Source organism: Kitasatospora sp. NPDC051170, assembly GCF_044455705.1.
In the GTDB taxonomy this organism is placed as follows: Bacteria; Actinomycetota; Actinomycetes; order Streptomycetales; family Streptomycetaceae; genus Kitasatospora.
In genome coordinates this window covers 113,965-170,807 of the sequence record NZ_JBITFA010000018.1, presented here as the reverse complement: position 1 = coordinate 170,807, position 56,843 = coordinate 113,965, and the positions used below count along the sequence as shown (strand labels likewise).

At 73.2% G+C, this 56,843-nt stretch carries 49 protein-coding genes (1 of these 49 running past the window's edge); 33 read left to right on the top strand and 16 right to left on the bottom strand.

The window, feature by feature from the left end; translation table 11 throughout:
• Positions 1–91: 91 nt before the first annotated feature.
• The 3 genes from ACIBCA_RS31670 to ACIBCA_RS31660 are packed head-to-tail and all read left to right on the top strand — an operon-like array spanning position 92 to position 1,746.
• Entirely contained in the window at positions 92–916 is an 825-nt protein-coding gene (locus tag ACIBCA_RS31670; RefSeq protein ID WP_396286496.1) for a DUF4389 domain-containing protein, read from the top strand.
• Positions 917–967: 51 nt separating this feature from the next.
• A complete protein-coding gene (locus ACIBCA_RS31665) occupies positions 968–1,102 on the top strand; it encodes a hypothetical protein (protein WP_396286494.1) in 135 nt (44 codons plus the stop codon).
• Positions 1,103–1,107: 5 nt separating this feature from the next.
• Positions 1,108–1,746 carry a hypothetical protein gene (locus tag ACIBCA_RS31660; protein WP_396286493.1) on the top strand — a complete coding sequence of 213 codons (639 nt, stop codon included), beginning with the start codon at positions 1,108–1,110 and terminating at the stop codon, positions 1,744–1,746.
• 19 nt (positions 1,747–1,765) lie between these two features.
• Here ACIBCA_RS31660 and ACIBCA_RS31655 read toward each other — a convergent pair whose 3' ends face one another.
• On the bottom strand, positions 1,766–2,734 hold the full coding sequence (locus ACIBCA_RS31655) for a helix-turn-helix transcriptional regulator (RefSeq protein ID WP_396286492.1): 969 nt from the start codon (positions 2,732–2,734) through the stop codon (positions 1,766–1,768).
• A 115-nt stretch (positions 2,735–2,849) separates the two neighbouring features.
• Here ACIBCA_RS31655 and ACIBCA_RS31650 point away from each other — a divergent pair, with 115 nt between their 5' ends.
• Positions 2,850–3,395 (top strand): DinB family protein, encoded by a 546-nt coding sequence (locus ACIBCA_RS31650; RefSeq protein ID WP_396286491.1) that lies wholly within the window; start codon positions 2,850–2,852, stop codon positions 3,393–3,395.
• An 18-nt stretch (positions 3,396–3,413) separates the two neighbouring features.
• On the opposite strand, the gene ACIBCA_RS31645 is transcribed toward ACIBCA_RS31650, so the two are convergent.
• Positions 3,414–3,632, bottom strand: coding sequence for a heavy-metal-associated domain-containing protein (locus ACIBCA_RS31645; RefSeq protein ID WP_396286490.1), 219 nt, complete (start codon positions 3,630–3,632; stop codon positions 3,414–3,416).
• 276 nt (positions 3,633–3,908) lie between these two features.
• Here ACIBCA_RS31645 and ACIBCA_RS31640 point away from each other — a divergent pair, with 276 nt between their 5' ends.
• Together ACIBCA_RS31640 and ACIBCA_RS31635 are read left to right on the top strand one after the other, a co-directional pair.
• Complete coding sequence (locus tag ACIBCA_RS31640; RefSeq protein ID WP_396286489.1) at positions 3,909–4,598, top strand: DUF3152 domain-containing protein; 690 nt, start codon at positions 3,909–3,911, stop codon at positions 4,596–4,598.
• Positions 4,599–4,705: 107 nt separating this feature from the next.
• Positions 4,706–5,617, top strand: coding sequence for a glutaminase (locus tag ACIBCA_RS31635; protein ID WP_396286522.1), 912 nt, complete (start codon positions 4,706–4,708; stop codon positions 5,615–5,617).
• Between the two features lie 44 nt (positions 5,618–5,661).
• Here ACIBCA_RS31635 and glmS read toward each other — a convergent pair whose 3' ends face one another.
• Together glmS and ACIBCA_RS31625 are read right to left on the bottom strand one after the other, a co-directional pair.
• The gene (glmS, locus tag ACIBCA_RS31630; protein WP_396286488.1) at positions 5,662–7,488 is read right to left on the bottom strand and encodes a glutamine--fructose-6-phosphate transaminase (isomerizing); all 1,827 of its coding nucleotides are present in this window, start codon (positions 7,486–7,488) and stop codon (positions 5,662–5,664) included.
• Positions 7,489–7,640: 152 nt separating this feature from the next.
• Positions 7,641–7,916 (bottom strand): hypothetical protein, encoded by a 276-nt coding sequence (locus tag ACIBCA_RS31625; RefSeq protein ID WP_396286487.1) that lies wholly within the window; start codon positions 7,914–7,916, stop codon positions 7,641–7,643.
• Between the two features lie 214 nt (positions 7,917–8,130).
• Here ACIBCA_RS31625 and asnB point away from each other — a divergent pair, with 214 nt between their 5' ends.
• The 4 genes from asnB (at position 8,131) to ACIBCA_RS31605 (ending at position 13,488) form a co-directional block, all read left to right on the top strand.
• A complete protein-coding gene (gene asnB / locus ACIBCA_RS31620) occupies positions 8,131–10,005 on the top strand; it encodes an asparagine synthase (glutamine-hydrolyzing) (protein ID WP_396286485.1) in 1,875 nt (624 codons plus the stop codon).
• A 318-nt stretch (positions 10,006–10,323) separates the two neighbouring features.
• Positions 10,324–11,439, top strand: a complete 1,116-nt coding sequence (locus ACIBCA_RS31615) for a hypothetical protein (protein WP_396286484.1) — start codon at positions 10,324–10,326, stop codon at positions 11,437–11,439.
• 124 nt (positions 11,440–11,563) lie between these two features.
• Positions 11,564–12,982 carry a pyridoxal phosphate-dependent decarboxylase family protein gene (locus tag ACIBCA_RS31610; RefSeq protein WP_396286483.1) on the top strand — a complete coding sequence of 473 codons (1,419 nt, stop codon included), beginning with the start codon at positions 11,564–11,566 and terminating at the stop codon, positions 12,980–12,982.
• Positions 12,983–13,059: 77 nt separating this feature from the next.
• Complete coding sequence (locus ACIBCA_RS31605) at positions 13,060–13,488, top strand: hypothetical protein (RefSeq protein WP_396286482.1); 429 nt, start codon at positions 13,060–13,062, stop codon at positions 13,486–13,488.
• A gap of 19 nt (positions 13,489–13,507) precedes the next feature.
• On the opposite strand, the gene ACIBCA_RS31600 is transcribed toward ACIBCA_RS31605, so the two are convergent.
• From ACIBCA_RS31600 to ACIBCA_RS31580, 5 genes are all read right to left on the bottom strand, one after another.
• Positions 13,508–14,260 (bottom strand): hypothetical protein, encoded by a 753-nt coding sequence (locus ACIBCA_RS31600; protein ID WP_396286481.1) that lies wholly within the window; start codon positions 14,258–14,260, stop codon positions 13,508–13,510.
• A gap of 111 nt (positions 14,261–14,371) precedes the next feature.
• Complete coding sequence (locus tag ACIBCA_RS31595; protein ID WP_396286480.1) at positions 14,372–15,385, bottom strand: tyrosinase family protein; 1,014 nt, start codon at positions 15,383–15,385, stop codon at positions 14,372–14,374.
• A 1-nt stretch (position 15,386) separates the two neighbouring features.
• Positions 15,387–15,719: a hypothetical protein gene (locus ACIBCA_RS31590; protein ID WP_396286479.1), complete on the bottom strand. Its 333-nt coding sequence runs from the start codon at positions 15,717–15,719 to the stop codon at positions 15,387–15,389.
• A gap of 117 nt (positions 15,720–15,836) precedes the next feature.
• Positions 15,837–16,064, bottom strand: coding sequence for a hypothetical protein (locus ACIBCA_RS31585; protein ID WP_396286478.1), 228 nt, complete (start codon positions 16,062–16,064; stop codon positions 15,837–15,839).
• A gap of 109 nt (positions 16,065–16,173) precedes the next feature.
• Positions 16,174–20,103 carry an amino acid adenylation domain-containing protein gene (locus tag ACIBCA_RS31580; RefSeq protein WP_396286477.1) on the bottom strand — a complete coding sequence of 1,310 codons (3,930 nt, stop codon included), beginning with the start codon at positions 20,101–20,103 and terminating at the stop codon, positions 16,174–16,176.
• A gap of 200 nt (positions 20,104–20,303) precedes the next feature.
• Between ACIBCA_RS31580 and ACIBCA_RS31575 the strand changes: the two genes are divergently transcribed.
• From ACIBCA_RS31575 to ACIBCA_RS31545, 7 genes are all read left to right on the top strand, one after another.
• A complete protein-coding gene (locus tag ACIBCA_RS31575) occupies positions 20,304–21,011 on the top strand; it encodes a GNAT family N-acetyltransferase (RefSeq protein WP_396286476.1) in 708 nt (235 codons plus the stop codon).
• A gap of 285 nt (positions 21,012–21,296) precedes the next feature.
• A complete protein-coding gene (locus ACIBCA_RS31570) occupies positions 21,297–22,559 on the top strand; it encodes a MurT ligase domain-containing protein (RefSeq protein WP_031069511.1) in 1,263 nt (420 codons plus the stop codon).
• Positions 22,560–22,605: 46 nt separating this feature from the next.
• Positions 22,606–23,334, top strand: coding sequence for a type 1 glutamine amidotransferase (locus tag ACIBCA_RS31565; RefSeq protein ID WP_396286475.1), 729 nt, complete (start codon positions 22,606–22,608; stop codon positions 23,332–23,334).
• A gap of 398 nt (positions 23,335–23,732) precedes the next feature.
• Complete coding sequence (locus ACIBCA_RS31560; protein WP_396286474.1) at positions 23,733–24,758, top strand: 6-phosphofructokinase; 1,026 nt, start codon at positions 23,733–23,735, stop codon at positions 24,756–24,758.
• A gap of 79 nt (positions 24,759–24,837) precedes the next feature.
• Positions 24,838–25,833 carry a 2-hydroxyacid dehydrogenase gene (locus ACIBCA_RS31555; RefSeq protein WP_396286473.1) on the top strand — a complete coding sequence of 332 codons (996 nt, stop codon included), beginning with the start codon at positions 24,838–24,840 and terminating at the stop codon, positions 25,831–25,833.
• Between the two features lie 368 nt (positions 25,834–26,201).
• Positions 26,202–27,482, top strand: coding sequence for an esterase/lipase family protein (locus ACIBCA_RS31550; RefSeq protein ID WP_396286472.1), 1,281 nt, complete (start codon positions 26,202–26,204; stop codon positions 27,480–27,482).
• An 11-nt stretch (positions 27,483–27,493) separates the two neighbouring features.
• Positions 27,494–28,552 (top strand): alpha/beta fold hydrolase, encoded by a 1,059-nt coding sequence (locus ACIBCA_RS31545; protein ID WP_396286471.1) that lies wholly within the window; start codon positions 27,494–27,496, stop codon positions 28,550–28,552.
• Between the two features lie 178 nt (positions 28,553–28,730).
• Here the strand turns inward: ACIBCA_RS31545 and ACIBCA_RS31540 are convergent, their stop codons facing one another.
• Positions 28,731–29,909 (bottom strand): CopD family protein, encoded by a 1,179-nt coding sequence (locus ACIBCA_RS31540; RefSeq protein ID WP_396286470.1) that lies wholly within the window; start codon positions 29,907–29,909, stop codon positions 28,731–28,733.
• Between the two features lie 151 nt (positions 29,910–30,060).
• Here ACIBCA_RS31540 and ACIBCA_RS31535 point away from each other — a divergent pair, with 151 nt between their 5' ends.
• Positions 30,061–32,922: a BTAD domain-containing putative transcriptional regulator gene (locus ACIBCA_RS31535; protein ID WP_396286469.1), complete on the top strand. Its 2,862-nt coding sequence runs from the start codon at positions 30,061–30,063 to the stop codon at positions 32,920–32,922.
• Positions 32,923–33,135: 213 nt separating this feature from the next.
• Here ACIBCA_RS31535 and ACIBCA_RS31530 read toward each other — a convergent pair whose 3' ends face one another.
• Complete coding sequence (locus ACIBCA_RS31530) at positions 33,136–34,893, bottom strand: serine/threonine protein kinase (protein ID WP_396286468.1); 1,758 nt, start codon at positions 34,891–34,893, stop codon at positions 33,136–33,138.
• 238 nt (positions 34,894–35,131) lie between these two features.
• On the opposite strand from ACIBCA_RS31530, the gene ACIBCA_RS31525 reads away from it, so the two are divergent.
• From ACIBCA_RS31525 to ACIBCA_RS31515, 3 genes are all read left to right on the top strand, one after another.
• Positions 35,132–39,361, top strand: a complete 4,230-nt coding sequence (locus ACIBCA_RS31525) for a glycosyl hydrolase family 18 protein (RefSeq protein ID WP_396286467.1) — start codon at positions 35,132–35,134, stop codon at positions 39,359–39,361.
• 201 nt (positions 39,362–39,562) lie between these two features.
• On the top strand, positions 39,563–40,531 hold the full coding sequence (locus ACIBCA_RS31520) for a cytochrome c oxidase assembly protein (RefSeq protein WP_396286521.1): 969 nt from the start codon (positions 39,563–39,565) through the stop codon (positions 40,529–40,531).
• A gap of 88 nt (positions 40,532–40,619) precedes the next feature.
• Entirely contained in the window at positions 40,620–41,252 is a 633-nt protein-coding gene (locus tag ACIBCA_RS31515) for a YdcF family protein (protein WP_396286466.1), read from the top strand.
• A 70-nt stretch (positions 41,253–41,322) separates the two neighbouring features.
• Here ACIBCA_RS31515 and ACIBCA_RS31510 read toward each other — a convergent pair whose 3' ends face one another.
• Complete coding sequence (locus ACIBCA_RS31510) at positions 41,323–43,545, bottom strand: NADP-dependent isocitrate dehydrogenase (protein WP_396286465.1); 2,223 nt, start codon at positions 43,543–43,545, stop codon at positions 41,323–41,325.
• Between the two features lie 347 nt (positions 43,546–43,892).
• On the opposite strand from ACIBCA_RS31510, the gene ACIBCA_RS31505 reads away from it, so the two are divergent.
• Positions 43,893–44,198, top strand: a complete 306-nt coding sequence (locus ACIBCA_RS31505; protein WP_396286464.1) for an SAV_915 family protein — start codon at positions 43,893–43,895, stop codon at positions 44,196–44,198.
• Complete coding sequence (locus tag ACIBCA_RS31500) at positions 44,195–44,527, top strand: hypothetical protein (RefSeq protein WP_396286463.1); 333 nt, start codon at positions 44,195–44,197, stop codon at positions 44,525–44,527. The genes ACIBCA_RS31505 and ACIBCA_RS31500 overlap by 4 nt, the downstream gene beginning before the upstream one ends.
• Positions 44,528–44,534: 7 nt before the next feature.
• On the opposite strand, the gene ACIBCA_RS31495 is transcribed toward ACIBCA_RS31500, so the two are convergent.
• A complete protein-coding gene (locus tag ACIBCA_RS31495) occupies positions 44,535–44,780 on the bottom strand; it encodes a hypothetical protein (protein WP_396286462.1) in 246 nt (81 codons plus the stop codon).
• Positions 44,781–45,136: 356 nt separating this feature from the next.
• On the opposite strand from ACIBCA_RS31495, the gene ACIBCA_RS31490 reads away from it, so the two are divergent.
• A complete protein-coding gene (locus tag ACIBCA_RS31490) occupies positions 45,137–46,798 on the top strand; it encodes an APC family permease (protein WP_396286461.1) in 1,662 nt (553 codons plus the stop codon).
• Positions 46,799–46,868: 70 nt separating this feature from the next.
• Here ACIBCA_RS31490 and ACIBCA_RS31485 read toward each other — a convergent pair whose 3' ends face one another.
• The gene (locus ACIBCA_RS31485) at positions 46,869–48,494 is read right to left on the bottom strand and encodes an FAD-dependent monooxygenase (protein ID WP_396286460.1); all 1,626 of its coding nucleotides are present in this window, start codon (positions 48,492–48,494) and stop codon (positions 46,869–46,871) included.
• Between the two features lie 229 nt (positions 48,495–48,723).
• Between ACIBCA_RS31485 and ACIBCA_RS31480 the strand changes: the two genes are divergently transcribed.
• From ACIBCA_RS31480 to ACIBCA_RS31440, 9 genes are all read left to right on the top strand, one after another.
• Positions 48,724–49,890: a SchA/CurD-like domain-containing protein gene (locus ACIBCA_RS31480; RefSeq protein WP_396286459.1), complete on the top strand. Its 1,167-nt coding sequence runs from the start codon at positions 48,724–48,726 to the stop codon at positions 49,888–49,890.
• A gap of 31 nt (positions 49,891–49,921) precedes the next feature.
• Positions 49,922–50,347: a cupin domain-containing protein gene (locus ACIBCA_RS31475; protein ID WP_396286458.1), complete on the top strand. Its 426-nt coding sequence runs from the start codon at positions 49,922–49,924 to the stop codon at positions 50,345–50,347.
• A complete protein-coding gene (locus tag ACIBCA_RS31470) occupies positions 50,344–51,600 on the top strand; it encodes a beta-ketoacyl-[acyl-carrier-protein] synthase family protein (RefSeq protein ID WP_396286457.1) in 1,257 nt (418 codons plus the stop codon). Before ACIBCA_RS31475 ends, ACIBCA_RS31470 begins: the two co-directional genes overlap by 4 nt.
• 7 nt (positions 51,601–51,607) lie before the next feature.
• Positions 51,608–52,840, top strand: coding sequence for a ketosynthase chain-length factor (locus ACIBCA_RS31465; RefSeq protein WP_396286456.1), 1,233 nt, complete (start codon positions 51,608–51,610; stop codon positions 52,838–52,840).
• 26 nt (positions 52,841–52,866) lie between these two features.
• A complete protein-coding gene (locus ACIBCA_RS31460; protein WP_396286455.1) occupies positions 52,867–53,121 on the top strand; it encodes an acyl carrier protein in 255 nt (84 codons plus the stop codon).
• A gap of 1 nt (position 53,122) precedes the next feature.
• Positions 53,123–53,578 (top strand): SRPBCC family protein, encoded by a 456-nt coding sequence (locus tag ACIBCA_RS31455; RefSeq protein ID WP_396286454.1) that lies wholly within the window; start codon positions 53,123–53,125, stop codon positions 53,576–53,578.
• Positions 53,579–53,598: 20 nt separating this feature from the next.
• The gene (locus ACIBCA_RS31450; protein ID WP_396286520.1) at positions 53,599–53,919 is read left to right on the top strand and encodes a TcmI family type II polyketide cyclase; all 321 of its coding nucleotides are present in this window, start codon (positions 53,599–53,601) and stop codon (positions 53,917–53,919) included.
• A 295-nt stretch (positions 53,920–54,214) separates the two neighbouring features.
• Positions 54,215–54,667, top strand: coding sequence for a hypothetical protein (locus tag ACIBCA_RS31445; protein WP_396286453.1), 453 nt, complete (start codon positions 54,215–54,217; stop codon positions 54,665–54,667).
• Positions 54,668–54,762: 95 nt separating this feature from the next.
• The gene (locus ACIBCA_RS31440) at positions 54,763–55,437 is read left to right on the top strand and encodes a class F sortase (RefSeq protein WP_396286452.1); all 675 of its coding nucleotides are present in this window, start codon (positions 54,763–54,765) and stop codon (positions 55,435–55,437) included.
• Between the two features lie 171 nt (positions 55,438–55,608).
• Here the strand turns inward: ACIBCA_RS31440 and ACIBCA_RS31435 are convergent, their stop codons facing one another.
• Entirely contained in the window at positions 55,609–56,634 is a 1,026-nt protein-coding gene (locus ACIBCA_RS31435) for a methyltransferase (RefSeq protein ID WP_396286451.1), read from the bottom strand.
• A 47-nt stretch (positions 56,635–56,681) separates the two neighbouring features.
• Positions 56,682–56,843 carry the 3' end of a nitrous oxide reductase family maturation protein NosD gene (locus tag ACIBCA_RS31430; RefSeq protein ID WP_396286450.1) on the bottom strand. 918 nt of this gene lie beyond the right edge of the window, so the window shows 162 of its 1,080 coding nt (coding positions 919–1,080); the start codon falls outside the window, past its right edge — the gene reads right to left on this strand; the stop codon is at positions 56,682–56,684.

Below are 56,843 nucleotides of genomic sequence, written 5' to 3'. Positions count from 1 at the left end.
CTGACCGGCACGCCCGTTCGGCGCAGCACGGCGCGCGGCGCGGGCGGGGTGCTGCGATCTTCGGAGGGCGCCCGGCCACCGTCCGGTCAGCGTGCACCGCCCCGAGACCGTGGAGGCCCGGATGTGGCAGGCTCCCCCCGCCCCCGTCAGCCGTGAGTGGCTCCCGGTGCTGGACATGCCGGCGCCCGGACCGCAGAGCCGCTGGACGGTGCTGCTGCGCGCGCTGCTGCTGATCCCGCAGTTCGTGGTGGTGTGGGTGCTGTCGGTGGTGGCGTTCATCCTGACCGTCATCGGGTGGTTCGCGGCCCTGGTGCTCGGCCGCCTCCCGAACCTGGTGGCGGACTACCTCTGCTCGTACGTGCCGTACGAGACGCGCGTGACGGCGTACCTGCTGCTGACCGTGGACCGCTATCCGCCGTTCCGGTTCCAGGCCCCCGAGCACCCCGTCCAGGTGGAGCTGCGCCCGGGGCGGCTCAACCGGCTGGCCGTCCTGTTCCGCGTCTTCCTGGTCATCCCGGCCTCCATCGTGCAGGGCCTGGCCTTCGCGGGCTGGTGGATGGTCTCGTTCGTCCTGTGGCTGATCGTGCTGGTCCTCGGCCGGATGCCGCAGCCGCTGTACGAGGCGACGACGGCGATCCTGCGCTTCCGGATGCGCTGTACCGCCTACCTGCTGATGCTCTCCTCCGCCTACCCCAAGCGCCTGTTCGGCGACGAGCCGGACAGCGAGGGGCCGGTGTCGGCCACCCGCCCGCTGGTCCTGAGCGGCGCCGGGCGGGGCCTGCTGGTGCTCTTCCTGCTCCTCGGCCTGGTCTCCTGGGCGACGGGCTCGGTCACCGCCTCGGTGAACTCGGACGACGACGACACCGGCGTCGGCCCGGCCCAGCACGTCCTCGCGCCGCTCGTTCCGGGCCCCTGACTCCCTCTACGCGCTGACCAGGACGCCGGCGAGGGCGGTGGTGACCAGGTTGTGAACGGCCTCCGTGGTGGGCGGTTCGTCGCGGCCGGCGAGCAGGAGGTGGGCCGGGCCGTCGACGCCCTCGGCGGCTCCTTCATCATGGACTACACCACCCGCGCCACCACCGCCGTCCGGAACCAGGAGTGACCCCCTTGTCGGAGCAGCCCTACGACCACCAGGACGACGAGGACGACGCCGGCCCGTGGATCATCGACCTCTGCCCCGTCGGCACCGAACTGGCCGCGCAGCTCGTCGCCATGACGGACCTCGACCTGGACGACGCGGACGTCGTCGAGCGGGCGATGGCCGAGGCCGGCTGGCGCTCGACGGGCGAGTACTGCGGCTACTTCAACGAGTCGGCCTACACCCCCGGGGACCACCTGGTGGACACGGACCTCGGCATCGCCCTGGCCTTCGCCCACCACTACTTCCTGGCGCCCGACGAGCAGGTCGACGCCGAGGACGACATCTGGGCGCAGCTGCCCGGCTGGCAGCGGCTGGTCGACCCGCCGGCCGGCCGGTTCGAGGCCGAACTGGAGGCCGTCGTCGGCCGGTTCACCGAGCTGCTCGGCCCGCCGGACCACGACCTCGTCCACCACTTCCGCCCGCCGTCCCACCGCCGCTGGCCGTACCGCATCTGGCGCCGGGGCGGCAACGTCCTGACCGTCGCGATCGGGATGTCCAACCACTCGTACTCCCAGTTCGAGCAGCTCTACGTCCAGATCCGGGCGCTCCCGGCAGACCGGCCGCTCCCGCCGGTGGCCGAACTGCCCGACTTCTTCCTCCTCTGAGCGGCCGCCCGCTCCCCCTTCACGGCGCCCCGGCCGCCGCGCGGGCGAAGCGGGTGCTCCATTCGGCCAGGAGGTCGCGCAGTTCGGGCGGGTGGACGACGTGGAACTCGGCGCCGAGGGAGCCGAGGGCCATGGCGGGCCAGTCGAGGGAGTCGGCGGCCATCCGCAGGCGGCAGCGGGCGGGGGTGAGGGGCTCGACGGTGCCCCAGCGGTCGACGTGGGCGCGGACGCGGTCGGCGGGGGCCTCGATGACCGCCTCCACCTCGTAGGAGCGGGGTATGCCGGTCAGGCCCGCGCGGACGAACTCGGCGGCGTCGGCGGCGAGGAGCGGGCGGGGGGCGAAGCGGGAGCCGGTGCGCTCGGGGGCGGCCAGGCGGTCGAGCCGGAAGCTGCGCCAGTCGGAGCGGCCGAGGTCGTAGGCGACGAGGTACCAGCGGCGGTCGAGGCAGACCAGCCGGTGGGGTTCGACGTGCCGTTCGGTGCGGCGCCCGCCCGCGGACACGTACCCGAAGGTCAGCCGCTCGTCGTCGCGGCAGGCCAGCGCGACGACCGTCAGCGCGTCCGGGTCGACCCGGGTGGCGCCGGTGCGGCCCCAGTCGACGGGGACGGTCATCGCGCGCAGCGCCTCGACCCGGCGGCGCAGCCGGCCCGGCATGACCTGGACGACCTTGGCGAGCACCCGCACCGACGCCTCCGCGATGCCCTCGACGGGGCTCTCCGCCGCCGCCTGGAGCCCGACGGCGAGGGCGACCGCCTCCTCGTCGTCGATCACCAGCGGCGGGAGCGCCGCCCCGGCGGCGAGCTGGTAGCCGCCGTCGACTCCGCGGTGGGCCTCGACGGGGTAGCCGAGTTCGCGCAGCCGGTCGATGTCGCGGCGCAGGGTGCGCACGGAGACGCCGAGCCGGGCGGCGAGCTCCTCGCCCGGCCAGTACCGGTGGGTCTGGAGCAGCGAGAGCAGTCGCAGGGTCCTGGTGCTGGTGTTCGCCATAGCCCTGATTGTCGCCAGCCCTGACCGTCGCCGGAATTCAGGTCAGAAAGTGGCCGCTTGGCGCCATAGCGTGGGTCTCGTACCAAGGAGTCCCACCCGTACGAGAGGCACGTTCATGACCACCGTCACCGCCCCCGCCACCAGCACCCCCGTCACCGGCGAGCGCGCCGACCTCATCGTCGCGCTGGGCAAGCAGCGGCACTTCCTGCGCTTCACCACCCGGGGCCTCACCGACGAGCAGGCCGGCCTGCGGACCACGGCCAGCGCGCTCTGCCTGGGCGGCCTGGTCAAGCACGTGACCTCCGTCGAGCGGGTGTGGGTGGACTTCATCCTCCAGGGCCCGTCCGGGATGCCGGACTTCAGCTCCTGGACGGAGGAGGACCTCGCCCGCCGGGCCGACGAGTTCCGGATGCTGCCGGGCGACACCCTGGCCGGCGCGCTCGAGGCGTACGCCGAAGTGGCGGCCCGGACGGACGAGTTGGTGGCCACCCTGCCCGACCTGGACGCCACCCAGCCGCTGCCGCAGGCGCCCTGGTTCGAGGCGGGCGCCCACTGGTCGGCGCGCCGGGTGCTGATGCACGTCGTCGGCGAGACGGCCCACCACGCCGGCCACGCGGACATCATCCGGGAGTCCCTGGACGGCCAGCGGTCCATGGGCTGACCCCGGCCGCCGGGTTCCTCAGATCCGCCCGACGAAGGTGAACCCGGCGCCGTCCACCACCCCCCGGAGCGCCGCGTCGTCCAGCGGACGCGCCGAGGCGACGGTGACCCGTCCGCTCGGCGCGTCCGCGGTGACGCCGGTGACGCCCGGAAGGGCGGACAGGCCCGTGCTGACGGTCTTCTCGCAGTGGCCGCAGCTCATGCCCTCGACCGCGAGGACAGTGGTGGTGACGGACATGACGGTGCCTCCGATGCGGTGGTGCGACGTGGGACGCCGGCCCGTGAACGGACGGGCCAGCGGGCACCACGAGACCGGATTCCGGCGCCCGATCCGAGGGACACGCCGCACGGGTGGCACCTTCGAGTGGTTCCGGGAACCACCGGCGCCCGCGGTCCGACGCCCCGGCCCATGACCGGATATCGACCGTAATTGAACGCCCCGCCCCTCCTGACCGTTGTGTCCCGTGTAGACCACACACGAACGGACAGGAGCACCGAGAATGGCTTTTCCCCGGTGAAGGGCGTCATACCCAGGCGCGCCCAACTCGCCCTCGTCGCCCTCCTCGTCATCACCGCGGCCACCGCCGCCCTGCTGTGGTGGCACCCCTGGCAGCCGAAGAAGCCCGCCGAGCTCGCCTTCACCACCGCCCCGGGCGGCACCGCCCGGGTCGGCACCGGCGAGCACCTCTACCGCTACAAGGTGCGGGTGGAGAACGGCATCGCCGAGCGCCCCGAGCAGTTCGCCGCCGAGGTGGACGCCGTCCTCGGCAACGCCCGGCAGGGCTGGGCGGCGGGCGGCCAGGCGTCCTTCCAGCGGGTGGCCGCCGACCCCGTGGACTTCACCGTCTACCTGGCGACCCCGAAGTCCACCGACCGCATCTGCGGCCAGTACGGCCTGGACACCGGCGGCTGGGTGAACTGCGGGGTGAACAAGCAGGTGGTGATCAACCTCAAGCGCTGGACGGAGCTGTCGGAGTTCTACACCGGCAAGCCCGAGCTCTACCACGCCCTGGCGATCAACCACGAGGTCGGCCACGTCCTCGGCAACGGCCACGTGGAGTGCCCGGGCCCGGGCGCCCCCGCGCCGGTGATGATGCAGCAGATCAAGGGCCTGCACGGCTGCGTCCCCAACGGCTGGCCCTACTCCGAGACCGGCTCCCTGCTCACCGGCCCGCCCGTCCAGGCCCCGACCAACGCGCCGTAGCCCGGGCGCCCACGCCGCTGACCAGCGCGGACGGCATAATCCTCTCGGACCGGACACACCTGACCGGACACCGAATTCGAGGAGGACCGTTGGACGCGGCACACACCCTGGACTTCCCGCGCCTGCTGGAGGCCGCCGAGGCCGCCGCGCGGGCCACCGCCGGCCAGGGCCGCGTCGCCGACTACATCCCGGCCCTGGCCGAGGCCGACCCGGAGTCCTTCGGCATGGCCGTCGCGACGGTCGACGGCGAGCTGTACGGCGTCGGCGACTGGCGGCGCCCGTTCTCCGTCCAGAGCATCTCCAAGCTGTTCACCCTCGCGCTCGCCCTCTCCCACGGCGGCGACGCGCTCTGGCGGGGCGTGGGCCGCGAGCCGTCCGGCAACCCGTTCAACTCCCTGGTGCAGCTGGAGAGCGAGCACGGCATCCCGCGCAACCCGTTCATCAACGCGGGCGCCCTGGTGGTGACCGACCGCCTGCTGAGCCTGACGGGCGACGCCGCAGGGGCCGTACGGGAGTTCCTGCGCCGGGAGTCCGGCAACGACCAGCTGGACACCGACGCGGCGGTCGCCGCCTCCGAGGCCGCGCACGGCCACCGCAACGCGGCGCTGGCGCACTTCATCGCCAGCCACGACAACCTGCGCAACCCGGTCGAGGACGTGCTGGAGCACTACTACGCGCACTGCGCCATCGCCACCAGCTGCCGGGACCTGGTGCTGGCCGGCTCGTTCCTGGCCCGCTACGGCGTCCGGGCGGACGGCAGCCGGCTGATGACGCGCAGCGAGGCGAAGCGCGTCAACTCCGTGCTGCTGACCTGCGGCACCTACGACGCGGCGGGCGAGTTCGCCTACCGGGTCGGGCTGCCCGGCAAGAGCGGGGTGGGCGGCGGCATCCTGGCGATAATCCCGGGCCGGGCGGCGGTGTGCGCCTGGGGCCCGCGGCTGGACCGGGCCGGCAACTCGGTGGCCGCGGTCGCCGCCCTGGACTCGCTGACGACGCTCTCCGGCTGCTCGGTGTTCTGACGGCGCGGGACCCCCGCCGGAGCGGGGGTCCCGAGGCGGCGGACCTACTCGACCGTCACGCTCTTGGCCAGGTTGCGCGGCTTGTCCACGTCCCGACCGAGCGCCACCGCCGCGTGGTACGCGAGCAGCTGCAGCGGGATGTTGAGCAGCAGCGGGTCCAGCTCGGGCTCGCTCTTGGGCACCAGGATGCAGTGGTCGGCGAGCTTCGCCTCCGGCCGGCGGTGGGCGATGGCGATCACCGGGCCCGAGCGGGCCTTGATCTCTCCGAGGGTGGTGAGGTTCTTGTCGAGCAGCTCGTCGTCCGGGACCAGCGCCACGGTGGGCAGTTCGGGGCTGATCAGCGCCAGCGGGCCGTGCTTGAGCTCGCTGGCCGGGTACGCCTCGGCGTGGACGTAGGAGATCTCCTTGAGCTTCTGCGCGCCCTCGCGGGCCACGGGGAAGCCGCGCACCCGGCCGATGAACATCATCCCGGCCGATCCGGCGTACTCGGCGGCGAGTTCGGCGATCTGCTCGCTCTGGTCGAGCACCTCGCGGATCTGCTCCGGCAGCCGGTTGAGGGCGGAGACGATCCGGCGCCCGTCGGCGGGCGAGAGGTCGTGGATGCGGCCGAAGTGCAGGGCGAGCAGCGCGAAGGCGACGACGGTGGAGGTGAACGCCTTGGTGGAGGCGACGGAGATCTCCGGCCCGGCGTGCAGGTAGATCCCGCCGTCGCACTCGCGGGCGATGGCGCTGCCCACGGTGTTGACGACGCCGAGCACGCGGCCGCCCTTGCGCTTGATCTCCTGGACGGCGGCGAGGGTGTCGTAGGTCTCGCCGGACTGGCTGACCGCCACGTACAGGGTGTCCGCCTCGATCACCGGGTTGCGGTAGCGGAACTCGGAGGCGGGCTCGCTGTGGGCGGGGATGCGGGCCAGCTCCTCGATGAGCTGGGCGCCCATCTCGCCCGCGTAGTAGGCCGATCCGCAGCCGAGGATCTTCACCCGGCGGATCTCGCGCAGCTCGCGGGCGTCCAGGTTGAGGCCCCCGAGGTGGGCGGTGCTGAAGCGCTCGTCGAGGCGGCCGCTGAGGGTGCGCTCGACCGAGCCGGGCTGCTCGTGGATCTCCTTGAGCAGGAAGTGCTCGAAGCCGCCGGTGTCGTAGGAGTCGACCTCCCAGTCCACGGTGGAGGGCAGGCGGTGGGTGGTGCGGGCGTCCTCGGTGAAGGTGCGGAAGCCGTCGGCCTGGACGGTGGCCAGCTCGCCGTCCTCCAGGTGCACGACCTGGCGGGTGTAGCGCACCAGGGCGGAGACGTCGGAGGCGGCGAACATCTCCTTCTCGCCGATGCCGAGCACGATCGGGCTGCCGTTGCGGGCGACGACGATCCGGTCGGGCCGCTCGGCGTCCAGCACCGCGATGCCGTAGGTGCCGACGACGCGGGCGAGGGCGGCCCGGACGGCCTCCTCCAGCTCGACGCCCTCGGTGGCGTGGGCGGCGATCAGGTGGGCGAGCACCTCGGTGTCGGTCTCGGAGCGGAAGACGGCGCCGTCGGCGGACAGCTTGGCGCGCAGCTCGTCGGCGTTCTCGATGATGCCGTTGTGGACGACGGCGATGCGCTCGGCGTTGTCCAGGTGCGGGTGGGCGTTGAGGTCGCTGGGGACGCCGTGGGTGGCCCAGCGGGTGTGGCCGATGCCGGTGAAGCCCTTGAAGCGGGCCGGCACGTCGGCGGCGAGGTCGGCGACGCGGCCCTTGACCTTGCGGACCTTGATGCCGCCGGTGCGGCCCATCACGGCGAGGCCGGCGGAGTCGTAGCCCCGGTACTCGAGGCGGGCCAGGCCCTCCAGCAGGAAGGGCGTGGCGTCCTTGGGGCCGATGTAGGCCACGATTCCGCACATGCGCGGGCTCCTCTTCTACGGTCGACGTTCAGCGTTCGACGTTCAGCGTTCGGCGTTTCGGCGTTCGGCGTTTCGGCGTTCGGCGTTTCGGCGTTCGGCGTTTCGGCGTTTCGGCGTTTCGGCGTTTCGGCGTAAAGACTTCGGTCCGGCGCTCAGCCGTAGACGATGCGGCGCAGCTGGCGCGCCGAGAGCTCCGGCGCCGCGACGCGGCGGGCGGGCAGCTCCTCGGCGAGCCGGGCGAAGATCCGCTCGTTCGTCAGGCCGCGTGCCTGCAGCTCGCCGTGGCGGCGGCGCACGTACTCCTCGGTGCTCTCGGAGAAGTACGCCAGCACCTCCGCCACGACCCGCGCCGCCTCCCGGGGCCCGAGGGGGCTGGTCCGGGTGAGGTGGGCGAGGAGGTCTTCGTGGGGGTGGGGCGAGCTGGACACGAGTGTGGACTCTAGGCCGCGATCGCCCGGAAAGCCAAAGATCCTGCCCGATATCGGGCAGCGTTCACGCGTTTCGACCCGCCCGACACTTCCCCACTCCCCGCGCCACCCCCCTACCGCCCGGTCATCGCCTTCACCCGGACCCTTGAAGCGGCGCCCGTTCGAAACGTAGCGTGATGCTCTGAACACGAAGCGGAAGACCGGAGGCTTGCTGATGTGCGGGATCACCGGATGGGTCGCCTTCGAGCGCGACCTCGCCGCGGAACAGAGCGACCGGGCCGTGCTGGACGCGATGACGGCCACCCAGGCCTGCCGGGGCCCGGACGCCGGGGGCGTCCACCTCGAGACGCACGCCGCCCTCGGCCACCGCCGCCTCGCGGTGATCGACGTCGAGGGCGGCGTCCAGCCGATGACGGTCGAGCACGACGGCCGGACGCTGGCCGCGCTCACCTACAGCGGCGAGGTCTACAACCACCGCGAGCTGCGCGCGGAACTGGAGGCGGCCGGGCACCGCTTCCGCACCCGCAGCGACACCGAGGTCGTGCTCCACGCCTACCTGGAGTGGGGCGAGGGCCTGGCCGAGCGGCTCAACGGCATGTTCGCCTTCGCGGTCTGGGACGCCCGGCGCGAGGACCTGCTGCTCGTCCGCGACCGGATGGGCGTCAAGCCGCTGTACTACCACCCCACCCCGGACGGGGTGCTGTTCGGCTCCGAGGTCAAGGCGATCCTGGCGCACCCCTCCGTCCGCCGGGTCGTCGACCTGGACGGGCTGCGCGAACTGCTCGCCCACGCCCGCACCCCCGGTCTCACCCCCTACCGGGGCATCCACGAGGTCCGGCCCGGGCACAGCGTGCGGGTGCGCCGCGAGGGCGTCTCCGTGCGCCGCTACTGGGCGCTGGAGGCGCGCGAGCACGCCGACTCGCTGGAGAACACCATCGCCACCGTCCGGGCGCTGCTGGAGGACATCGTCCACCGGCAGCTGGACGCGGACGTGCCGCTGTGCTCCCTGCTCTCCGGCGGGCTGGACTCCAGCGCCGTGACCGCCCTGGCGGCCCGGGCGCTGGCCGCCCGCGCGCCGGGCACCCCCGGGGCCGGCCCGGTGCGCTCCTTCGCCCTGGACTTCGCCGGCCAGGGCGCCAACTTCCACGCCGACGCGGTGCGCCAGACCCAGGACGGCCCGTACGCGAGGATGCTCGCCCAGCACGTCGGCGCCGACCACCACGTGGTGGAGCTGGACGCCGCCGAGCTGTCCGACCAGTCCCTGCGCTCCACCGTGCTGCGCGCCCGGGACCTTCCGGCCGGGGTCGGCGACATGGACGTCTCACTGCTGCTGCTCTTCAAGGGCGTGCGCGAGCGCTCCACGGTCGCCCTGTCCGGCGAGTCCGCGGACGAGCTGTTCGGCGGCTACCGCTGGTTCCACGACCCCGAGGCGATCGCCGCCGACACCTTCCCCTGGACGCTGGGCCTCAGCCGGATCGCCGGGCCCGGCTCCGCGCCGCGCGAGCGGCTCCTCGACGACGGCCTGCTCGCCAAGCTCGACCTGGACGGCTACCGCAGGGCCCGCTACCGCGAGGCGCTCGCCGAAGTCCCGCACCTGGAGCACGCGGACCCGCTGGAGCGGCGGATGCGCGAGATCTCGTACCTCAACCTGACCCGCTTCGTCTGCATCCTGCTCGACCGCAAGGACCGGATGAGCATGGCCAACGGCCTGGAGGTGCGGGTGCCCTTCTGCGACCACCGGCTGGTGCAGTACGTGTTCAACGCGCCCTGGGCGATGAAGTCCTTCGACGGACGGGAGAAGAGCCTGCTGCGCGCCGCCGTGCGCGACGTGCTGCCCGACGAGATCGCCGACCGGGTCAAGAGCCCGTACCCGGTCACCGCCGACCCGAACTACCCGGTGGTGCTGCGCGCCGAGCTCGCCAGGCTCGCCGCCCGGCGCGAGTCCCCCGCGCTCGGCCTGCTCGACCGCCGCCGTCTGGCCGACGCGCTCGCCCCGGACACCGACCCGGACACGGTTCGGCTGGCGGCGGACTTCGCGCTCGACCTGGACGCCTGGCTGACGGACTACGGGGTGACGCTGGAGCTCTGAGCGGCGGCCGAAGACTACGTCCGTAGTGCCACTGCATCCGTAGTCTTCGGCCGCCTCCCGTGGTTCTCCGTGGTCCCCCGAGGCCGCACTACGGAAGTAGTCGCACGACGTCCGTAGTGGCGGCCTCCCCCGGAGCGGGAGAGACACCGCCGTCCGGGTGATCACCGGGAACCGACCCGCCCCCGGAGGGCGTCGCAGGGTGCGGTAGCGTCGCCGACACCGTCCGATTGGCGGGCGAAAAAGCGGGCTCCCGCCGCCCCGCCCGTCAGGATGGGTTCGGCAGCACCATCCGTCTCGATCCCCCGGGGGATTCCCGCCATGCAGCCGCGATTCTTCGCGATCGTCACCGCCCTGCTCCTGGGCGTCCTGGGCCTCGGCTCGGTGGCCGTCACCGACTGGTCGCCCGCGGCGACCGCCGCGACGAACGCCGCCCCGGCCCCGGCGGGCTCGGCCGCGGGCGCCAAGCCGGCCGCCACCACCGCCGCCGCCACCCCCACCGGGGACCCCGCGGTGTGGACGCGCTCGACGCTGCGCAACAAGCTGATGGCCGAGATGGACGCCACCGACCCGGGCGTCGCCCTCGCCGACCTCGACAAGATCAGCAAGGAGAAGCCGTACACCGTGCGCTTCTGCCACCCGATCGCGCACGAGCTCGGCCACGCGGCGGTCAAGCGGTTCAACGCCGACTTCCAGAAGGTCATCTCCTTCCCGCACGAGACCTGCGCGGCCGGCTACCTGCACGGCGCGGTCGAGGAGATGCTCAACGCCTCCTCCCAGCCCGAGGTGGACCTCCTCAAGCTCTGCGCCCCCAAGAACAGCGGCCCCTGCATCCACGGCGTCGGCCACGGCACGATGTTCGTCGCCAAGCAGGACGTGGCCAAGGCCCGCGACCTGTGCAACAAGTTCACCACCGACCAGAACCGGATCCGCTGCTCCGAGGGCCTGTTCATGCAGCTCTTCGGCCCGGACGAGGAGGACGAGCAGGCCAAGGCCAACCTGCCCGCCGACAAGCTCGCCCAGGACCCGCTGTACCCGTGCAAGGACCAGCCCTCGCTGTTCCAGTCCGCGTGCTTCTTCTACGCACCGACGTTCTACCTGTCCTCGCACGACTACCCGAACCACCCCGAGGTCTACGCCGACGCCCTCAAGTGGTGCCTGGGCGGCAAGGGCAGCGGCGGGGCCGTGGACTGCAGCCGGGGCGTCGGCTCGCGCACCATGAAGTACAACCTGGACCGCGAGGACTGGGCCTCCCAGCAGTGCGCCACCGCCGCCGACGGCTGGCAGCGCAAGGCCTGCGCCGAGGGCCTGGTCAGCTACTACACGGTCAACTACACCGACGCCGGCGCGGCCGGCCGCCTCTGCGCCAAGATCACCAACAAGGAGATGCAGGGCTACTGCCGCTCCGCCAGCGGCCTCTCCGCCTCCCTCGACTGACGCCGCATCCATCTCGCTCGACGGGCCCGCGCCGCACGGCGCGGGCCCGTCTCGTAGGATCACCCGACCCGGGTGCGCCGAGGACGCCGCGCCTCCCCCACGGTCCGCCCAGGAGCACCACCGCATGACCGACTTCCGCGCCGCCGCCCACACCGCCGCCGACCTGGTCAGCGACTACCTCGCCGAACTGCCCGCCCGCCCCGTCTGGCAGCCCATGGACGCCGCCGCCCGCGCCGCCCTCCTGGACGCCCCGCTGCCCGCCGAGGGGCAGCCCCTCGACGAGCTGCTGACCGCCATCGGGCGCGACGTCCTCCCGTACCCCATGGGCAACGGCAACCCGCGCTTCTTCGGCTGGGTCAACTCCGCCCCCGCCCCCGCCGGGGTGCTCGCCACCCTCGCCGCCGCCGCGATGAACCCCAGCTCCGCCGGCGGCGACCACGCCGACGTCCACCTCGAGCGGGCCGTGGTCCGCTGGATCGCCGAACTCGTCGGCTTCCCGCACCCGGCCGGCGGCGGGCTGCTCACCTCCGGCACCTCGATGGCGACCATCGTCTGCCTGGCCGCCGCCCGGAACCGCGCCGCCCGCCGGGCGGGCGTGGACGTGCGCGAGGAGGGCCTCGCGGCCCTGCCGCCGCTGGTCGGCTACGTCACCGGAGAGACCCACTCCTGCGTCCGCAAGGCCGCCGAACTCCTCGGCCTCGGCAGCCGCCACCTGCGCACCGTCGCCACCGGGCCGGACGGCCTCATCGACCCCGCCGACCTGCGCGCGGCCGTCGAACGCGACCGCGCCGCCGGACTGCTGCCCTTCCTCGCCGTCGCCTCGGCCGGCACCGTCGGCACCGGCGCCGTCGACGCCTTCGGCCCGATCGCCGACCTCTGCGCCGAGCAGGGCCTGTGGCTGCACGTGGACGGCGCGTACGGCGCCTTCGGCCGCCTCGACCCGGCCATCGCCCACCGCTACGAGGGCCTGGAGCGCGCCGACTCCCTCGCCCTCGACCCCCACAAGTGGCTGGGCGTGCCCGTCGACTGCGGCTGCGCACTGGTGCGCGACACCGAGGAGCTGCGCGGCACCTTCAGTCTCGTCCCCTCCTACCTGCGCGACGAGGCCGCCGGCGAGCTCGGCTGGTTCTCCGAGTACGGCACCGAGCAGACCCGCCCGTTCCGCTCCCTCAAGGTCTGGGCCACCATCGCCCACAAGGGCCGCACGGGCCTCGCCCAGGACATCGCCCGCTGCACCGAACTGGCCCGACGCCTGGGCGAACTCGTCGAGGCCGACGAGGAGTTGGAGCTGCTGGCGGAGGTCCAGACCTCCATCGTCGCCTTCCGCCACCACCCCGCCGACCTCGCCGAGTCGGACCTGAACGCCCTCAACCGCGCCCTGCCCGTCGCCGTGCAGCGGCGCGGCAGGGTCTTCGTCACCGGCGCCCGCCTCGGCGAGCGGGAGATGCTGCGCGCCTGCCTCCTCAACGCGGAGACCACGGAGGCGGACCTGCGCCTGCTGCTCGCCGAGGTCAAGGCATCCGCCCGCGACCTTCGGCCGTAACACGCCGTACGGGACCTTAACCGCCGGGTCACGGCGGATACGCGGCCGGGAAACACCGGTCCGGCACGGTAGAGGCCATGGAGCACATGGAGCACACGAAGTCCTCTCCCCGCCACGCCCGCCGCTGGCGCCGCGACGCCGTCGAGCTCGCCGCCGTCTTCCTCTCCGTCACCGCCGCCGACCTGGTGGCGAAGATCGTCGCGCACGGCCCGGACGGCCCGGTGGTCCTCGCCACCTCGGCCGTCGCCCTGCTCGCCGTGGCGCTCCTGCACACCTGGTGGTCGCCGCACGCCCCGCCCCCGACCACCCTGTGGCGCGTGCACACCGCGCCGCTCGCCCACACCCCCGCGACCCTGGCCGACCACGAGATCACCCTGCTGTCGCTCCACCCGGGCACGGAGGAACTGTTCCTGCGCACCCCCCGCTCCCTCGACCCCGGCACCCTGGCCACCCTGCTCACCACCACCGGCCACACCCTGCGGGGCATCCCCACCCGGATCGCCTGAGCCGGGGCCTGGCGCGGGCTCAGCCCTCGGCCTCGACCTCGACGGCCGCGCGGATCTCCAGAGTCTGCTTGGCCAGGTCCTCCAGGCGGTCGATCTTCCCGGACTGGTCCAGGACGACGCCTATCGTCGTACCGTCCGCCCAGCCGCAGACCGGGTCCTTGTACCTGCCCGTGGGCAGGAAGCCGCATTCGAGCACGCCCCCGAGCGGACCGGCCGGGAAGTCCGCACGGTCGTCCGCCCTGGTCAGACCGCGGCCGAAGAACCTGTCGAGCTCCGTCCTGGCATCCCCGAAGCTCCCGCTCGCCCCGAACAGCGTCAGAGTGCCCTCACGCGCGCCCTCCGGGCCGTAATCGGCCACCACCACGTCCTGGTATCCCCGGTGCGCCCTCATCTGGCCGGCGACGGTCCGCGATCCGCTCTTGAGAGCGGCGTCCGGGACGCGGACCTGGTCGCCGATCCGGTCCGCCAGCACGATCCTGTGCGGCTCCGGGCTGCCCGCCCCGGTGACGGCGGCCACGGTCAGTCCGGTGAAGAGGCCCACGACCACCACGGCCGCGATGATCGCCTTGCGCGAGACCCGGCGGTACCAGGGCAGCGGGGCGACGGGCTGCGTGGTGTTCGCCCAGATCGCCTGCAGGCCGCTCAGGCGCTCCGCCCCGGATTCGGCTCCGGCTCCGGCTCCGGCTCCGGCTCCGGCTCCGGCTTCAGCCTCGGCTCCGGCCTCCGCATCGGTATCGGTGGTTCTGTCGGTTTCGGCCGTGGACTCGGTCATGTGGGAGGCATCCAGGGGTCAAGGGGCGGCAAACTCGAACACCCGTGTGCCGAGCGACGCACACCTTACGACAGTGTGCGGACTGTCCGTCATCCCTTTTTCCCCGCCCCCTCAGGGCAGCACGTCGTAGCTGTACAGCGCCGAGACGTCCAGCACCGAGCGCGGGGTCGCGGAGGCGCCCAGGGGCGAGACGATCGGGTCGTCGATGCGTTCGCCCTGGAGGGTGGCCGCGGGGGCGGTCATGTCCGGGGCGTAGATGGTGCCGTAGCGGTGGAGCCAGCTCTGCCAGATCCGGTCGACGTTGCAGTGGTGGAGGAAGAACACCGGGTCGTTGGGTGAGGTGGAGGGGCCCATGTCGCCGCCGAGCCATACGTGGACCTGGTTGTGCAGGTGGATCGGCTGGAGCGGGTCCTTCGGGACCCAGCCCTCGAGCCGGTCGCGGAAGCCCTCGGAGGAGACGTCGAAGTCGGCGGTGTCGTACCGGTCTCCGGCCGCGCTCCCGGCCGGCGGCGCGTAGTCGAGGGCGTCCTTCACGTCCGCGCCGGTCGGCAGGGTGGGCCAGCCGAACGGAACCGGCTGGGCGAAGGAGCGTCGCAGGCCCCGGCTGGTCTGACGGAAGCTCATGCCGGTGGGCCCGGCGGCCTCGATGCGTACGGTGAAGCTGTTGGGGTCGTTGGGGTCGAAGGCGAAGGGGCCGTCCGACACCGGGTCTCCGTCGCCGCCCAGGTAGGCGGGGGTGAAGACGGTGGCCGTGGTGGGCGAGCCGGCGTCGCCGTCCGCCGCCCAGTCCCAGTACGGGAGGGCGAAGTCCGGTTTGTTGAGCACCCGTTGGAGGTTCTGCTCCAGGAAGCTCAGCATCACCCGGTGCCAGGGCAGGAAGATCGGGCCGCGGTGGGCGGCGTTGCGGGTCTGCGGGTCCCCGCCGGGCGGGACCGGGGTCCTCATCGTCCGGCCGTGCCAGACCACGAACAGGTCGTAGGTGCGCAGCGGCGCGGTCGGGCCGGGGACGCCGAACTGCTTGGTGGTGGTGCCGCTGTCCTCCTGCTTGAGCAGGCCGACGCCGCGGACGTAGTCGTCGCGGGCGGTGGTGTCGGTGAGGATGTTGCGGCGGGTGACGGCGGCCATCTCACCCACCCGCCTTGAAGGCGTCGGGGTAGGTGTTGATCAGCACCCGTACGGCGTCCACGGCGGAGAGGAACTGGTAGGCGGGCAGGCCGTGGCAGGAGAGCATGCCGCTGTTGTCCACGTCCATCCCGGCGTCGACGCGCTTGCCGTCGACGGTGATCTCGTAGCTGGTGGTGACGCTGATCCGGTGGCCGCGGAACTCCGCGGTGCGGACGGAGGTGACCGGGGCGTGGCCCATGTGCATGGGCGGCTGGGGCAGGGCGGCGAGGTAGGCGCCCAGGGTTTCGGGGTGTGCGGCGGCTTTCAGCTTCACGGGGTCGATGGTCGGGTCCATGGGTCGGCTCCCTGCCGGTGGCGGCTCCGGTCGTTCCGGAGCCGGGAGGCCCCTTCTCCATCCTCGTGCGCGCCCCGCCCGCCCGCAGCCCGGGCGGGCGGGGCCTCCAGAGGTGTCTCAGCCCTTCGGGGCGGGCTGCACCACGCAGGCGGCGTTGCCGAGGGCGGAGCCGAAGCCGCCGAGGAGGGTGGAGACCACGGTCTTGCAGGCGGCGGCCTCCTGCGCGTTCTTCGGGCCGTTGTTGTCGGCGGCGGCGGCCGACTGGGCGAGGGCGAGCGGGGCGGCGAGCAGCAGGGCGCAACAGGCGGTGACGATCGCGGACTTCTTGACGAACTCGACGGACATGGCGGGAGCCCCTTCGGAGGTGTCGGGTGGTCGGCGGTGAGCCGAGCCATCCCTATCCGAAGGGGCTCCGTCCGGCGCGGATTCTGCGCCGTCCGTGGGCGTGTCCCGGTCAGGCTGCGCCGGCCGCGCCGCCCGTCCCCCGCTCCACGGCCCGGATCGCCGCGGCGAGTTCGTGCACTCCGGGCTCCCTCAGCACCCCGTAGTGGTCACCGGCCAGTTCGAGGACGGTGGGCGGGGTGGCGCTGTAGCCGGTGCTGCCCTCGATGAAGGAGTAGTCGTCGCCGGATGCCTTGAGGATGGTGACCGGCGCGTTCAGGCGCCGTTCGGCGAGTTCGGTGAAGCTGTAGTCGAACTCGTAGGTCCCGCCGATGATCCGGGTGATGCGCCGGATCAACTCTTCGTCCAGGTCGGGCAGTTGCCGGTGGACGAAGGCGGTGAAGCCGTCCTCGTCGGCCACCTCGGCGAGGCAGCGCTCCAGGTCGGGGCCGCCGACCCTCCCGGCGAACACCGAGTGGAGGATGGTCAGGTACGCCGGGTTGGCGTAGGTGGCCTGGCGGCCCCAGCGGCGGGCGTCGCCGCGGCGGACCTTCGGGTTGCCGGGGCAGATCAGCAGCAGGTTCTCGACCTGCTCGCCGGCCTGTTCCAGCTGCCAGGTGGCCTCGAAGGCGACGCGGGCGCCGAAGGAGTAGCCCCACAGGGTGTACGGGCCCTCGGGCTGCACCCGGCGCAGTTCGGCGAGGTCGGTGGCGGCCATCTCGCGGATGGTGGCGTACGGCGTCTCGCCCGCGTTGATCCCGTACGCCTGGACGCCGTAGAAGGCGCGGCCGTCGCCGGCCTCCCGGCCGAGCGCCCGCAGGTTCATCGGGTACCCGCCCAGGCCCGGCCAGCAGAACACGGGCCGGCGGCCGTCACCCCGGGCGAGCGGCACCAGCCGCGAGGCGGCGCCTGCCGAGCCCGCCGAGCCGGCCACGCCCGCCCGGTCGATCCGCGCGGCGAGGTCGCCCAGGCGGGGGCACTCGAAGAGCACCTGGAGCGGCAGGGTGACGCCGCACTCGCGGTTGATCCGGTTGACGAGGGCGACGGCGATCAGCGAGTTGCCGCCGACGGCGAAGAACTCGTCCGTCACGGACACCTCCTCGTAGCCGAGCGCCTTGCCCCAGGCCGCGGCCAGCCAGCGCTCCCGCTCGGTGGCGGGGGCGACGAACTCGCCGCGCACGTCGGCGGTGCGCACGGTGTCGGAGGCGGCGAGGGCCTTGAGGTCGACCTTGCCGTTGGCGGTCAGCGGCAGCGCGTCGACCACCAGCACCCGGTTGGGGAGCATGTAGTCGGGCAGGAGGGTGGCGAGTTCGTCCTTGATGATCTCGGCCGGGCCCTTCATGTGGACGGCGTCCTCGCGCATGCCCTCGCTGAGGATCTGCTCCTCGCTGACCTTGCCGCCGAGGAAGAAGTATGACGGGCCGGCGGCCAGCCCGGCCGCCTCCAGGAGTGCGTCGATGCGGCGCGCGGCGGGCAGCGGGTGGCCGGACTTGGAGCTGTAGCCGGAGGACATGAAGCCCAGGCCCAGGCCGTTGCGCTGGAGGCGGTGCAGTTCGGTGCCGAGCGCGATGTACTCCAGCCACTGGCGGCCCTCGCCGGCGCGGGCGACGGCGGTGATGCCGAACGCGGCCCTGGCGTACACCGACTGGTTGATGGCGATCACGTGCCGGGCCTCGACGACCTCGTCCGAGACGCGGGTCAACTCGCCCTCGCCGTACCGGTAGAGGCCGGCGGGCAGGCCCTCGACCCTGCCCTCGTGGGCCTGGACGTACAGGTCCACGGGGACGGGGTTCCGTACGCCGGCCCGGCCGACCTCGAAGCTGCCCAGGTACTCGTCCTCCTCGGCGACGTCCAGGCGCGCCTGGACGGCCGGGTCGGGGTCGAGCGGGCGCACGGCGAGGCCGTACTCGGGCAGCACCTCGTCCAGGACGCCGAGCAGGTGGCCGGTCTCGAACTCCATGACCTCGCGGATGTTGTTCTTGTAGACCGGCTCGATGGCCCCGGTCCGCCCGGAGAAGTGCAGTGTCAGGTAGGCCTGTTCGCGCGGCTGGGCGGCGCCGACGCGGACCAGGGAGTGCTCGACGGGGTGGTAGTAGTACAGCCCGGCCGCGAGGCCGTCCAGTCCGCCGGTCTCCAGGTGGATCTGGGTGGCGTAGAGGGCGCCGGGCGAGGCGTAGGCGTACTTGGGCAGCAGCCGCTCCTCGCTGTGGAACTGGCCGAACCAGCGCAGGATGCGGCCGAGTTCGGGGAAGCTCAGCAGCTCGGGGCCGCGCGCGAAGCCGCCTTCGGGGCGGGGGGCGAGCAGGGCGAGGAGGTCCTCGCGGGTGACCGGGCCGCCGTCGTAGAAGCGGTAGGTCTTGCGGGCGAAGACGGCGCGGCGCTGGGCCTCGGTCTCGCGCCTGCCGGGCAGGGCGACGCGCTCGCGGCCGGCGAGGGAGGCCGGGTCGCGCACGCCCGGGTCGGAGAGCTGGGCGCGCACCTGGAGGCGGCTGGCCTTGGACTGGTGGTGGCCGCCGTGGCTGCCCTGGTCCATCAGGGCGGCCTCGCGCGGGTTCAGTTCCACGCAGGCGACGAGGTCCTGGCGGCCGGTGCGCTCGTCGTCGGTGACGACGGCGGCCGAGCGGCGCACCCAGGTGTGCTCCTCGATGGCGCGGGCGATCTCGTCCAGCTCGACGCGGTGGCCGCGCAGTTTGACCTGGTTGTCGGCGCGTCCGGCGAACTGCAGGGTGCCGTCGGGGTTCCAGCGGGCGAGGTCGCCGGTGCGGTAGAGGCGCTCGGTGGGGGCGAACGGGGAGGGGACGAAGCGTTCGGCGGTCAGTTCGGGGCGGTTGAGGTAGCCGCGGGCCAGCTGGACGCCGCCGATGTACAGCTCGCCGACGCCGCCGAGGCCCACGGGCGCGAGGTGCTCGTCCAGGACGTAGCACTGGGTGTTGTCCACGGGCCGGCCGATGGGCACCGAGTCGGCGCCGTCGCCGGGGGCGGTGGGGTCGATAACGGTGGGGTCGACCAGGTGGGCGGTGGCGTTGATGGTGCACTCGGTCGGGCCGTACAGGTTGACCAGCGAGGAGCCGGGCAGGGCCAGGGCCAGCTCGTGGGCGAGCCGGCGCGAGAGCGCCTCTCCTCCGGAGAAGAGCCTGGTCAGGCCGGTGCAGTCGGTGAATCCCTCGGTCTCCAGCAGGGCCCGCAGCAGGGTGGGCACGCACTGCAGCGCGGTGACGCCGTGGCGGCGCACGGCGGCGACCAGGGCCTCCGGGTCCCGGTGGATGCCGGGGGCTCCGGCCACCACGCGGGCGCCGACGGCGGGGGCGAGGATCTCCCACTGGGCGGCGTCGAAGCTCATCGGGGTCTTCTGCAGCACGGTGACCTCGGGGTCGAGGTGCCCGGCGCCGAGCAGCCAGCGCAGCTGGGCGACCACCGCGCGGTGCTCGACCAGGACGCCCTTGGGGCGGCCGGTGCTGCCGGAGGTGTAGATGACGTACGCGGCCTCCTCGGGCCGCGGGCCCTCGCCCTCGACCCGCTCGGGCCAGGCCTGCGCCTCCTCGACGGTGACGACCTCGGTGCCCCGGGGGGCGAGGGCGGCGAGGCGCTCGCGCAGGTGCTCCTGGGTGAGGACGACGCGGGTGCCGGAGTCCTCCAGCATGTAGCGCAGCCGGTCCTCGGGGTATTCGGGCGACAGCGGCAGGTATCCGGCCCCGGCGTACAGGACGCCCCAGACGCCGGCGACCAGCGCCGTCGAGGGCTCGGCGAACAGGCCGACGCAGGCGTCGGGGCCGGCGCCGGCGGCGCGCAGCCGGGCGGCGGTGCGGCGGGCCCGGTCGGACAGCTCGTGGAAGGAGAGCTCGCCCTGCGCGCCGATGACGGCCGCGGAGGCGGGGCGCACCCGCACCTGCCCGTCGAGCAGGTCGGTGAGCGCGCTGCCGGCGGGGGCGCGGCGGGCGTGCGGGACGGTGCCGGCGCTGGTGGCGGTGGAGGAGGAGGCGGTGGAGGAGGCGGTGGAGCGCATGGGGAACCTTCGGTGCGTGGACGGACGGGGCCCGGCCTGGGTCCGTCGGTGGACGGCGCCGGGCATGGATCCACCGTCGGGCGCCCGCCGTCCCGGTCGCATGAGGCACTTGTCCAGACCTCTGACGGTGACGTCCCGGGTGTTCGTGCGTTCACGATCACGTAACCGGCCGGAAGCGAGGCGTCGGTAGCGTCGCCCCCATGACGGCTTCCCGCACTCGCCTCGAACGGCTCTGGCACCGGCCTTTCCGCAGGTCCGACCGCAGGTGCGCGGCGCCCGACGGCCAGGCCACCCGGCTGCCCGCGCTCACCGGCGGGCCGTACCGCCTCGCCCGCCCGCACCCGGCCCCCTCCCCCTCCCCGGCCCCTTCGCAGACGCCTTCGCAGACGCCTTCACCGGCCCCCGGACCGTCCCGGCTGTCCCTGCCGGACGGGACGCACCTGCTGCTGCGCCCGGCCGGGCCCGCCGACAAGGCGGCGGCGCTGGCGATGCACGGCCGCTGCTCCCCCGCCTCCCTGCGGCTGCGCTACCACGGGCCCGTGCGCGACGCGGACCGCTACCTGGACCACCTGCTGGACGCCCGCCACGGCCACAGCCTCGCCGTGACGGCCCCGGACGGGCGGATCGTCGCCCTCGGCCACCTGATGTGGGACGACGGGGAGGCGGAGCTGGCCGTCCTGGTCGAGGACGGCTGGCAGCGGCACGGGCTGGGCACGGCGCTGCTGCGCCGGCTGGCGGCGGCGGCCCGGGCGGCCGGGGTGGGGACGGTGTACGCGGTGACGCACGCGGCCAACACCGGGCTGATCGCCGCGATGCGCCGGCTGGCGGCGCCGCTGGACTTCCAGCCGGAGGGCGGCACCCTGGTGATCACCGCCACGCTGGGCTCGCACGAGCCGTGCACCGCCTGATCCTCTGATCGTCTCCTCACCTCATCATCTCTTCACCGGATCCTCACGCGAGGGCCCCCGGGAACCTCCCGGCGCCCCGACGCGTCCTCAGACGGTGCACGGCCCGTCCGTACACCGCCCTCCTCGACGGCCCGTCAGGTCCGCCTCCGACCGCGTCCGAGCAGGCCGCATGGGGTCCGGATCGTGGAGCCCGGCTGCGGAGTCGGTAGGCTGGCCCCGTCCCCGCCGCCCGCCGGCCCGTTGTCCGGCCCCGGGCGGTGCCGCAGCAAGGAGGAACCACTGAGCATGGCAGGCACCGAATCGGAGCCCACAGGCGCACGCGACGCCTCGCTGCCGGCCCGCGCCAAGATCGCGGTCACGGCGGGGAAGGTCGCCGCGGCCGTGTCCCGCAAGGCCGGACGAGGCAGCGGCTCGGTGATCGGCGGCAAGGTCGCCCTCAGGCTCGACCCCGATCTGCTCGGCACCCTCGCCGACCACCTCGACGTGGTCCTGGTCAGCGCGACCAACGGCAAGACCACCACCACCCGCCTGATCGCCGAGGCGCTGCGCGCCGCCGGCCCGGTGGTCTCCAACGCGCTGGGCGCCAACATGCCCGCCGGCATCACCTCCGCCCTCGCCGGCGGCAGCGACGCCCGCTTCGGCGTGATCGAGGTCGACGAGAAGTACCTGGCGATGGTCGCCCGCGACACCCGCCCCAAGGCGATCGCCCTGCTCAACCTCTCCCGCGACCAGCTCGACCGCGCCGCCGAGACCCGCATGATGGCGGAGAAGTGGCGCGAGGGCCTCCAGGACACCGAGGCCGTGGTCATCGCCAACGCCGACGACCCGCTGGTGACCTGGGCCGCCTCCTCCTGCAAGAAGGTGGTCTGGGTGGCCGCCGGACAGGCGTGGAAGGAGGACGCCTGGTCCTGCCCCGCCTGCGGCGGCGTGATGCAGCGCCCCGGCGACGACTGGTTCTGCCAGGAGTGCGGCTTCCGGCGCCCCAACCCGCACTGGGCGCTCCAGGGCACCCACGTCATCGACCCGCAGCGCGGCGCCTGGCCGATCCAGCTCCAGCTGCCCGGCCGGGCCAACCTGGCCAACGCCACCAGCTCGGCCGCCGTCGCCGCCGTCTTCGGCGTCGCCCCGCAGGTCGCCCTGGAGCGGATGCGCTCGGTGGCCGCCGTCGCCGGCCGCTACGACGTCGTCCAGTACCAGGGCCGGGACATAAGGCTGCTGCTCGCGAAGAACCCGGCCGGCTGGCTGGAGACCTTCTCGCTGATCGACGGCCCCCCGGCCCCGGTCATCCTCTCCGTCAACGCGCTCGACGCCGACGGCACCGACACCTCCTGGCTCTGGGACGTCGACTACGAGCGCCTCGCCGGGCACCCGGTGTTCGTGATGGGCCAGCGCAAGCTGGACCTCGCGGTGCGCCTGGAGGTCGCGGGCCTGCAGTTCCACGTCGTGGACACCCTCGAGCAGGCCGTGCGCATGGCCCCGCCCGGCCGGATCGAGGCCATCGCCAACTACACCGCCTTCCAGCAGCTGCGGAAGGTCGTGGCCGGCTGATGCCGGGCCCGCACCACCCTGTTCACGTATCGGAAGGTCTTCGAGGATGAGTGAGAGCAGCCTGCGCGTGGTCTGGGTCTACCCGGACCTGCTCAGCACCTACGGCGACCGGGGCAACGCCCTGGTCGTGGAGCGCCGGGCCCGCCAGCGCCACCTCAACGTGACCCGGATCGACGTCCGCTCCGACCAGGCGATCCCCACCAGCGGGGACATCTACCTGATCGGCGGCGGCGAGGACCGCCCGCAGCGCCTGGCCGCCGAGCGGCTGCGCGCCGACAGCGGCCTCGTCCGGGCCTCCGAGAACGGCGCGATCATCTTCGGCGTCTGCGCCGGCTTCCAGATCATGGGCCACGAGTTCATCAACGACCTCGGCGAGCGCGAGCCGGGCCTGGGTCTGCTGGACGTGTGGACCGCGCGCGGCGAGGGCGCCCGCTGCGTCGGCGACGTCCTCGCCGACGTGGACCCGCAGCTCGGCCTGCCGCAGCTGACCGGCTTCGAGAACCACCAGGGCGTCACCCAGCTCGGCCAGGGCGTGCGGCCCTTCGCCACCGTCTCCGTCGGCCGTGGCAACGGCACCGGCGACGGCACCGAGGGCGCCTGGCGCGACACCGTCTTCGGCACCTACCTGCACGGCCCCGTGCTGGCCCGCAACCCCGCCGTGGCCGACATGCTGATCAAGCTGGCGCTGGACGTCAACGCCCTGCCGCCGGCCGACACGACCTGGTACGACGCGCTGCGCACCGAGCGCATCGCAGCCGCGACCCGCCCCGCCTGAGCCCTTTCCGGGCCTCAGCCGGGCTGGTCCCGGACCAGCCCCGGTCCTTCCGGTACGCCCCGAAGCCGGGTGCCCGCGATGCGGTCACCCGGCCCACGGGCCGCCCCGGACGTACCACAATGGGGCTGCCTACTGCACACCCTCCTCGGCAGCAGGCTGCACTTTCCGCGCGGGGGCGCCGACGGCGCCGCTCCCGCGTCGGCTCCTGCCCGGCCGGACCAGGGGCCGTATGCTCGACTTCGCGGCCGTTTTCGGGCGTTCTGCCCGGATCGGCCGGTCCTTCACCTCGCGGCCACCTCCCCGCCATCGCGGTGTGGGAGCGCCTCGCTACGGTGGCGGCTCGTCGTCCCAGCCTGTAGTCCGGCCGTTCCTCGGTTCTGCTCGGGAGTTGCAAAGCTATGCGTATCGGAGTGCTGACCAGCGGCGGTGACTGCCCCGGCCTGAACGCGGTGATCCGCTCCGTGGTCCACCGGGGGGTGGTCGACCACGGCGACGAGATCATCGGGTTCGAGGACGGCTGGCGCGGTTTCCTGGAGGGCCACCACCGCCCCCTGACCCTCGACTCGGTGAGCGGCATCCTGGCCCAGGGCGGCACGATCCTCGGCTCCTCCCGGGTCCAGCCCAGCCACCTGCGCGACGGGGTCGAGCGCGCCAAGAAGTACTGCTCCGACCTCGGCCTGGACGCGGTCATCCCGATCGGCGGCGAGGGCACCCTCAAGGCCGCCAAGCTGATGAGCGACGCCGGGCTGCCGATCGTCGGCGTGCCGAAGACCATCGACAACGACATCGCGGCCACCGACGTCACCTTCGGCTTCGACACCGCCGTCTCCGTCGCCACCGACGCCCTGGACCGCCTCAAGACCACCGCCGAGTCGCACCAGCGGGTCATGGTCGTCGAGGTCATGGGCCGTCACACCGGCTGGATCGCGCTCAACGCGGGCATGGCGGCCGGCGCGCACGCCATCGTCGTCCCGGAGCGCCCCTTCCACATCGACAAGCTCACCGAGGTCGTCCGCGAGCGCTTCGACCGGCAGAAGAAGTTCGCCATCGTCGTGTGCGCCGAGGGCGCCAAGCCCGAACCCGGCACCATGCACTGGGAGGAGGGCACCAAGGACATCTACGGCCACGAGCGCTTCACCGGCATCGCCACCCAGCTCTCCCGCGAGCTGGAGCACCGCCTCGGCAAGGAGGCCCGCCCGGTGATCCTCGGCCACACCCAGCGCGGCGGCACCCCGACCGCCTACGACCGCGTCCTCGCCACCCGCTTCGGCTGGCACGCCGTCGAGGCCGTCCACAAGGGCGCCTTCGGGCACATCACCGCGCTGCAGGGCACCGCGATCAACCTGGTCCCGCTGGCGGAGGCCGTCGCCGAGCTGAAGACCGTCCCGCAGGAGCGCTACCAGGAGGCCGAGACGGTCATCTGACCGTCGCGCCCTCCCGCGCCCCCGGACGTGCTGTCGCCGTCCGGGGGCGCCTCCCGTGGCTTCCCGTTAGCGTGGGCGCATGGAGATCCTGGCGTACGGAGTGCAGGCCGACGAACGGCCGCTGCTGGAACGGGCCTTCGCGGGCCGGCACGGACTGCGCAGTCTGGACGTGTTCCTCAACCGCGACACCGCCCCACTCGCCGCCGGCTACCCCGTCGTCAGCAGCAGCGTCAACGCCGTCCTCGACGCCCAGACCCTCACCGCCCTCGCCGCCGGCGGCACCCGGCTGATCGCCCAGCGCTCCACCGGCTTCAACAACATCGACCTCGACGCCGCCGCCGGCCTCGGCCTCACCGTCGCCCGGGTCTCCCACTACAGCCCGTACGCCGTGGCCGAGCACGCCTGGACGCTGGCGATGGCCGTCAACCGGCGGCTGGTGCGCGCCGCCAACCGCTCCCGGGAGTTCGACTTCCGCCTCGACGGGCTGCTCGGGCGGGACGTCCACGGCATGACCGTCGGCGTGATCGGCACCGGCAAGATCGGCGAGTGCTTCGCCCGGATCGCCTCCGGCTTCGGCACCGAACTCCTCGGCTGGGACGTCGCGGAGAACCCCGCCTGCCTCCAACTCGGCATGCGCTACACCGAGTTGCCCGAACTCCTCACCCGCGCCGACCTCATCAGCCTGCACGTGCCCCTCCTCCCCGCCACCCACCACCTCATCGACGCCGCGGCCCTCGCCCGGATGAAGCCCGACGCCATCCTCGTCAACTCCAGCCGCGGCGGCCTCGTTGACAGCGCCGCCCTCGTCGAGACCCTGCGCGCCGGGCGGCTGTCCGGCGTCGGCCTCGACGTCTACGAGGAGGAGACCGGCGTCTTCTTCACCGACCGGTCCATCGAGGGCATCACCGACGACACCCTCGCCCGCCTCGTCACCTTCCCCCAGGTCGTCGTCACCAGCCACCAGGCCTACTTCACCCACACCGCCGTCGGCCAGATCATCGACGCCACCGTCCGCAACATCGACGACTTCGCCGCCGGCCGCACCAACGAGAACACCCTCGTCCCGAAGAGCTGACCGGGTGTCAGTTTCCCGGCATGGGAACACGCGGGGCTCGTGACGCGGTGGCGCGGTCGGTGCTCGAAGGGAAGCGGGAGCTCGCCGGACCGGGGCCCGTGCCTGGGGCACCAGCGCGAGCCGGCCGACCCCACCCCGAGCTCGCTCGCCGTCCCGACCGCCATGACGGTGGTGGCCTCACCGGCCGCGGCCCGGGCCCGGTGCGCAGGAGGCGCACCGGCTCGGGCCGCGAGGCGCCCTGACCGCGGCCATGTGGCTGCCCACCACACCGGCGCGGCCGAGGTGTGTGTCGCACCGCCATAGCGAGCCCGTCCCGGCGTTCATAGGGTGTCGCGCACTTGACGCTCGGTGTGGAGGGGTGAACGCGCATGCGATGGTCCGGACGAGGCAGGCGACGAGGGCTGGGCTGGGTGCTCGCCGGGGTGCTGGCGCTGATCGGCGCGGCCGTCCCGGTGGCGCCGGCGGCGGCCGCGGTGCCGTCCAACCTGACCCTGGAGGCGACGTACGGCACCGTCGCCAACGGCTGGGACCGGGTCGAGCGGTACCTCGACACCACCGCCGGCTTCCGGCAGGAGCAGTACCCGCCGGACGGCCGCGGCGACCAGGACGGCCAGCGGCTCACCTTCTTCGGCGGGGTCAAGCAGCCCTTCTCCGGCCGCTTCCTGCTCTACTCCGCCCCCGGCTGGAACACTGGTGGTCACCAGGTGCCGGTGCTGCTGGTCCACGGCGCCAACGACAACCCGGACCGGGCCTGGGCCAACCCCGGCGAGTCCGGCGGCTACGGCTGCGGCTCCGCCTCCTGCCCGAACACCGGGCTGATGCAGAACCTGGCCGGGCGCGGCTACCGGGTCTTCGCCATCGGCTTCGCCCACAAGCAGGGTGACAACCTGATGCAGGCCCAGGAGGTCGGCGACGCCGTCGCGCTGATCCGCGCCAAGCTCGGCGTCCCCCAGGTGGACGTGGTCGGCTGGAGCAAGGGCGAGATGTCCTCGCGGGCGTACGTGTCCTCGGTGAAGCCCGCCTGGGGCCGCCCGTACGCGGGCGACGTACGCAAGCTGATCACCCTCGGCGGCCCCAACGGCGGCTACGACTACCCGTTCGCGCACGGCTGGGCGCACGACTTCTCGATCTGGCCGCAGTGCGGCGGCGCCGTCAACGCACCCTCCCCGCACCTGCACATGACCTGCTACGGCACCTACACCGCGCACCCGGAGTTCTCCTTCACCCCCTCCGGCGGCTACGACGACTACCCAGGGCAGCGGCAGATGCTCGCCCGCTGGGACGGGACCTTCGGCGTCGACCAGACCCAGCAGGACTGGTACACCACCTACTACGGCGGCCAGGGCTTCTACACCGACGGCGGCGGCGTCCAGGCCGCGATCAACGCCGGCTCGCTGATCACCCCGCTGCACCAGGCCGGGGTGCCCTCCTCGGTGACGGCCTACCTGCTGGCCGGCGGCACGCCCAGCATCGTCGGGATCTTCAACGAGAACCGCGGGCCCAGTGACGGCGTGGTCTTCGTGGCCAGCGCGCTCGACAGGACCGGGTTCGGCACCGTCGGCGGGACCGCGCTGATCACCCTCGCCAACCACCTGCAACTCGGCTGGGACGGCGCGGCCGCCGCGCAGGTCGCCGGCTGGCTGAACTGAGGACGCGCCGCATGAGCACCGACAGCACGAGCACCGACAGCACGATCACCGAGCGGCTCGTCGTCACCGAGCGGCTCACCGTCAACCACGCCGAGATCGAGGGCCGCACCGGCGAACCCGTGGTCCTGGTGCACGGAAACGTCTCCTCCGGCGTCTTCTGGCACCCCACCATGGCCGCGCTCCCCGACCGCTATCGCCCCCTCGCCCCCGACCTGCGCGGCTTCGGCCGCACCGAGCCGCTGCCGGTGGACGCCACCCGGGGCCTGCGCGACCACAGCGAGGACCTGCTCTCCTACCTCCGCGCGCTGGCCCTCGGACCGGTCCACCTGGTCGGCTGGAGCATGGGCGGCGGCGTGGTCATGCGACTCCTGCGCGACCACCCGGAGTCCGTCCGCTCCCTGACCCTGGTCAACCCCGTCTCCCCGTACGGCTTCGGCGGCACCCACGGCGAGGACGGGCGGCTCAACTCGCCCGACGCGGCCGGCTCCGGCGCCGGCGGCGCGGCCCCCGACTTCGTCCGGCTGCTGGCCGAGGGCGAACTCGGCGCCGGGTCGCCCTTCGCGCCGCGCTCGGTGCTCGACACCGCGTACGTCAGCGAGCCGCTCGCCGAGCCCGACGCCTACGTGGCCTCGATGCTCACCACCCGCACCGGCGAGGACCACTACCCGGGCGACATCCGCCCCAGCGAGGCGTGGCCGGGCTTCGCTCCCGGCGACCGGGGGGTGCTCAACTCCATAGCGCCGACCCACTTCCGGATCGACGACCTGGAACTGGTCGAGCCGAAGCCGCCGGTGCTGTGGATCCGCGGCACGGCCGACGTCATCGTCTCCGACACCTCCCTCTTCGACCTCGCCCACCTCGGAGCCATCGGCGCCGTCCCCGGCTGGCCCGGCGCCGACGCCTGCCCGGCCCAGCCGATGGTGGCCCAGACCCGCGCCGCCCTCGCCCGCTACGCCTCCGCCGGCGGCCGGGTGCGCGAGGTCGCGGTCGAGGGCGCCGGGCACAGCGTGCACCTGGAACGGCCGAAGGAGTTCCTGGCGGCGCTGGTGGAGGTGCTGGACGGGGCCTGATCCGTGCCCGTCACGCTTGTCACGCCCTGAGCCCCGGTGGCGCGTTCCGCACGCCACCGGGGCTCTCGGGTACCTGCACGCGGCTACCGGAGCCGGCGGGCACTACGCCGGTAGTGGCACTACGTGCGTAGTGCCACTACCGGCGTAGTGCCCTGGGGCCCTTCCCGCCACTCGGCCGTCAGGCGGGTCGCCCACCCACCGTGCGGCGGGCCAGGGCGTCGGACGCCTTGACCGTCGCCCAGAGCGAGAACGCCAGCGCCGCGACCAGGGCGACGCCCGCCCCGAAGACGCCGCCGGAGAAGACGGCCTTCGGGCTGCCCGCCTCGGCGCGGGAGGAGCCCGCGATGAACGGCAGGACGACCAGCACGGCGACACCGAGGACGACCTCGCCCCAGACCACCTTCGGGAAGTGGCGCAGGGTCAGGTGCACCAGCGAGGCGGTGTCGTCCGCGCCGCGGGCCCGGACGATGCGGGGCATCAGCCACAGCTGGTTGAACGCGCCGGCCGCGACGAGCCCGGCGACGAGCAGGAGCTTGACGAGCAGTGCGATGCCGTACCCGGTCGTCCACAGCTGGGAGACGGCGGCGACGTGCCGCCAGCTGAGCCACAGCCCGGAGCCGGTGACGACGGCGACGCAGACCATCGCGACGAGCCCGAAGCGCCGCCACAGGCCGGCCCAGAGCAGCCCCGCACCCGCCCCGAGCCGGCGCCGGGTGCCGGCCAGGGCGACCAGCAGGACCAGCCCGCCCAGCCAGACCGTGCCGGAGACGATGTGGGCCTGGTCGAGCACCAGGTTCAGCCAGCTGTCGACGTCCGGCGGCCGGACGGCGGGCACGGCGGCGACGAACGTCACGGCGAGGGCGAGCGGCAGCGCGGTGAGCGCGATCCGGTCGAGGTGCCGGCGGGCGGCCGGGGCGAACAGGGCCATCAGCGTCGCCGCCGTGGCGAGCAGCACGAGGTTCTGCACGAGGTACACCGTGCCCTGCGCGATCCAGGCGCCCTTGGCGGCGGGCGCCCGCAGGAAGTCCCCCAGGGCGCTCGGCGCGAGGGCGTCGCCGAACGGCATGCCCTTGCCCGCCCGGGCGGCCCGGGCGGCGAGCTGGAAGTAGCCCGCGACCAGCAGCACCGCACCCGACCAGGCGAGGTAGGCCGCCGCCCGTCCGCGCAGCACGTCACGGTCCTCCCGGTCGCCCCCGCTTCCGGCCTCGCGCAGGGCGGGGCGGACGGTGGTCGCGTATGTGACGGTGGCGCCGATGGCGCCGCTGAGACCGAGGAAGTAGCCGGTCTTGGTGAGGATGCGCCAGAGCTGGGGCACGGTGTAGTCGGCCGTGGCCGCAGCGAGGGAGGCGGTGTTCATGGGGCGGTTCTGCCTGTCTGGGCGTCAGGGGCGGGGGATGCCGGCCCGAGGAAGTTAACAGGCAAAGGAAGGCAAGGCAATCCTAACTTCGATCAGTGCGGCGCTGAGCTGGGGGGATGGGGGTCGGTATCATGCGGGGCGGGGTTCGGGTGTGGGCGGAGGGGGCCGGCCGGTGGGTGGGTTGCGGTTTGTGGTGCTGGGGGCGGTGCGGGGCTGGCGGGGCGAGGGGGAGCTCGCGCTGGGGTCGCCGCAGCAGCGGAGTCTGTTGGTGTCCTTGCTGCTGAGGGCCGGGCATCCGGTGTCGGCTGCGCAGTTGATCGACGATCTGTGGGGCGAGGAGCCGCCGGCGAAGGCGACCGGGGTGATCCGGACGTATGTGCACCGGCTGCGGCGGGTGTTGGGGCCGGGGGCGCTGACCTCGTTGGGTGGCGGGTATCTGCTCACCGTCGGGCCGGGGGCGCTGGACGTTCAGCGGTGTGAGCAACTCGTCGCCGAGGCCAAGGAGTCGCAGGGCGACGCGGAGACCGCGAGCACTCTGCGGTCGGCGTTGGCGCTGTGGCAGGGCGAGCCGATGGCCGGGTTGCCCGGGCCGTACGCGGAGCGGCAGCGCGGGGAGTGGGCCGAGCGCAGGGTGGCGGTGCTGGAGGCGTGCCTGGAGGCGGAGGTCGGGACCGGGCCGGGGGCGACGGTGGCCGAGCTGACGGCGCTGGTGGCCGAGCACCCGCTGAGGGAGCGGTTCTCCGAGCTGCTGATGCTCGCGCTGTACCGGACGGGCCGGCAGGCCGAGGCGCTCAGTGTGTACCGGGACGCCGACCGGCGGTTGCGCGAGCAGCTCGGTGTCGCCGCCGGGCCCGGTCTGGGCGAGTTGCACCGCCGGATCCTGGCGGCGGACGCCGATCTCGTGGCCCCGGTCGCGCCGAAGGCGGTGTCCGCCGTCCCGACGTACCGGGCGGCCGTGCGGCCGACCCAGGTCCCCGCCGATCTGGCGGATTTCACGGGCCGGGAGGCACAGGCCGAGGCGCTGCGCGCCGCCCTGCGGGCGCCGCACACCGTGCCCGTGGCCACCGTGTCGGGCCTGGGCGGGGTGGGCAAGACGGCGCTGGCGGTGCACGTCGCGCACGGGCTCGCCGCCGAGTTCCCGGACGGGCAGCTGTACGCCGATCTGCACGGCGGCGCGGACGGACGGCCGACCCGGCCCGAGGAGGCGCTCGCCGCGTTCCTGCGCGCCCTGGGCCTCCCGGCGGACGCCCTCGCGCCGGGGGCCGCCGAACGCGCGGCCCAGTTCCGCTCGCTGCTCTCCGGCCGGCGCGTGCTGGTGGTGCTCGACAACGCCCGGGACGCGGAGCAGATCAGGCCGCTGCTGCCCGGCGGGCCGGGCTGCGCGGTGCTGGTCACGAGCCGGGCGCGGCTCGGGTCGCTCCCGAACGCGCAGGTCGTGGAGCTGCCCGCGTTCGCGCCGCAGGAGGCACTCAACCTGCTGGGCCGTGTCGTCGGGCCGGAGCGGATCGCGGCGGAGCGGGGCGAGGCCGAGGAGCTGGTGCGGCTCTGCGGGAACCTTCCCCTCGCCGTGCGCATCCTCGCCGCCCGACTGGCCTGCCGGCCCGGGTGGACGGTGGCGCGGCTGCTGGAGAAGCTGTCGGAGGACCGCCGGCGGCTGGACGTGCTGCGCACGGGGGACCTCGCCGTCGAGTCGGCGTTCCGGTTCGGCTACGACCAGCTGACGCCCGAACAGGCCCGCGCCTTCCGGCTGTTGGCGGTGCCGGAGGTGCCCGATCTGTCGCCGGGGGCGGTCGCGGCGGTGCTGGACCTGCCGGAGGAGGAGGCCGAGGAGCTGGCCGAGTCGCTCGTCGACTGCTCGATGCTGGAGACCACTCCCCCGGACCGCTACCGCTACCACGACCTCCTCCGGGCCTTCGCCCTGCGGCTGGAGGACCCGGAGGAGGAACCGGTGGCCGTCCTCACCCGCCTCACCGCCTTCCACCACGCCGCCCGCAGCCGCGGCGAGTACGCCGCCGTCGGCGCGCTGGTCGGGCAGTGCGCCGCGCTCCCGGAGCCGCCGAGCCTCGGCCTGCTCGCCGAACTCCTGCTCGACGCGAGCCTGTTGAGCGATACCGGCCAGGCCACCCGGCCGCTCGGCCATGCGGCGAAGGTCCTCCTCCAGGCCGCAGTGCGCCTCGGCGACCGTACGGCCGAGGTGCGGGCCCGGCTCGTCCTCGGACGACTCCTGACCGAGGTCGGCTCCGAGCCCTCCGCGCTCGCCGAACTGCTCAGGGCCCGCGACCTGTGCACGGCGCACGACCTCGCGGGGCGGCTGCTGGCCCTGGCCCACGCCTCGCTCGCCGCGCTGTTCGTCCAGGTCGGACGGCCGGGCGACGCGGTCGAGGGCTTCACGGCGGCCATCTCCGTCTGGGAGCGGCTCGGCGACCAGCGCGCGGTGGCGGCCGAACTCCTCAATCTGGCGGGCGCGTTCACCGAACTCGGCCGGTTCGAGGCGGCCGTCCGGGTCGTGGACCAGTCCCTGGTGATCTGCCACCGCCTCGCCGACCGCGAACTCGAGGCCCTAGCCCTCGACTCCCTCGGCACGATCGCCCACGACCGCGGCGAGTTCGAGCAGGCCCTGAGCCACCACCGCGCCGCCCTCGCCCTGCTGCGGCCGGACGACCGGCGCCGCACGGGCCGTACGCTGCTGCGCCTCACCGAGTCACTGCGCGCCCTCGGCCGTGGCGGCGAGGCGGTGGAGGCGGCGGCCCGGGCGGTCGAGGTGCTGACCCTCGACGGCGACCGCCGCGGCCGGGGGCTGGCCCTCGCCGCGCTCGGCGACGCGCTCGCGGGGACCGGCGCAGGGACCGGCGCGGGGAACAGCAACGCGCAGGCCCGGGCGCACCGGGAGGAGGCCTACGAGATCCTGGCCGCCATCGGCTCCCCCGAGGCCGACCGGCTGCGCACGCTGATCGGCCCCGGCGGGCCCGCCGACCGCCCCCGGCGGCAGTGGCCGTCCTGGCTGCCCGCCTGAGGAACGGCGCGGACAAGGCCTAGTGCCGCGTCAGGCGACCTTCGCCCCGTCGCGCCCCCCGGCACGCACTCTCGCCGCCCCGGCCGAAAGCCCAAGTACGTCCAGTACGAGGGCTTCCGGCCGGCACGCCGAGAGCACGCACCTGGGGGTACCTCCCGGCCGAAGGCTGGGGGAACGCCGCTCCTTGCGGGGCAAAGGTCGCCTGACGCGGCACTAGGAGAAGGTCCACACCTGGTCGGCGGTGTTCGAGCAGGTGGCCGCCCTCAGCGCGTAGTTGATCCCGTCGAACACCAGGCAGTCCCTGGTGGCGTAGTTGACGATGTGGTAGCCGCCCGCCACCGCCACCACGGACCAGGTCTGGGTCTGGCGCGTCGGCTGGTTCGTCCAGATCTGCACCAGCCTGGTCGCCGGGTCCAGGTCGAGCGACTTGGTGAAGTCGGTGGCGGCGTTGCGCAGGGAGTAGTTCCCGTCCGAGAGCTTGTCCAGCCGCCATGCCTGCGCCGTGGAGCCGTTGGCGCCGTAGGTGATGACCTGGTTCCCGTCCACGTTCGCGGAGTGGTAGTTGTCCAGGACGCCGCCGCCGCTGCCGACCTGGACCAGGGTGGGCTGCGGCGGCTTCGTCTCCTGGGTGGGCGGGGCGGACGTCGTCGTGGGGGCGGGAGCGGGCGCGGTGGGCGTGGCCGGTTCGCGAAGGGCGGGCGAAGCGGTGGAGGTCGGCGCCGGGGCGGCCGGCACGGAGGCGGGCGCGGAGGCGAGCGCGGAGGCGGGCGCGGAGGCGGGCGCGGCGGGGGCCGGTGCGACGGGCGACGGGCTGGTCGCCTCGGGCTGGGCGGGCGCGGCGGTGGGCGCGGTCGGCCCGGGTGCTGGGCTCGGCCCCGTCTGCGGGACGGCCGGGGCGGAGGCGGCAGCCGAGGTCGCGACCGCCGGTACGGCCGCCGGTTCCGCCACCGCCGCGGCGGATCCTTCGGCGACGGCCTGCTGACCGGGCCGGATGACCGTCGCCCCGGCGGCGCCGGCCACGCAGAGCAGCGTCAGCACCGTCACCCCGACGAGCGCGCGCACCCGCCGCCCGGCCCGGGAGGGGCGTGCGGGGGAGAGGACAGCAGCGGTCGGCCGGGGCCGGAAGGAGACCTCCGGCACGTCCTCCCCGAGCCCGGCGAGCGCCTCCCGCACGGCCTCCGCCATCGAGACCGCGTCCGGCCAGCGCTCGCCCGCCTCCTTGGCCATCGCCCGCCGGATCAGCGCCTCCACCGGCTCGGGCACGCCCTCGGGCAGCGGCGGCACGGGCTCGGTCAGGTGCTTGAGGATCACCTCGAGCGCGGTCTCCCCGTCGAAGGGCAGCCGCCCGGCGAGGCACTCGTGGAGGACGACGCCGAGCGCGTACAGGTCCGCCGAGGCGGTGACCGTCCCGGTGGACGCCTGCTCGGGCGCCTGGTAGGCGGCGGTGCCGAGGACCATGCCGGGGACGGTGAGACGGGCGTCGCAGCCGGGGCGGGCGATGCCGAAGTCGGCGATGACCGTGCGGTCCTCGCGGACCATCAGGTTGGCCGGCTTGATGTCCCGGTGGACGATCCCCGAGTCGTGTGCGGCCTGCAGCGCCTCCAGCACCTGGAGCGCCATGCGCAGGGTCTGCCCGACGGACAGGGCGCCCGCGCGGTCCAGGACGGCGCTGAGCGGCTCGCCGTCGATGAGCTCCATGACGAGGTAGCCGACCGAGCGCCGCCCGTCCACCTCGTCGTGCCCGTAGTCGTACACGCCGACGATGCCGGGGTGGCGCAGCTGCGCCATGACGCGGGCCTCGGAGTGGAAGCGCTCGGCGAAGCCGTCCTCCTCCAGGAGGGCGGGCTTCACCACCTTGACGGCCACCCGGCGGCCGAGGACCTCGTCCTCGGCGAGCCACACGTCACCCATCGACCCGCCGCCGAGCCAGTCCTCCAGCCGGTAGCGGTCGGCGAGCACGGTGCCCTGCATGGTTCTCCCTGGTCAGAGTCCTCGGACACGCCGAGGTCCGGGGCGTCCTCCGAAGATCATGACATCATCAAATAACTACTGACTTACCGTCAGATCAATCCCGCCCGGTTCCGGCCACGGTCGACAGGCCGCACCCGTCGACGCCCCCGTTCACGCGACGTCGACACGGCGTCAACGCCCCTCGGGTGAGATCGCCCCGGACGGCTCCGCCCGCGAGCCGCCGGAAAGGGACACCTCCGTGCGCACCCCCGCACCACCCCACCGAAGAAGGCGGACCCTGGCGGCCCTGCTGTCGACGGCCCTGCTCGCCGCGTTCGTCCAGCTCCTCGCGACGCCCGCACAGCAGGCCGCCGCCGCGCCGACCGGCCTCTCCTACGGCTGGCCGTACTACGAGAGCCTGCGGACCACGTCCAACCCGGACTGGATGGGCGGCATCGCCGACTCCACACCACTGGGCTCGCTGTCGATCCCCGGCTCGCACGAGACGATGTCCCACTACGGCGGTGACGCGACCACCACCCACGAGTGGAACACCGACCAGCAGACCTCCCTGACGGACCAGCTGAACGCGGGCCTGCGGGCCCTCGACGTCCGGGTCGACCCCGACGGCGACAACCCGGACGACAAGCTCTGGCTCTGGCACTCGGGCATGAGCCAGCACGAGGCCCTCGGCTCCGGGGTCCTCGCCCCGCTCACCAAGTGGCTCGCCGCCCACCCGACCGAGACGGTGCTGTTCAACCTCAAGGTCGAGAACACCGTCTACAAGACGGTCTGGCCGGACCCCGCGGACGACTGCGGCATCGCCGGTACGGGCCGTCCCTGCGGCCCGCGTCTGCCCAAGCGGGTGCCGATGGACTCGGGCGAGATCCAGCAGCTGATGGGCGACGAGTTCCAGAAGTACGTCGACCGCTACAAGCAGTACTTCTGGACGCCGTCGGTCACCCGCGGCCAGTCCGCCGACGCCCCGCGGCTCGGTGACGTCCGCGGACGGATCGTGTTCAACAACTACCGCGGCCCGCACGGCGGCCTGTACGGCGAGTGGGGCCTGAAGTCGGCCGCGCGGGACGACTACGTCCAGAACGACTACGACGTCTCCAGCATCATGGCCATCAAGACCAAGTGGGAGAAGGTCCGCCAGCACCTGGCCGTCACCGCCTCCGACATCGACCGGACCGCGCTCTACTTCAACTACCTGTCCGGGTCCAGCGCGGGTGCCTACCCGTACACCGTCGCCGGCGGCCTGGGCGGTACCTGGGGCGTCAACCACTGGGCCTGGGACTACTTCAAGAACCAGCCCCACGCCTGGCGCACCGGCGTCCTGATGATGGACTATCCGGGCGGCGAGCTGATCGACCAGATCATCGGCCACAACGCGTTCACCACGCCCCCGCCCTCGAGCGGCCAGCCCGGCGGGCGCAGCTCGGACTACCGCGACTGGGCCATCGGCCCCGGCGAGATCCGCAGCATGGTCACCGACCGGTGCCTCGACGTGGACCCCGGAAGCAGCCAGGCCGACGGCGCCAAGGCGCAGCAGCGCGGCTGCGCCGGCGCGAAGAGCCAGCAGTGGACGCTCGACGACCAGGCCCGGGTGGTCAACACCGGCAGCGGCAGGTGCCTGGACGTCGACATGCCCACCGGCGCCGTCCAGCAGTGGGGCTGCGGCCCGAACGCCAACCAGAAGTGGAACCGCGCCGGGACGTGGCTGCGCAACCAGGCCACCCAGAAGTGCCTGGCGATCACCGGCGCCGACGACGGCTCGCGCGTCGCCCAGGTGGACTGCGCCGAGTCCCCCGTCGGCTCGGCGACGAACGCGGGTGACCCGGTCGACACCACCCCGGACGACCGCCGGGCCAAGCCCGCCGCCTCCGGAGACTGCCGCCCGGACGGGATGACCCCGAGCCCGGGCGCCCGCTACTGCGACGTCTACGACGCCGACGGCCGGGAGTGGCTCGGGGGCCGGGACAAGCGCGTGATCGGCTACTTCACCGGCTGGCGCACCGGCGACGACGGCCAGCCCCGCTACCTCGTCAAGAACATCCCGTGGTCGAAGGTCAGCCACGTCAACTACGCCTTCGCCTCCGTCGGTCCGGACAACCGGATCGCCGTCGGCGACGAGGCGACGAAGGCGACCTGGCCCGGGGTCGCGGGCGCCGAGATGGACCCGTCCCTGCCGTACCAGGGCCACTTCAACCTGCTCACCCGGTACAAGCGCCAGCACCCGCAGGTGAAGACCCTGATCTCGGTGGGCGGCTGGGCCAAGACGCAGGGCTTCTACTCCATGGCCACCAATGGAGACGGCAGCGTCAACCAGGCCGGGATCGACACCTTCGCGGACTCCGTCGTCGCCTTCCTGAACCAGTACGGCTTCGACGGCGTCGACATCGACTACGAGTACCCGTCCTCCCTCCAGAACTCCGGCAACCCGGACGACCAGGGCGTCGCCAACCCGCGCCGGGCCGGCCTCCAGGCCGGGTACACGGCGCTGATGAAGACCCTGCGCGGCCGGCTCGACCAGTCCGGCTCCTCCAAGGGCCGCTACTTCCTGCTGACCTCCGCCGCCTCCTCCTCCGGCTACCTGGTGCGCGGCGAGGGCAACCAGCAGGCGCTGCAGTACCAGGACTTCGTCAACGTGATGTCCTACGACCTGCACGGCTCGTGGAACAGCTACGTCGGCCCGCAGGCCCCGCTGTACGACAGCGGCCGGGACAACGAGATGGCGGCGGCCGGGATCTACGACGACACCGGCCCGAACACGAAGGACTACCAGAAGACCGGCTACTTCAACACCGACTGGGCGTACCACTACTACCGGGGCGCGCTGCAGCCCGGCCGCATCAACATCGGCGTCCCGTACTACACCCGCGGCTGGCAGGGCGTCACCGGCGGGACCAAGGGCCTCTGGGGCACCGCCGAGGGCGACCAGTCCAAGTGCCGGCCAGGCACCGGGACCGCCCAGAAGTGCGGCAACGGCGCGACGGGCGTCGACAACATCTGGCACGACACCGACGTCATGGGCGGCGAGGTCGGGGCCGGCTCCAACCCGCTGTGGCACGCCCGGAACCTCCAGGACGGCATCAGGCCCGGGTACCTCGGGGACTACCGGCTGGCCTCGAACCAGCAGGTCGCCGGCTACGAGCGCAACTTCGACCCGGCCACCCAGTCGACCTGGCTCTGGAACGACGCCAAGAAGGTGTTCATCTCCACCGAGGACGACCAGTCGATCAAGGCCAAGGCCCAGTACATCGCCGACAACGGCATCGGCGGCGCGATGATCTGGGAGCTCGGCGGCGACTACACCAAGCGCCCCAACGGCGAGTGGGGCATGGGCTACGACATGACCACCCTGCTGGACCAGACCCTGCGCGGCTCCGGCGCGCCGGGCGCGACGCGCAGCGGCCAGGCGCTGCCCTCGCAGACCGTGGACGTCAAGGTGGAGCTGGCCGAGTTCCCGACCGACGACAAGAACCTGTGGCCGATGCAGCCCAAGCTGCGGATCACCAACAACACCGGCCGGACCCTGCCCGCCGGCACCGAGGTCTCCTTCGACATCCCGGCCTCCGCTCCCCCGCTGCTGAAGGACGAGGGCTGGCACGAGATGACGGGCGCGGTGGCGCCGGGCCGCACGGGCCCGAACGTCGGCGGTCTCAAGGCGGACTTCCACCGGGTGACGATCACCCTCGGTTACTGCGAGGACCTGCCGCCGGGGAAGGTCCGGGACATCGGCATCAAGTACTACCTGCCGATCACCGGACCGGCGAACTTCAAGATCAAGGTGAACGGCACCGAGTACGGCCTCGCCCAGGACGCCCGCAAGGGCACCACCCCGGCCACCCTCGGCGCCACCGGCGCCTCGGACTGCCAGGCCGAGCCCTGGGACCCCGCCCGGACGTACAACCCGGTCATGGCCCCGTTCGCCCTGTGGAAGACCGGCGACCTGTGGAAGGTCCAGGACGTGGTCAGCGCCAACGTCCTCGACCACCCGGGCGACTGGAACACCGCCCACCTGGTCGACTCGCAGAACGGCAACACCAACCAGCTCTGGAACGTCACCGAGGAGGGCGGCCCGGGCTGGTTCCGGATCAAGAGCTCCACCGGTGGCCACGACCAGTGCCTGGGCGCCGACCGGAAACTGGCCAGCCTCACCGTGCGTGACTGCGACTGGAGCAACGGCCAGTGGTGGCGGCTCCTCGACGCCCAGGGCAACGCCTTCACCGGCGGCCCGCCCAAGGACGGCGCCTCGTTCAGCCTGAGCTCGTACGCGGGCTTCGTGGCCGAGCCGAGGAACAGCGGCCTCGCCCCGGGCACCGCCGTGGTGGCCGGGGACCCGACCGGCGTCACCCGGACGGTGGTCTCCTACGGCGGCTACTACTGGAAGGCCCGGTGGTGGACGCAGGGCGCCGCGGGCCACGGCACCCCGAACGCGGACGACCCGTCCGACAACTGGTCCCGCCTGGGCCCGACGGGCTGAGCCCACGTGCGCACCGGCGGCGGGACCGCCGGTGCGCACGGCCCCTACCACCCGTACAAGGTTGAACGGAAGGGGGGCGGTGACAGGGCCCGGGGTAAGGCCGACCTAGGCTGTATGCCAAGCAAAACGGGCGAACCGGACCCCCCAGCGGGCCCATGGGACGGAAAGCAGGACTCGCCGATGGGCGACGGGATGTCAGGCATGCACCACCACGGCGGGATGACCCGGCCGGGCCCGTTCACGCTCTCCAACGTGTGGACGTGGTCCCCGGACTGGGTGTTCCTGCTCGCCGGCCTGGCGGCCCTCGGGCTGTACCTGGCGGGCGCCGTACGGCTCTACCGGCGCGGCGACAAGTGGCCCGTCGGCCGGGTCGTCGCCTGGGCGGCGGGCATCGGCTCGATGGTGCTGGTCACCTGCACCGGGCTGAACGACTACGGCATGGTGCTGTTCAGCGCGCACATGATCCAGCACATGGTGCTGTCCATGCTGACGCCGATCCTGATGCTCCTCGGCGCCCCGATCACCCTGGCCCTGCGCGCGCTGCGCCCGGCCGGCAAGGGGCGGCCGCGCGGGCCGCGCGAGCTGCTGGTGGCGCTGCTGCACAGCACCTACGTGAAGGTGATCTCGCACCCGGCGTTCACCATCCCGCTGTTCATCGCGAGCCTGTACGGGGTCTACTTCACCCCGCTCTTCGACTTCCTGATGCAGTACCGCGCCGGGCACATCTTCATGATGGTGCACTTCCTGGCCACCGGTCTGGTGTTCTTCTGGCCGATCATGGGCGTGGACCCGGGCCCGAACCGCCCCGGCCACGTGATGCGGATCATCGAGCTGTTCATGGGGATGCCCTTCCACGCCTTCTTCGGCGTGGCGGTGATGATGGCCAGCCACCCGCTGGTGACCACCTTCACCGTGGACATGGCCCCGCCGGGGACGGACCTCCTGGAGGACCAGAAGCTCGCCGGCGGCATCACCTGGGCCTTCGGCGAGATCCCGACGGCGATCGTGCTGATCGCGCTGGTCTACCAGTGGATGCGCTCCGAGCAGCGCCAGGCCCGCCGGGCCGACCGCGCCGAGGAGCGCTCGGGCGACGCGGAGCTGGAGGCGTACAACGCCTACCTGGCCTCGCTCAACCGGGGCGGCCGCCGCCCGGCCCCCGACGCGGGCTGACCGGCCTGCCGGCACGCACGCGAGATACCTCACAGAGCCCCCGTTCCGGCCCCGGAACGGGGGCTCCGCCGCAGGCGTTCGAGGGGATATGCACGTCCTGCTCCTGCCCGCCGCCCTGCTCACCGGGTACGTCCTGCTCCGGCTGCTCGGCTTCCTCGGCTCCGCCCTGCGCGGGCAGCGCCGCCCGGTGCCGGAGGGCGCGGACTACCTGGTGGTGCTGGGCGCCGCCCTGGTCGGCTGCGAGCCGGGACCGGCCCTGACCGCCCGACTGGACGCCGCACTGACCCGTCTCGCCGCCGAGGAGGCCGCCGGGTACGCGCCGCTGGTGCTGGTCACCGGCGGCAAGGGCCGCCACGAGGACTGCACGGAGGCCGCCGCGATGGCCCGCTACCTGATCGCCCGGGGCGTCCCGCCCGAGCGCGTACGGCGCGAGGAGCGGGCCGTCAACACCGTCGAGAACCTGCGCTTCGCCGCCGACCTGATGGCCGCCGAACGCCCCGGCTACCGCTGCACGGTGATCACCAGCGGCTTCCACACCGCCCGCTCCGCCCTCGCCGCCCGCCGCGCCGGCGCCCCCGCCCACGTCCTCGCCGCCGACCCCCTCCTCGCCCACGGCCCGTACGCCCTGCTGCGCGAGGCCGTCGGCACCGCCCTCACCCGCCCGCGCGTGCACATGGCCGCCGTCCTGCTGGCGGCCGGGGCGCTGCTCCTCACCCTCTGAGCGCGAAACGCCGCAGGCCCCGGGTCCGTGAAGGGGACCCGGGGCCTGCGGCGGCTCTGCTCGGCTACGGTCAGCCGAGGTTGGCGAGCGCCTCGTTGAAGGACTTCGAGGGGCGCATCACGGCCGCGGCCTTGGCCGGGTCGGGCTGGTAGTAGCCGCCGAGGTCGACGGGCGAGCCCTGGACGGCGATCAGCTCGTCGACGATGACCTGCTCCTGCGAGGCCAGCGTCTCCGCCAGGCCCGCGAACGCCTGGGCCAGCTCGGTGTCCTCGGTCTGCTGGGCCAGCTCCTGGGCCCAGTAGGTGGCCAGGTAGAAGTGGCTGCCGCGGTTGTCGATGCCGCCGAGGCGGCGGCTCGGCGACTTGTCCTCGTTGAGGAAGGTGCCGGTGGCGCGGTCGAGGGTGTCGGCCAGCACCTTGGCGCGAGCGTTGCCGGTGGTGGTGGCCAGGTGCTCGAAGCTGGCGGCCAGCGCGAAGAACTCGCCCAGGCTGTCCCAGCGCAGGTAGTTCTCCTTGACGAGCTGCTGGACGTGCTTCGGGGCGGAGCCGCCGGCGCCGGTCTCGAACAGGCCGCCGCCCGCCATCAGCGGGACGATCGACAGCATCTTGGCGCTGGTGCCCAGCTCCAGGATCGGGAACAGGTCGGTCAGGTAGTCGCGCAGCACGTTGCCGGTGACGGAGATGGTGTTCTCGCCGCGGCGGATGCGCTCCAGCGAGAACTTGGTGGCCTCGACCGGGGTCTTGATCTCGATGGTCAGGCCGGTGGTGTCGTGCTCCGGCAGGTACCGCTCGACCTTCTCGATGAGCACCGCGTCGTGGGCGCGCTCGGCGTCCAGCCAGAAGACGGCCGGGTCGCCGGTGGCGCGGGCGCGGGTGACGGCCAGCTTGACCCAGTCCTGGATCGGGGCGTCCTTGGTCTGGCAGGCGCGGAAGATGTCGCCGGGCTGGACGGCCTGCTCCAGGACGGTGTTGCCCTCGGCGTCGACCAGGCGGACGGTGCCGGCGGCCGCGATCTCGAAGGTCTTGTCGTGGGAGCCGTACTCCTCGGCCGCCTGGGCCATCAGGCCGACGTTCGGGACGGAGCCGATGGTGGCCGGGTCGAGGGCGCCGTTGACGCGGCAGTCGTCGATGGTGGCCTGGTACACGCCCGCGTAGCTGTGGTCCGGGAGGACGGCGAGGGTGTCGGCCTCCTGGCCGTCCGGGCCCCACATGTGGCCGGAGGTGCGGATCATGGCCGGCATCGAGGCGTCGACGATGACGTCGCTCGGCACGTGCAGGTTGGTGATGCCCTTGTCGGAGTCGACCATGGCCAGGGCCGGGCCCTCGGCCAGCTCGGCCTCGAAGGACGCCTTGATCTCGGCGCCCAGGTGCGGCACGTCGTCGAGGCCGGCGAGGATGCCGCCGAGGCCGTTGTTCGGGTTCAGGCCGGCGGCGACGAGCACCTCGCTGTACTTCGCGAAGGTCTTCGGGAAGAAGGCGCGCACGACGTGGCCGAAGATGATCGGGTCGGAGACCTTCATCATGGTGGCCTTGAGGTGCACCGAGAACAGCACGCCCTCGGCCTTGGCGCGGGCGACCTGCGCGGCCAGGAAGGTGTTGAGGGCGGCGGCACGCATGACCGAGGCGTCGACGACCTCGCCGGCCAGCACCGGGACGCTCTCGCGCAGCACGGTGGTGGTGCCGTCCTCGCCGACCAGCTCGATGCGCAGGGCGCCGTCGGCGGCGATCACGGTGGACTTCTCGGTGCTCGCGAAGTCGTCCGCGTCCATGGTGGCGACGTTGGTCTTGGAATCGGCCGTCCACGCGCCCATGCGGTGCGGGTGGGTCTTGGCGTAGTTCTTGACCGACAGCGGGGCGCGGCGGTCGGAGTTGCCCTCGCGCAGGACCGGGTTGACGGCGCTGCCCTTGATCTTGTCGTAGCGGGCGCGGACGTCCTTGTCCTCGTCGGTCCGCGGGTCGTCCGGGTAGTCCGGCAGGGCGTAGCCCTGGGCCTGGAGCTCGGCGATCGCGGCCTTGAGCTGCGGCACGGAGGCCGAGACGTTCGGCAGCTTGATGATGTTGGCACCCGGGGTCTTGGCGAGCTCGCCCAGCTCGGCGAGGGCGTCGCCGATGCGCTGGTCCTCGGTCAGACGCTCCGGGAACGTGGCGATGATGCGCCCGGCCAGGGAGATGTCGCGGGTCTCCACCCGGACGCCCGCCGTCCTGGCGTACGCCTGGACCACGGGCAGGAACGAGTAGGTCGCCAGGGCCGGAGCCTCGTCGGTGTGCGTATAGATGATGGTCGAGTCAGTCATCGGTACTCCGCTTCACGTCTCCAACGTCTTGACGTCAAGATATCTCGTCCCGGGCCCCGAGCTCCACCTCCCCCCGCCCCGGAGCGTCTCAGCCCGTGGGAAAACGGGTCTCCGGCCCGCTCCGCCCCGGGGGCCGACCACTCGAAAGGGTTGTTTGAGGAAGGGCAGGGAGCGGTTCAGTCCAATCGGGCGCCGGGGGCGTCAGGGCTGCGTCAACACGTCACCCCATCCGGTCAACACCGCGTCAGGACCGGCGACGGGAGCCTCCCGGCGGCCTAGCGTCGACTCAGCAGTCGCTTGAGCGGTTCCGACAGGCAGCACCACCCCACCCACCCGGGAGCACCCGCATGGCCCGCGTCGTCTGGCACGTTCCGGTCACCACCTCCGCCCACGGGGGCACCACGGCTCTCCGCCTCTTCCGCCTGCGCGACGGCCGCCGCTGCGCGGTCGGCTTCTCCAGCCCCGAGGCCCTCGCCGCCCTGCTCGGCCCTGAGCAGGCGCACACCGAGCTCGCCGAGCCCGCACTGCGCTCCCTGGTCGCGCCGCTCGGCGTCGACGCCCTGGTGCTGGACCCGCGCCTGGTCGCCGCCCCCGTCACGACCCCCGTCACCGCCGTCACCGCCGCCCCGACCGCACAGCTCCAGCACCGGTGACCGCCCTCCGGCTGCTCCCGGGCGGAGACGAGCCCGACCCCGAGCCACGGGTACCCGGGCAGGTCCGCTCCCTGCGGGCCGTCGCCCGGATCAGCTACGGGCCCGTCCCGCTGGACTTCGACCGCCTGGCGGCCGAGCTCCCGGCCGTCCAGGGCGGCCTGGCACTGGCCGGCGACGCGGACCTGGAGCTGCACCTGGCCTGCACCGGGCCCGAGGAGTTACGGGCGGTGGCGGCGGCCCTGCACCGCGCGGGGGCCGCGAAGGTGCGCGTCGACCTGGTGCTGCGGGCCCTGACCCCGGCCCCGGTGACCCTGCGTCCGGTGCCGTGACGGTTCGTCAATCCTCGTAGCCCGGGCGGGGGTTGGGGTTGACGCCCTGCCCGTCGATCGGCTGCCCCCAGGCATCCTCGCCCTCGCCGCCCACGCAGTAGCCGGCGCCCTGCACCTCACCCCCGGCGGAGCGGCACTGCTCGGCGGTGACGTCACGCCGGTGCCCCGGCGCGGCCGAGGCGGGCGTGGCTATGACCGCGAACGAGAGCGCGGCGAGGAGGGCGGCGGCCAGGGCGGTGCGCGGTGTGCTCATGAGCCCAACGACAGCACGCCCGTTCGACGGCGGCGACCACAGCGCGCCCGCCCGGGTGGGCGGATCGGACGGGTGCCCGCGCATGGCCATACCCATAGCGCCATATCCATGTTCCGATTCGGGCCCCCATGGTGCCCGCCGGCCGCCCGAAGCTCAATTCCCTCTCAAATGCTGGACTTACCCGTCGGTTACGTAATGCGCCGAAATACAGAACGCCCCCTACCAGGGAGAATGTCCGGGAAAGAAAGTAAACATTCAGTAATGAACCCTGTGCATAGGTCTATGAATAGCCCTACTGTGTGGCAACTCTCCGCGCTCCGCCCACCCCGGAGCCCCCACTTACAGAGAGAACCCTCATGGCTGACCTCTACCAGATCTCGCCGCCGGGCCAGGGCACCGGCTCCACGCCGGGAACCACCCACCGCTCGCTCAAGCGCCACGTCGGCCTCATCGGCCTGATGTGGGCCTCGGTCGGCTCGATCATCGGCTCCGGCTGGCTCTTCGGCGCCAAGAGCGCCGTCACCACCGCCGGTCCCGCGGCCGTCATCTCCTGGGGCATCGGCGCGGTCGCGATCGTGCTGCTCGCGCTCGTCCACGCCGAACTCGGCGGGCTCTTCCCCGTCGCCGGCGGCACCGCCCGCTACCCGCACTACGCCTTCGGCGGCCTGGCCGGCATGTCCTTCGGCTGGTTCTCCTGGCTCCAGGCGGCCACCGTGGCGCCGATCGAGGTCGAGGCCATGATCGGGTACGCCAAGGACGTCCCCGGATTCGGCGGGCTGCAGAACGCCGACAAAACCCTCACCACCAGCGGATTCATCGCCGCGACCGCGCTGATGGCGGTCTTCGTCGCGGTCAACTTCCTCGGCGTGAAGGTCCTCGCCCGGACCAACAACATCGCCACCTGGCTGAAGATCTTCGTTCCTCTGCTCACGATCTTCATGCTGGCGATCACCAGCTTCCACGGCTCCAACTTCACCTCGCACGGCTTCGCCCCGTTCGGCGCCAAGGGCGTCCTCGCCGCGATCAGCACCAGCGGCATCATCTTCGCCCTGCTGGGCTTCGAACAGGCCATCCAGATCGCCGGTGAGAGCCGCAACCCGAAGCGCGACATCCCCCGGGCCGTCCTCGGCTCCGTCGCCATCGGCACCCTGATCTACACCCTGCTCCAGGTGGTCTTCATCGGCGCCCTGCCGGTCACCGCCTTCGCCAACGGCTGGGACAAGCTCGACTTCCCCGGCATCGACGGCCCCTTCGCCGGTCTGGCCACCCTGGTCGGCCTCGGCTGGCTGTACTACGTGCTGAAGGTCGACGCGGTGATCTCCCCCGGCGGCACCGGCCTGATCTACACCACCTCCACCTCGCGCATCTCCTACGGCCTGAGCCGCAACGGCTACGCGCCCCAGAAGTTCGAGCAGCTGGACAGGAACGGCGTGCCGTGGGTCGGCCTGATCCTCTCCTTCGTGACCGGCGTGGTCTGCTTCCTGCCCTTCCCGAGCTGGCAGCAGCTGGTCAACTTCATCACCTCCGCCAGCGTGCTGATGTACGCCGGCGCCCCGCTGGCCTTCGGCGCGCTGCGCCGCCGGCTGCCCGACCGTGAGCGCTCCTACCGGCTGCCGCTGGGCGGGCTGATCTCCCCGGTCGCCTTCGCGGTCGCCAGCCTGATCATCTACTGGGCCGGCTGGGACACCCTGTTCCGCCTGGGCATCGCGATCCTGCTCGGCTACGGGCTGCTCGGCGGCTACGCGGCGTACGCGATCGCCAAGCGCCTGCCGAACGCGCCGCGGCTGAACTGGAAGGCCGCCCAGTGGCTGCCGGTCTACCTGCTGGGCCTCGGCCTGCTCTCCTGGCAGGGCGGCTTCGGCAACGGCACCGGCCGGATCCCGATGTGGTACGACCTGGGCATCGTGGTCGTGTTCTCCCTCGCCATCTACTACTGGGCGATCCGGGTCGCGCTGCCGGCCGAGGAGATCGAGCGCCAGGTCGCCGACGTCGAGGTGGTCGACGCGGGCGGTCACTGACATCACCGATGCCTGACACAGGACGGGCCCGCCGGTCATCGCGACCGGCGGGCCCGTCCGCATGCGCCCCCTACAGGTCCAGAATGCTCCGCAGCACACCCGTCAGCTCCGCCTCCGGGTCCTGCCCCGGGCCCTGCGAGCGCCAGGCGACGAAGCCGTCCGGGCGCACCAGCACCGCACCCTGCGGGCCGATCCCGTGCAGCTCCGCGAAGTCGGTGCCCTCCTGCGGCGCCAGGTCGTCCTCGGCGCCGTCGCCGATCCGGTAGGCGTCCAGCGGTACGGCCAGCCGGTCGGCGGCCCGCCGGGCGCCCTGCTGCCAGGCGGCGCCGCCGGGGCCCGTGAGCAGCACCATCGCCTGCTCGTACAGGTCCAGGGTGGACAGCCGCACGCCCGCGCGCTGCAGCCACTGGTGCGGGGCGCGGCTGCCCGGCTCGCCCGCCGACTCGAACTGCTCCGGGACGACGGGCCCGGCCGGGTCGGTGCCGACCACGGCGCCCACCGGGTAGCGGTAGCCGAGCGCCACCGCCAGCACCCCGGCCTGGCGGCCCACGCCCGGCACCACCGCGTAGCCGGGGTGGCTGTGCTCGGCGGAACGGGCCGAGGCGCGCTCGCCGGTCACCCGGGCCACCGGCCGGCGCTCCTGCCCGTACGTCTCCAGCAGGGCGGGCCCGGCCCAGCCGCACAGGACGGCGGCGAGCTTCCAGGCCAAGTTGTGGGCGTCCTGGATGCCGGTGTTGGAGCCGAACGCGCCGGTCGGGGACATCTCGTGCGCGGAGTCCCCGGCGAGGAAGACCCGCCCGGCGCCGTAACGGTCGGCGACGCGCTCGGCGGCGTGCCAGGGCGCCCGGCCCGTCACCTCGACGTCCAGCTCCGGCAGGCCCACGGCCGTACGGATGTGGCGCTCGCAGCGCTCGTCGGTGAAGGCTTCCAGCGGCTCGCCGTGCTCGGGGTGCCAGGGCGCGTGGAAGACCCACTCCTCGTGGTTGTCCACGGGCAGCAGGGCGCCGTCCGCCTCGGGGTTGGTCAGGTAGCAGGCGATGAAGTGCCGGTCGCCCACCACTTCGGCCAGCCGCTTGGCGCGGAAGGTGATGCTGACGTTGTGGAACAGCTCGCCCTGGCCGCTCAGGCCGATGCCCAGGCGCTCGCGGGCGGGGCTGCGCGGGCCGTCCGCCGCGATCAGGTACTCCGAGCGCACCACCCGCTCCTCGCCGGACTCGCGGCTGCGCAGCACCGAGGTGACGCCCTCCTCGTCCTGCTCGAAGGAGACCAGCTCGGTGGCGAAGCGCACGTCCGCGCCCAGGTCGCGGGTGGCGCGCAGCAGCACCGGCTCGAGGTCGTTCTGGCTGCACAGGCACCAGGCGGTGGGGCTGAACCTCGCCAGGCGCCCGCCGGGGTCGATCTCCCGGAACAGCCACTCCTGCTCCTCGCCGGTCAGCGAGGGCGCCTGGAGGATGCCGTGGTTCGGGGCGAGCACCGAGGCGGCCTCGCGGATCGCCGGCTCGATCCCGGCCGTGCGGTAGAGCTCCATCGTGCGGACGTTGTTTCCGCGTCCGCGCGGGTGGTGCGAGGTGTCGGCGTGCTTCTCGACCAGCAGGTGCCTGACACCCAGTCGGCCGAGGAACAGCGAGGCCGACAGCCCGACCAGCGAGCCGCCCACGATCAGGACCGGCACCTGGTCGTCAACCTTCGGATTCATCAATTGCTCCACCCTGTACGGGGATTCCGCGGCCCGGCCGGGGGGCTCGGGGCCGCACTCGACGGGCCCGCTCCCCCGGGGCCCCGCTCTTGCATCCCCCGCCCGGGGGGCCTTGCGCCGCCCCTTCGCCCGGATGGCCCGCAAATCTCGCGGGCCCCCTTACGGGGCGATGACGATCGAGCGCAGCAGTCAACGCGCCCAGAGCAGGCCCAGCAGCAGAAAGTGGATCATGACTACCCTCTCCGAACCCCAGCACCAGCAGACCGCCGAGACCGACAACCGGCTGAGGGTGGTGCTGATGCTGGAGATCCAGGACGGCGCCCAGCAGCGCTTCCTGGACGTCTACGAGCAACTGCGCCACCAGGTGGCCTCGGTGCCCGGGCACGTCAGCGACCAGCTGTGCCAGTCGATCAACGACCCGCGCCAGTGGCTGATCACCAGCGAGTGGGAGGACCAGGAGACCTTCCTCCGATGGGTGGACAGCCCGGCCCACCGCGAGATGGTCAAGCCGATGCACGGCTGCGTCAGCGACAACTTCCGCTCGCTGCGCTACGCCGTCCTGCGCCAGACCTCCGCGGCGGGCTCCACCGGCACCCGCGCCCCGATGGAGGTCCCGCCGGGCCTGCCGAAGGCCGACCACGGCGCGCCGGCCGGCCCGCCGAAGGCCGACCCGGGCCCGGACGGCGTGGTGCGTCACGCGCTGACCTTCACCGTCAAGCCGGGCAGCGAGCCCGAGGTGGCGCGCATCCTGTCGAACTACGCCTCGCCCGAGGCCGTGGTGGACGAGGAGACCCGGCTGCGCCGGACCTCGCTGTTCCTGCACGGCAACCGGGTGGTGCGCGCCGTCGAGGTGACCGGCAGCCTGGGCGACGCGCTGCGGCACGTGGCCATGCAGCCGGAGGTGCGGGCCGTCGAGGAGGAGATCAACCCGTACCTGGAGGAGCACCGGCAGCTGGGCGACCCGCAGTCCGCCCGGGCGTTCTTCGCCAAGGCCGCGCTGCCGGCCAAGCACCAGGCGATCGCCAGCGCCCCGGCCTCCGGGCGGCTGCACCGCCACGCGGTGCTCTACCCGGTGCGCCCGGGCCTGGGCCAGGCCGTCGCCGAGCTGCTGGCCACGTACGACAACCTGGCCACCGCCGACCCGACCGGGCCGGTCGCGGGGAGCACCGTCTTCCAGCGCGAGGACGTGGTGGTGCGCCTGGCGGACCTGCGGGTGCCGGCCGAGGCCGATCCGGCGGCCGCCCTGGGCGTGGCCGGGGAGCGGGAGGCCACGGCGTTGGCCGCGCTGCTCGACCTGGGCCCGGCGGGCGACCTGCGCAGCGTCGCGGGCCTGAGCGCCTTCCTCGCGGCCCGCGCCATGAACCCGCTCACCGACCGCGTTTCGCAGGAGTCCTGAGCGTCCCCGGCTCCACCGAAGGAGACAGACCATGACCACGCAGTACCCACGGATCGTCGACCTCGACGAGGCCCCGGAGAACCGCCGCCACGGCGCCGAACTGCGCACGATGCTCACCCCGCCCAGCTGCGGCGCGACCAGCGGCTTCATGGGCCTGGCGATCATCAGGCCCGGGGAGCGGATCAGGGAGCACTACCACCCGTACTCCGAGGAGTTCGTCTTCGTCGTCAGCGGCGATCTCGAGGTGGACCTCGACGGGGTGACCAGTGCCCTGGGGCCCGACCAGGCGCTGATGATCCCGATCAACATGCGCCACCGCTTCCGCAACGTCGGCAGCACCGAGGCGCGGATGGTCTTCCACTGCGGCCCGCTGGCGCCGCGCCCGGACCTGGGGCACGTCAGCACCGAGGACGGCGCCGGGGCGGACCCGCCGGAACACGCCGAGGTCGCCCGGTGACCCGGCGGGTCGCCGTCACCGGGATCGGTGTGGTCGCGCCCGGCGGGGTCGGCGTGCGGGCCTTCTGGAGCCTCCTCACGGCCGGCCGCACCGCCACCCGGGGCATCACCCTCTTCGACCCCACGGGGTTCCGCTCCCGGATCGCCGCCGAGGTCGACTTCGACCCGGCGGCCCACGGGCTGGGCCCGCGCGAGGTCCAGCGGGCCGACCGCTACGTGCAGTTCGCGATGGTCGCGGCCGACGAGGCGATCGCCGACGCGGGCCTGGACCTCGCCGCCGAGGACCCGTGGCGGGTGGCCGTCTCGCTCGGCACGGCGGTCGGCGGCACCACCCGGCTGGAGCACGACTACGCGCTGGTCAGCGCCCACGGCGCCCGCTGGGACGTGGACCACCGCCAGGCCGAGCCGCAGCTGCACCGGGCCTTCGCGCCCAGCACCCTGGCCTCCGCGGTGGCCGAGCGGGTCGGCGCCCAGGGCCCGGTGCAGACCGTCTCCACCGGCTGCACCTCGGGCCTGGACGCGATCGGCTACGGCTTCCAGGCCGTCGAGGAGGGGCGCGCCGACGTCTGCGTGGCCGGCGCCTCCGACTCGCCGATCTCGCCGATCACCGTCGCCTGCTTCGACGCCATCAAGGCCACCAGCGAGCGCAACGACGACCCGGAGCACGCCTCCCGCCCCTTCGACGCCCACCGGGACGGCTTCGTCCTCGGCGAGGGCGGCGCCGTGCTGGTGCTGGAGGAGCTGGAGCACGCCCGCCGCCGCGGCGCCCGGATCTACGGCGAGATCGGCGGCTTCGCCACCTTCGGCAACGCCTACCACATGACGGGCCTGACCACCGAGGGCCTGGAGATGTCCCGGGCGATCGACCAGGCCCTGGCCCACGCCCGCACCGACAGCGCCGACGTCGACTACGTCAACGCGCACGGCTCGGGCACCAAGCAGAACGACCGGCACGAGACCGCGGCCGTCAAACGCTCGCTCGGCGCCCACGCCTACGGGACGCCGATGAGCTCGATCAAGTCGATGGTCGGGCACTCGCTCGGCGCCATCGGCGCGCTGGAGGTCGTCGCCTGCACCCTGGCGCTCGCGCACGGCGTCGTGCCGCCGACCGCCAACTACGAGACTCCCGACCCGGAGTGCGACCTCGACTACGTCCCGCGCACCGCGCGGGAGCTGCCGCTGAGGAACATCCTCTCGGTCGGCAGCGGATTCGGCGGCTTCCAGTCCGCCGTCGTGCTCAACAGAACGGGGTGAGTTCCACATGACGTCACGTCGACAGGGCCGCCGGGCCGTGGTCACCGGCCTGGGCGTGGTGGCACCGAACGGTGTCGGGGCCGACGCCTTCTGGAAGGCCACCAGGCAGGGCGTGAGCGTCCTCGACCGCGTGTCGCGGGAGGGCTGCACCGCGATGCCGCTCAAAGTCGCGGGCCAGGTACGGGACTTCGAGCCGCAGGCGTCGATCGACAGCCGCTTCCTGGTGCAGACCGACCGGTTCACGCACTACGCGATGGCCGCCGCCGACCTGGCCGTCTCCGACGCCCGCTTCACGCCCGACGCCGAGGACCCGTACGCCGTCGGCGTGGTGACGGCGGCGGGCTCCGGCGGCGGCGAGTTCGGCCAGCGCGAGCTGCAGCAGCTCTGGGGCCAGGGGCCGAGGTTCGTCGGCCCGTACCAGTCCATCGCCTGGTTCTACGCGGCCAGCACCGGCCAGATCTCCATCCGCGGCGGCTACAAGGGCCCCTGCGGGGTGGTCGCCAGCGACGAGGCCGGCGGCCTGGACGCGCTGGCGCACGCGGCCCGCACGATCGAGCGCGGCGCCGACGCGGTGGTGGCCGGCGCGGCCGAGGCCCCGCTGGCGCCGTACTCGATGGTCTGCCAGCTCGGCTACCCCGAACTCAGCCTGGCCGAACAGCCCGAGAGCGCCTATCTGCCCTTCACCGCGCAGGCGTGCGGCTTCTCCCCCGCCGAGGGCGGGGCGATGCTGCTGCTGGAGGAGGAGCAGGCGGCCCGCCGGCGCGGCGCGACCGTACGGGCGTACCTGGCCGGGCACGGCGCCACCTTCACCGGGGCCTCCCGCTGGGAGCACTCCCGCGAGGGCCTGGCGGCCGCGATGCGCACCGCGCTGGACGAGGCCCGGATCGCGCCCGAGGAGATCGACGTGGTCTTCGCGGACGCGATGGGCGTGCCGGACGCCGACCGGGCGGAGGCGCTCGCGCTGGCGGACGTGCTCGGCCCGGCCGCCGACCGGGTGCCGGTCACCGCGCCCAAGTCCGGTACCGGACGGGCCTACTGCGGCGCGCCGGTGCTGGACGTGACGGCGGCCGTCCTGGCCATGGAGGACGGGGTGCTGCCGCCGACCCCCAACGTCACCGAGGTCTGCCACGACCTCGCCCTGGTCACCGGCCGCGCCCGGCCGGCCGAGCTGCGCACCGCGCTGGTGCTCAGCCGCGGCCTGATGGGCTCCAACTCCGCGCTGGTGCTCCGGCGCGCCTGAGTCCCCCTCCCACGAAAGGACACCCCGTGAGCAACACCATCGGCTACTCCGAGCTGGCGGCCCTGATCCAGGCCCGGGCCGGCGTCACCGTCGCCCCGGCCGACCTCGAACAGCCCGGCGCCCAGTTCGACGACTTCGGCGTCGACTCGCTCGGACTGCTCGGCGTGGTCGGCGAGCTGGAGAACAGCAAGGGCTTCAAGGTCATCGCCGGCGCCGAGTCCGCCAAGACCCCCTCCGAATTCCTCCACCTCGTCAACTCCTCCGTGAAGGCAGGCGCCTGAGATGCCCGGACACACCGACAACGAGATCGTCATCAACGCACCCCTCGACCTGGTCTGGGAGATCACCAACGACCTCGAGAACTGGCCGGACCTCTTCAGCGAGTACGCCTCGGTGGAGGTGCTGGACCGCGAGGGCGACAGCGTGCGCTTCCGGCTCACCATGCACCCGGACGAGAACGGCAAGGTGTGGAGCTGGGTCTCCGAGCGCACCACCGACCGGGCCTCGCTCGCGGTGAACGCCCGCCGGGTCGAGCCCGGCCCGTTCGAGTTCATGGAGATCCGCTGGGAGTACGCCGAGGTCCCGGCCGGGACGAAGATGCGCTGGGTGCAGGACTTCGCGATGAAGCCGACCGCGCCGGTGGACGACGACGGCATGGTCAACCACATCAACAGGAACTCCCGCGTCCAGATGCAGCTGATCCGGGAGAAGGTCGAGAAGAAGGCGGCGGAGCGGTGAGCACGCACCAGATGAGCGGAGTGCACAGGGCCCTGATCGTCGCCCGGATGAAGCCCGAGGCGGCGCCGGACATCGCCGAGGTGTTCGCCGACTCCGACCGCGGCGAACTGCCGCACCTGATCGGCGTCACCGGCCGCAGCCTCTTCCAGTTCGGCGACGTCTACCTGCACCTGATCGAGGCGGACCGCCCGCCGGGCCCGGCCGTCGCCCAGGTCGCCGGGCACCCCGAGTTCCGCTCCGTCAGCGACCGGCTCACCGCCTTCGTCCAGGCGTACGACCCGGCCACCTGGCGCGAGCCGAAGGACGCGATGGCGCGCGAGTTCTACCGCTGGGACCGCTGAGGCCGCTACGTCCTCTCTCCTCTGGGCCCGCCCCCGGCCGATGCCGGGGGCGGGCCCATGTGCGCGCTCGCCCTTGTGCCCGCCTTCATGCGCCCTTCACCCGAACCGCCGGTGCGGCCGGGTGAACACGCCCGGGACTCCACCCGAAGGGCCCACGCTGCGTACCGGTGCCGCCACGCTCCGGTGGCAGCGGGCCTCACGGTGGATGACGGTGGATCAGGCGCCCTCCCCCGCGAGTCCCCTTGCCCGGCACCCTGCCGGCGGTCGCGGCCACCGCGCCGGAAGGATCATCCTCATGCGTTCTGCACGCACGCTGCTCGCCGGAGCGGCCGTCGCCGCCGTCCTGACCGTCGGTACTCCCCTGGCCTTCGCCGACGGCTCCTCGGACCAGGGCAAGAACCTCACCTGGCAGGAGAAGCAGGACAAGCCCGACGCCGCGAAGGGCTCGGACGACAAGAAGGCCGGCGGCCCGGCCACCGAGGAGCACAAGAGCACCTCCGAGCACAAGGGCGGCGAAGCCAAGAGCACCGAGTCGAAGGGCGAGGAGCACAAGGGCGGCGAGTCCAAGGGCGGCGAGGGCCGCGAGGAGGAGCACAAGGCCCCGCACGGCGGCGTGCACACCGGTGGCGGCGGCCTGGCGGTCTCCGGCGGCGGCCTCGCCTCCGGCGCCGTGCTGCTGCTCGGCGGCCTCGGGGCCGGCGCGTACGCGCTGCGCCGCGGCCGCCGCACCTCCGGCGCCATGGCCTGAGCCACCCCTCACCTCCGCCGCCTCCGGGCGCCCGCGACGTACGGGGCGCACCGGGGGCGGCGGGCCGTCCCCCGCCGGAAGGGTTGGTGGAAACGATGGCCGGTCCCGGCCCCGGAACGCCCCGGCTGCTGCGCGCCGGGATGGGCGCGGCAGCGGTCGGGCTGCTGCTGATCTACAACTCGGTGGACACCTCGCCGGACGCCGACCCGACGGCGGCCCCTGCCGCTCCCCCGGCGGCCGTCTCCACGGCGTCCGCCGCCCCCGCCGCGCCCGTCCTGCCGGCCGCGCCCGCCGCGCCCGTGCTCAAGCGCTCGGCGCCCACGCGGCTGCGGATCCCGCAGATCGCCGTGGACGCGCCGTTCTCCGAGCTGACGCTCGACGCCACCGGGCAGCTGAACGCGCCGCCGCCGGACGACAAGAACCTCGTCGGCTGGTACCGCGACGGCGTCACCCCGGGCGAGCGCGGCAGCGCCGTGGTCGCCGGCCACGTGGACACCACCAAGGGCCCGGCGGTCTTCCTGCTGCTGAGCCTGCTCGTCCCGGGCAGCACCGTGGAGGTGAGCCGTGCGGACGGCACCGTCGCGGTGTTCATGGTGGACTCGGTGGAGACGTACGCCAAGAACGCCTTCCCCGACCAGAAGGTCTACGGCAAGACCCCGGACGCCCAGCTGCGGCTGATCACCTGCGGCGGCACGTACGACAAGAAGAAGAAGGACTACCTGGACAACGTGGTGGTCTTCGCCCACCTGCTGACCTCGCGCAGAGCGTGAGTGGCAGAGCCCGAGTGGCAGAGCCTGAGCGGTGGAGCCTGAGCGGTGGAGCCTGAGTGATGGGACGCCCGCCGTGTCCGCGCTGATCATCGCGCACCCGCGAACGCCGAACGGCCGCCGCTCCCCCGGGAGTGAGCGGCGGCCGTTCGGCGACGGCCGTACTGGCGTCGGTCAGCGGACGACGGCCTCGAAGGCGTGCAGGTACGGGTTGACCGGGCGGACCTCGGAGACGGCCAGGCCCGCCTCCTCCATCAGCCGCACCATGCTCGCCTCGGAGTGCTTGGCGCCGCCGACGTTGAGCATCAGCATGAGGTCCATCGCGGTGGTGAAGCGCATCGAGGGGCTGTCGTCGACGAGGTTCTCCACGACCACCACCCGGGCGCCGGGCCGCGCCGCCCGGACGACGTTGGCGAGGGTGCGGCGGGTGCTGCCGTCGTCCCACTCCAGGATGTTCTTGATGATGTAGAGGTCGGCGTGCACCGGGATGTCCACCCGGCAGTCGCCGGGCACCAGGCGGGCGCGGGCCGAGAAGGCGCCGCCCTCCTGGAGCCGGGGGTCGGCGCCGGCGACGACCTTGGGCAGGTCGAGCAGGGTGCCGTGCAGGGCCGGGTGCTTCTCCAGCAGACTGGCCAGGACGTGGCCCTGGCCGCCGCCGATGTCCACCACCGAGTCCACGCCGGTGAGGTCGAGGTACTCGGCGAAGTCACGGGCGGACTGGCGGCTGGAGGTGGTCATCGCCTTGTCGAAGACCTTCGCGGAGTCGCCGCCGTCGCTGTGCAGGTAGTCGAAGAACTCCTTGCCGAACAGCTCGGGGAAGACGTTGCGGCCCGAGCGCACGGCCTCGTCCAGCTTCGGCCACGCCTCCCAGGTCCACGGCTCGGTGCACCAGAGGGAGATGTAGCGCAGCGAGTTGGGGGCGTCCTCGCGCAGCAGGCGGGACATCTCGGTGTGCTCGAAGCGGTCGCCGGAGGTCTCGGCGAAGATCCCGTAGCAGGTGAGGGCCCGCAGCAGGCGGCGCAGGGCGCGGGGTTCGGTGTTCAGCGCGGCGGCGAGCTCGTCGACGGTGGCCGGGTCGTCGCCGAGCGCGTCGGCGACGCCGAGGCGGGCGGCGGCGCGCACGGCCGCGGCGCAGGCGGCGCCGAAGACGATCTCGCGCAGCCGCATCGCGGCCTGGGGGTTGGCGGGGGCGGTGGTCATGGCGGTCCTTTGTCGGTCGGGGGCGTCGGGGGCGGTGTCAGGTCAGGTCAGCAGTGGCCGGACGGCTGGGAGACCGAACACCGGTTGCGCAGGAAGGAGTTGTCGGCGCCGGTGTCGCGGTCGGCGAGGTCGGCCGGGGCGTTGCCGCTGAGGTGGTTGTCGGCGACGACGGCCCGGGCGTTGGGCACGCCGACGGAGCTCTTGAACAG

Coding starts and splice junctions, on each gene's coding strand:
- ACIBCA_RS31655 (WP_396286492.1), bottom strand. CDS start 2,734: ATGGCGAACACCAGCACCAGGACCCTGCGACTGCTCTCGCTGCTCCAG.
- ACIBCA_RS31650 (WP_396286491.1), top strand. CDS start 2,850: ATGACCACCGTCACCGCCCCCGCCACCAGCACCCCCGTCACCGGCGAG.
- ACIBCA_RS31645 (WP_396286490.1), bottom strand. CDS start 3,632: ATGTCCGTCACCACCACTGTCCTCGCGGTCGAGGGCATGAGCTGCGGC.
- glmS (WP_396286488.1), bottom strand. CDS start 7,488: ATGTGCGGAATCGTGGCCTACATCGGCCCCAAGGACGCCACGCCCTTC.
- asnB (WP_396286485.1), top strand. CDS start 8,131: ATGTGCGGGATCACCGGATGGGTCGCCTTCGAGCGCGACCTCGCCGCG.
- ACIBCA_RS31615 (WP_396286484.1), top strand. CDS start 10,324: ATGCAGCCGCGATTCTTCGCGATCGTCACCGCCCTGCTCCTGGGCGTC.
- ACIBCA_RS31610 (WP_396286483.1), top strand. CDS start 11,564: ATGACCGACTTCCGCGCCGCCGCCCACACCGCCGCCGACCTGGTCAGC.
- ACIBCA_RS31605 (WP_396286482.1), top strand. CDS start 13,060: ATGGAGCACATGGAGCACACGAAGTCCTCTCCCCGCCACGCCCGCCGC.
- ACIBCA_RS31600 (WP_396286481.1), bottom strand. CDS start 14,260: ATGACCGAGTCCACGGCCGAAACCGACAGAACCACCGATACCGATGCG.
- ACIBCA_RS31595 (WP_396286480.1), bottom strand. CDS start 15,385: ATGGCCGCCGTCACCCGCCGCAACATCCTCACCGACACCACCGCCCGC.
- ACIBCA_RS31590 (WP_396286479.1), bottom strand. CDS start 15,719: ATGGACCCGACCATCGACCCCGTGAAGCTGAAAGCCGCCGCACACCCC.
- ACIBCA_RS31585 (WP_396286478.1), bottom strand. CDS start 16,064: ATGTCCGTCGAGTTCGTCAAGAAGTCCGCGATCGTCACCGCCTGTTGC.
- ACIBCA_RS31580 (WP_396286477.1), bottom strand. CDS start 20,103: ATGCGCTCCACCGCCTCCTCCACCGCCTCCTCCTCCACCGCCACCAGC.
- ACIBCA_RS31575 (WP_396286476.1), top strand. CDS start 20,304: ATGACGGCTTCCCGCACTCGCCTCGAACGGCTCTGGCACCGGCCTTTC.
- ACIBCA_RS31570 (WP_031069511.1), top strand. CDS start 21,297: ATGGCAGGCACCGAATCGGAGCCCACAGGCGCACGCGACGCCTCGCTG.
- ACIBCA_RS31565 (WP_396286475.1), top strand. CDS start 22,606: ATGAGTGAGAGCAGCCTGCGCGTGGTCTGGGTCTACCCGGACCTGCTC.
- ACIBCA_RS31560 (WP_396286474.1), top strand. CDS start 23,733: ATGCGTATCGGAGTGCTGACCAGCGGCGGTGACTGCCCCGGCCTGAAC.
- ACIBCA_RS31555 (WP_396286473.1), top strand. CDS start 24,838: ATGGAGATCCTGGCGTACGGAGTGCAGGCCGACGAACGGCCGCTGCTG.
- ACIBCA_RS31550 (WP_396286472.1), top strand. CDS start 26,202: ATGCGATGGTCCGGACGAGGCAGGCGACGAGGGCTGGGCTGGGTGCTC.
- ACIBCA_RS31545 (WP_396286471.1), top strand. CDS start 27,494: ATGAGCACCGACAGCACGAGCACCGACAGCACGATCACCGAGCGGCTC.
- ACIBCA_RS31540 (WP_396286470.1), bottom strand. CDS start 29,909: ATGAACACCGCCTCCCTCGCTGCGGCCACGGCCGACTACACCGTGCCC.
- ACIBCA_RS31530 (WP_396286468.1), bottom strand. CDS start 34,893: ATGCAGGGCACCGTGCTCGCCGACCGCTACCGGCTGGAGGACTGGCTC.
- ACIBCA_RS31520 (WP_396286521.1), top strand. CDS start 39,563: ATGCACCACCACGGCGGGATGACCCGGCCGGGCCCGTTCACGCTCTCC.
- ACIBCA_RS31515 (WP_396286466.1), top strand. CDS start 40,620: ATGCACGTCCTGCTCCTGCCCGCCGCCCTGCTCACCGGGTACGTCCTG.
- ACIBCA_RS31510 (WP_396286465.1), bottom strand. CDS start 43,545: ATGACTGACTCGACCATCATCTATACGCACACCGACGAGGCTCCGGCC.
- ACIBCA_RS31505 (WP_396286464.1), top strand. CDS start 43,893: ATGGCCCGCGTCGTCTGGCACGTTCCGGTCACCACCTCCGCCCACGGG.
- ACIBCA_RS31495 (WP_396286462.1), bottom strand. CDS start 44,780: ATGAGCACACCGCGCACCGCCCTGGCCGCCGCCCTCCTCGCCGCGCTC.
- ACIBCA_RS31490 (WP_396286461.1), top strand. CDS start 45,137: ATGGCTGACCTCTACCAGATCTCGCCGCCGGGCCAGGGCACCGGCTCC.
- ACIBCA_RS31485 (WP_396286460.1), bottom strand. CDS start 48,494: ATGAATCCGAAGGTTGACGACCAGGTGCCGGTCCTGATCGTGGGCGGC.
- ACIBCA_RS31480 (WP_396286459.1), top strand. CDS start 48,724: ATGACTACCCTCTCCGAACCCCAGCACCAGCAGACCGCCGAGACCGAC.
- ACIBCA_RS31475 (WP_396286458.1), top strand. CDS start 49,922: ATGACCACGCAGTACCCACGGATCGTCGACCTCGACGAGGCCCCGGAG.
- ACIBCA_RS31465 (WP_396286456.1), top strand. CDS start 51,608: ATGACGTCACGTCGACAGGGCCGCCGGGCCGTGGTCACCGGCCTGGGC.
- ACIBCA_RS31455 (WP_396286454.1), top strand. CDS start 53,123: ATGCCCGGACACACCGACAACGAGATCGTCATCAACGCACCCCTCGAC.
- ACIBCA_RS31445 (WP_396286453.1), top strand. CDS start 54,215: ATGCGTTCTGCACGCACGCTGCTCGCCGGAGCGGCCGTCGCCGCCGTC.
- ACIBCA_RS31440 (WP_396286452.1), top strand. CDS start 54,763: ATGGCCGGTCCCGGCCCCGGAACGCCCCGGCTGCTGCGCGCCGGGATG.
- ACIBCA_RS31435 (WP_396286451.1), bottom strand. CDS start 56,634: ATGACCACCGCCCCCGCCAACCCCCAGGCCGCGATGCGGCTGCGCGAG.